The organism is Pontibaca methylaminivorans, from assembly GCF_900156525.1.
Lineage (GTDB): Bacteria > Pseudomonadota > Alphaproteobacteria > Rhodobacterales > Rhodobacteraceae > Pontibaca > Pontibaca methylaminivorans.
This window is the reverse complement of sequence record NZ_FTPS01000002.1, coordinates 56,804-113,652: the sequence shown is the minus strand read 5'-3', so window position 1 is coordinate 113,652 and position 56,849 is coordinate 56,804. Positions and strand designations below refer to the sequence as shown.

General features: G+C 68.0%; 51 protein-coding genes and 1 riboswitch (1 of these 52 cut by a window edge). Of the genes, 26 read left to right on the top strand and 25 right to left on the bottom strand.

Translation table 11 applies throughout. The features are described 5' to 3' along the window. The first annotated feature begins 404 nt into the window (after nt 1-404). On the top strand, nt 405-2,480 hold the full coding sequence (locus tag B0B01_RS11885; protein ID WP_083946331.1) for a TonB-dependent receptor domain-containing protein: 2,076 nt from the start codon (nt 405-407) through the stop codon (nt 2,478-2,480). Between the two features lie 112 nt (nt 2,481-2,592). Further along, entirely contained in the window at nt 2,593-2,907 is a 315-nt protein-coding gene (locus B0B01_RS11880) for an antibiotic biosynthesis monooxygenase family protein (RefSeq protein ID WP_076650275.1), read from the top strand. 111 nt (nt 2,908-3,018) lie between these two features. On the opposite strand, the gene tenA is transcribed toward B0B01_RS11880, so the two are convergent. Genes tenA through thiS form a run of 5 tightly spaced genes read right to left on the bottom strand, consistent with a single transcriptional unit; the run spans nt 3,019 to nt 6,252 of the window. Beyond that, a complete protein-coding gene (tenA, locus tag B0B01_RS11875) occupies nt 3,019-3,702 on the bottom strand; it encodes a thiaminase II (protein ID WP_076650331.1) in 684 nt (227 codons plus the stop codon). Nucleotides 3,703-3,704: 2 nt separating this feature from the next. Beyond that, nucleotides 3,705-4,718, bottom strand: a complete 1,014-nt coding sequence (locus tag B0B01_RS11870; protein WP_234967798.1) for a HesA/MoeB/ThiF family protein — start codon at nt 4,716-4,718, stop codon at nt 3,705-3,707. After that, entirely contained in the window at nt 4,694-5,293 is a 600-nt protein-coding gene (locus tag B0B01_RS11865) for a thiamine phosphate synthase (RefSeq protein ID WP_076650274.1), read from the bottom strand. The genes B0B01_RS11870 and B0B01_RS11865 overlap by 25 nt, the downstream gene beginning before the upstream one ends. Further along, the gene (locus B0B01_RS11860) at nt 5,290-6,054 is read right to left on the bottom strand and encodes a thiazole synthase (protein WP_076650273.1); all 765 of its coding nucleotides are present in this window, start codon (nt 6,052-6,054) and stop codon (nt 5,290-5,292) included. The genes B0B01_RS11865 and B0B01_RS11860 overlap by 4 nt, the downstream gene beginning before the upstream one ends. 3 nt (nt 6,055-6,057) lie before the next feature. Continuing rightward, nucleotides 6,058-6,252, bottom strand: coding sequence for a sulfur carrier protein ThiS (thiS, locus tag B0B01_RS11855; protein WP_076650329.1), 195 nt, complete (start codon nt 6,250-6,252; stop codon nt 6,058-6,060). Between the two features lie 239 nt (nt 6,253-6,491). Further along, nucleotides 6,492-6,595: riboswitch (TPP riboswitch) on the bottom strand. Nucleotides 6,596-6,755: 160 nt separating this feature from the next. Here thiS and B0B01_RS11850 point away from each other — a divergent pair. Next, nucleotides 6,756-7,148, top strand: coding sequence for a YidH family protein (locus B0B01_RS11850; RefSeq protein WP_076650272.1), 393 nt, complete (start codon nt 6,756-6,758; stop codon nt 7,146-7,148). Nucleotides 7,149-7,243: 95 nt separating this feature from the next. Further along, complete coding sequence (locus B0B01_RS11845) at nt 7,244-7,561, top strand: hypothetical protein (RefSeq protein WP_076650271.1); 318 nt, start codon at nt 7,244-7,246, stop codon at nt 7,559-7,561. A 45-nt stretch (nt 7,562-7,606) separates the two neighbouring features. Here B0B01_RS11845 and B0B01_RS11840 read toward each other — a convergent pair whose 3' ends face one another. Beyond that, on the bottom strand, nt 7,607-8,113 hold the full coding sequence (locus B0B01_RS11840; RefSeq protein WP_076650270.1) for a ferritin-like domain-containing protein: 507 nt from the start codon (nt 8,111-8,113) through the stop codon (nt 7,607-7,609). 296 nt (nt 8,114-8,409) lie between these two features. On the opposite strand from B0B01_RS11840, the gene B0B01_RS11835 reads away from it, so the two are divergent. After that, nucleotides 8,410-10,632 carry a PAS domain-containing protein gene (locus tag B0B01_RS11835; protein WP_076650269.1) on the top strand — a complete coding sequence of 741 codons (2,223 nt, stop codon included), beginning with the start codon at nt 8,410-8,412 and terminating at the stop codon, nt 10,630-10,632. A 30-nt stretch (nt 10,633-10,662) separates the two neighbouring features. Here the strand turns inward: B0B01_RS11835 and B0B01_RS11830 are convergent, their stop codons facing one another. The 4 genes from B0B01_RS11830 to B0B01_RS11815 all read right to left on the bottom strand — a co-directional run bounded on the left by B0B01_RS11830 (nt 10,663) and on the right by B0B01_RS11815 (nt 15,126). Beyond that, complete coding sequence (locus B0B01_RS11830; protein WP_076650268.1) at nt 10,663-11,082, bottom strand: response regulator; 420 nt, start codon at nt 11,080-11,082, stop codon at nt 10,663-10,665. Between the two features lie 136 nt (nt 11,083-11,218). Beyond that, nucleotides 11,219-12,574, bottom strand: coding sequence for a cytochrome c (locus B0B01_RS11825; RefSeq protein ID WP_076650267.1), 1,356 nt, complete (start codon nt 12,572-12,574; stop codon nt 11,219-11,221). Between the two features lie 3 nt (nt 12,575-12,577). Next, nucleotides 12,578-14,350 carry a GMC family oxidoreductase gene (locus tag B0B01_RS11820; protein ID WP_234967797.1) on the bottom strand — a complete coding sequence of 591 codons (1,773 nt, stop codon included), beginning with the start codon at nt 14,348-14,350 and terminating at the stop codon, nt 12,578-12,580. Then, the gene (locus tag B0B01_RS11815; RefSeq protein WP_234967796.1) at nt 14,347-15,126 is read right to left on the bottom strand and encodes a gluconate 2-dehydrogenase subunit 3 family protein; all 780 of its coding nucleotides are present in this window, start codon (nt 15,124-15,126) and stop codon (nt 14,347-14,349) included. The genes B0B01_RS11820 and B0B01_RS11815 overlap by 4 nt, the downstream gene beginning before the upstream one ends. 227 nt (nt 15,127-15,353) lie before the next feature. Between B0B01_RS11815 and B0B01_RS11810 the strand changes: the two genes are divergently transcribed. The 5 genes from B0B01_RS11810 (at nt 15,354) to B0B01_RS11790 (ending at nt 24,443) form a co-directional block, all read left to right on the top strand. After that, nucleotides 15,354-16,739, top strand: a complete 1,386-nt coding sequence (locus B0B01_RS11810; RefSeq protein ID WP_076650265.1) for a hypothetical protein — start codon at nt 15,354-15,356, stop codon at nt 16,737-16,739. A 113-nt stretch (nt 16,740-16,852) separates the two neighbouring features. Continuing rightward, entirely contained in the window at nt 16,853-18,091 is a 1,239-nt protein-coding gene (locus B0B01_RS11805) for a sugar phosphate nucleotidyltransferase (RefSeq protein WP_083946325.1), read from the top strand. Between the two features lie 101 nt (nt 18,092-18,192). Beyond that, complete coding sequence (gene treS, locus B0B01_RS11800) at nt 18,193-20,325, top strand: maltose alpha-D-glucosyltransferase (protein WP_083946323.1); 2,133 nt, start codon at nt 18,193-18,195, stop codon at nt 20,323-20,325. 104 nt (nt 20,326-20,429) lie between these two features. Continuing rightward, nucleotides 20,430-21,845 (top strand): dihydrolipoyl dehydrogenase, encoded by a 1,416-nt coding sequence (locus B0B01_RS11795; protein WP_076650264.1) that lies wholly within the window; start codon nt 20,430-20,432, stop codon nt 21,843-21,845. A 57-nt stretch (nt 21,846-21,902) separates the two neighbouring features. Beyond that, the gene (locus B0B01_RS11790) at nt 21,903-24,443 is read left to right on the top strand and encodes an HWE histidine kinase domain-containing protein (RefSeq protein WP_083946321.1); all 2,541 of its coding nucleotides are present in this window, start codon (nt 21,903-21,905) and stop codon (nt 24,441-24,443) included. Nucleotides 24,444-24,553: 110 nt separating this feature from the next. On the opposite strand, the gene B0B01_RS11785 is transcribed toward B0B01_RS11790, so the two are convergent. From B0B01_RS11785 to B0B01_RS11770, 4 genes are all read right to left on the bottom strand, one after another. Continuing rightward, nucleotides 24,554-25,249: a hypothetical protein gene (locus B0B01_RS11785; RefSeq protein WP_143733095.1), complete on the bottom strand. Its 696-nt coding sequence runs from the start codon at nt 25,247-25,249 to the stop codon at nt 24,554-24,556. Nucleotides 25,250-25,862: 613 nt separating this feature from the next. After that, on the bottom strand, nt 25,863-26,045 hold the full coding sequence (locus B0B01_RS11775) for a DUF3008 family protein (protein WP_076650260.1): 183 nt from the start codon (nt 26,043-26,045) through the stop codon (nt 25,863-25,865). A 53-nt stretch (nt 26,046-26,098) separates the two neighbouring features. Further along, entirely contained in the window at nt 26,099-26,275 is a 177-nt protein-coding gene (locus B0B01_RS13205; protein WP_159438982.1) for a hypothetical protein, read from the bottom strand. A gap of 30 nt (nt 26,276-26,305) precedes the next feature. After that, entirely contained in the window at nt 26,306-26,602 is a 297-nt protein-coding gene (locus B0B01_RS11770) for a PRC-barrel domain-containing protein (protein ID WP_076650259.1), read from the bottom strand. 177 nt (nt 26,603-26,779) lie between these two features. On the opposite strand from B0B01_RS11770, the gene B0B01_RS11765 reads away from it, so the two are divergent. Continuing rightward, nucleotides 26,780-27,694, top strand: coding sequence for a hypothetical protein (locus tag B0B01_RS11765; protein WP_076650258.1), 915 nt, complete (start codon nt 26,780-26,782; stop codon nt 27,692-27,694). A 220-nt stretch (nt 27,695-27,914) separates the two neighbouring features. Next, complete coding sequence (locus tag B0B01_RS11760; protein WP_200805450.1) at nt 27,915-28,559, top strand: phosphoribosyltransferase; 645 nt, start codon at nt 27,915-27,917, stop codon at nt 28,557-28,559. Between the two features lie 48 nt (nt 28,560-28,607). Here B0B01_RS11760 and B0B01_RS11755 read toward each other — a convergent pair whose 3' ends face one another. The 3 genes from B0B01_RS11755 to B0B01_RS11745 are packed head-to-tail and all read right to left on the bottom strand — an operon-like array spanning nt 28,608 to nt 30,489. Then, a complete protein-coding gene (locus B0B01_RS11755) occupies nt 28,608-28,883 on the bottom strand; it encodes a hypothetical protein (protein ID WP_143733094.1) in 276 nt (91 codons plus the stop codon). 29 nt (nt 28,884-28,912) lie between these two features. Further along, nucleotides 28,913-29,770 (bottom strand): glucose 1-dehydrogenase, encoded by an 858-nt coding sequence (locus tag B0B01_RS11750; protein ID WP_076650255.1) that lies wholly within the window; start codon nt 29,768-29,770, stop codon nt 28,913-28,915. Then, nucleotides 29,767-30,489, bottom strand: a complete 723-nt coding sequence (locus B0B01_RS11745) for a hypothetical protein (protein WP_076650254.1) — start codon at nt 30,487-30,489, stop codon at nt 29,767-29,769. Before B0B01_RS11745 ends, B0B01_RS11750 begins: the two co-directional genes overlap by 4 nt. A 152-nt stretch (nt 30,490-30,641) precedes the next feature. On the opposite strand from B0B01_RS11745, the gene B0B01_RS11740 reads away from it, so the two are divergent. Then, on the top strand, nt 30,642-31,136 hold the full coding sequence (locus tag B0B01_RS11740; RefSeq protein ID WP_076650253.1) for a YciE/YciF ferroxidase family protein: 495 nt from the start codon (nt 30,642-30,644) through the stop codon (nt 31,134-31,136). 291 nt (nt 31,137-31,427) lie between these two features. Here the strand turns inward: B0B01_RS11740 and B0B01_RS11735 are convergent, their stop codons facing one another. Then, nucleotides 31,428-31,898 (bottom strand): sigma-70 family RNA polymerase sigma factor, encoded by a 471-nt coding sequence (locus B0B01_RS11735; RefSeq protein WP_076650252.1) that lies wholly within the window; start codon nt 31,896-31,898, stop codon nt 31,428-31,430. 92 nt (nt 31,899-31,990) lie between these two features. Continuing rightward, a complete protein-coding gene (locus B0B01_RS13200; protein WP_159438981.1) occupies nt 31,991-32,161 on the bottom strand; it encodes a hypothetical protein in 171 nt (56 codons plus the stop codon). Nucleotides 32,162-32,461: 300 nt separating this feature from the next. Between B0B01_RS13200 and B0B01_RS11730 the strand changes: the two genes are divergently transcribed. Next, a complete protein-coding gene (locus tag B0B01_RS11730) occupies nt 32,462-33,019 on the top strand; it encodes a hypothetical protein (RefSeq protein ID WP_076650251.1) in 558 nt (185 codons plus the stop codon). A 109-nt stretch (nt 33,020-33,128) separates the two neighbouring features. Here B0B01_RS11730 and B0B01_RS11725 read toward each other — a convergent pair whose 3' ends face one another. Beyond that, the gene (locus tag B0B01_RS11725) at nt 33,129-33,308 is read right to left on the bottom strand and encodes a hypothetical protein (RefSeq protein ID WP_076650250.1); all 180 of its coding nucleotides are present in this window, start codon (nt 33,306-33,308) and stop codon (nt 33,129-33,131) included. 234 nt (nt 33,309-33,542) lie between these two features. Here B0B01_RS11725 and B0B01_RS13300 point away from each other — a divergent pair, with 234 nt between their 5' ends. From B0B01_RS13300 to malQ, 8 genes are all read left to right on the top strand, one after another. Further along, nucleotides 33,543-34,325, top strand: a complete 783-nt coding sequence (locus tag B0B01_RS13300) for an SWFGD domain-containing protein (RefSeq protein ID WP_076650249.1) — start codon at nt 33,543-33,545, stop codon at nt 34,323-34,325. Between the two features lie 185 nt (nt 34,326-34,510). Continuing rightward, nucleotides 34,511-35,101 (top strand): response regulator, encoded by a 591-nt coding sequence (locus tag B0B01_RS11715; RefSeq protein ID WP_076650248.1) that lies wholly within the window; start codon nt 34,511-34,513, stop codon nt 35,099-35,101. 121 nt (nt 35,102-35,222) lie between these two features. Next, entirely contained in the window at nt 35,223-37,181 is a 1,959-nt protein-coding gene (locus B0B01_RS11710) for an alpha-1,4-glucan--maltose-1-phosphate maltosyltransferase (RefSeq protein ID WP_076650325.1), read from the top strand. After that, the gene (locus B0B01_RS11705) at nt 37,178-38,695 is read left to right on the top strand and encodes a phosphotransferase (protein WP_076650247.1); all 1,518 of its coding nucleotides are present in this window, start codon (nt 37,178-37,180) and stop codon (nt 38,693-38,695) included. The genes B0B01_RS11710 and B0B01_RS11705 overlap by 4 nt, the downstream gene beginning before the upstream one ends. Then, complete coding sequence (gene glgB, locus B0B01_RS11700; RefSeq protein ID WP_076650246.1) at nt 38,692-40,908, top strand: 1,4-alpha-glucan branching protein GlgB; 2,217 nt, start codon at nt 38,692-38,694, stop codon at nt 40,906-40,908. Before B0B01_RS11705 ends, glgB begins: the two co-directional genes overlap by 4 nt. Beyond that, nucleotides 40,901-42,982 carry a glycogen debranching protein GlgX gene (gene glgX, locus B0B01_RS11695; protein ID WP_076650245.1) on the top strand — a complete coding sequence of 694 codons (2,082 nt, stop codon included), beginning with the start codon at nt 40,901-40,903 and terminating at the stop codon, nt 42,980-42,982. Before glgB ends, glgX begins: the two co-directional genes overlap by 8 nt. After that, entirely contained in the window at nt 42,979-44,730 is a 1,752-nt protein-coding gene (gene treZ / locus B0B01_RS11690; RefSeq protein ID WP_076650244.1) for a malto-oligosyltrehalose trehalohydrolase, read from the top strand. Before glgX ends, treZ begins: the two co-directional genes overlap by 4 nt. Then, nucleotides 44,727-46,526 carry a 4-alpha-glucanotransferase gene (malQ, locus tag B0B01_RS11685; RefSeq protein ID WP_076650243.1) on the top strand — a complete coding sequence of 600 codons (1,800 nt, stop codon included), beginning with the start codon at nt 44,727-44,729 and terminating at the stop codon, nt 46,524-46,526. Before treZ ends, malQ begins: the two co-directional genes overlap by 4 nt. Here malQ and glgA read toward each other — a convergent pair. Continuing rightward, a complete protein-coding gene (gene glgA / locus B0B01_RS11680; protein WP_076650242.1) occupies nt 46,497-47,948 on the bottom strand; it encodes a glycogen synthase GlgA in 1,452 nt (483 codons plus the stop codon). The two genes, malQ and glgA, sit on opposite strands and share 30 nt — an antisense overlap. A 162-nt stretch (nt 47,949-48,110) precedes the next feature. Between glgA and treY the strand changes: the two genes are divergently transcribed. Then, on the top strand, nt 48,111-50,447 hold the full coding sequence (treY, locus tag B0B01_RS11675) for a malto-oligosyltrehalose synthase (RefSeq protein WP_076650241.1): 2,337 nt from the start codon (nt 48,111-48,113) through the stop codon (nt 50,445-50,447). Nucleotides 50,448-50,557: 110 nt separating this feature from the next. Then, nucleotides 50,558-53,023 (top strand): DNA ligase D, encoded by a 2,466-nt coding sequence (gene ligD / locus B0B01_RS11670; RefSeq protein WP_234967795.1) that lies wholly within the window; start codon nt 50,558-50,560, stop codon nt 53,021-53,023. 21 nt (nt 53,024-53,044) lie between these two features. Here ligD and ku (B0B01_RS11665) read toward each other — a convergent pair whose 3' ends face one another. The 3 genes from ku (B0B01_RS11665) to B0B01_RS11655 form a co-directional block, all read right to left on the bottom strand. Then, the gene (gene ku / locus B0B01_RS11665) at nt 53,045-53,845 is read right to left on the bottom strand and encodes a non-homologous end joining protein Ku (RefSeq protein WP_076650240.1); all 801 of its coding nucleotides are present in this window, start codon (nt 53,843-53,845) and stop codon (nt 53,045-53,047) included. Beyond that, nucleotides 53,845-54,150, bottom strand: coding sequence for a hypothetical protein (locus B0B01_RS11660; RefSeq protein ID WP_076650239.1), 306 nt, complete (start codon nt 54,148-54,150; stop codon nt 53,845-53,847). The genes ku (B0B01_RS11665) and B0B01_RS11660 overlap by 1 nt, the downstream gene beginning before the upstream one ends. 81 nt (nt 54,151-54,231) lie before the next feature. Further along, nucleotides 54,232-54,588: a hypothetical protein gene (locus tag B0B01_RS11655; protein ID WP_076650238.1), complete on the bottom strand. Its 357-nt coding sequence runs from the start codon at nt 54,586-54,588 to the stop codon at nt 54,232-54,234. Between the two features lie 137 nt (nt 54,589-54,725). On the opposite strand from B0B01_RS11655, the gene ku (B0B01_RS11650) reads away from it, so the two are divergent. Further along, nucleotides 54,726-55,544, top strand: a complete 819-nt coding sequence (ku, locus tag B0B01_RS11650; protein WP_076650237.1) for a non-homologous end joining protein Ku — start codon at nt 54,726-54,728, stop codon at nt 55,542-55,544. 19 nt (nt 55,545-55,563) lie between these two features. Here ku (B0B01_RS11650) and B0B01_RS11645 read toward each other — a convergent pair whose 3' ends face one another. Beyond that, nucleotides 55,564-56,211, bottom strand: a complete 648-nt coding sequence (locus B0B01_RS11645; RefSeq protein ID WP_143733093.1) for a hypothetical protein — start codon at nt 56,209-56,211, stop codon at nt 55,564-55,566. A gap of 357 nt (nt 56,212-56,568) precedes the next feature. Here B0B01_RS11645 and B0B01_RS11640 point away from each other — a divergent pair, with 357 nt between their 5' ends. Next, nucleotides 56,569-56,849, top strand: the 5' end (the start) of a protein-coding gene (locus tag B0B01_RS11640) for a thiamine pyrophosphate-requiring protein (RefSeq protein ID WP_076650235.1). 1,483 nt of this gene lie beyond the right edge of the window; only the first 281 of its 1,764 coding nucleotides appear in the window; the start codon lies at nt 56,569-56,571; the stop codon falls past the right edge of the window.

Below are 56,849 nucleotides of genomic sequence, written 5' to 3'. Positions count from 1 at the left end.
TTGGCTTTCTGCCCTGGGGCGTCCGAAGGGGATCGCCCGGTCAATCGGTCGCTGGCTGCGGCGCGGGGCCGTGGCTCGGGTTCGTGGTGTCGGTCCGGACCGCCCGGGGGCACTGGCGATGAGCGCCCCGATGCGGACAATGGCTGCCGGGGTCCGGGCAGGCTGTCCCCGCCGGCGCGGCCCCCTGTGGCTTTCGGTGCCGGCGAGGCGCTGGCACTGACGGATCGCGGAACGATAAGGCTTGACCGTTTCAGTCTGGCTGCCTAGTAACTGCGCCGACTGACTAAAACAGTCAAGTATAATCCTGCCACGTAAGACAGACCTGCCCAGCAAGCCCCGCCTCTCACGGCACCTGACGCCAGCCCGCAGCAAGAACCGTGCAGACATCGAAAGGGGAGCGGGCCATGGGGCCGAAAAGGTTGATTTTGACAGTGCTGCTTGGCGGCACGATGCTGGCTGCCGCGGGCATGCCGGACAGCGCGCGGGCGCAGGACGTGGCCGCCGCGAGCGAGGAACGCGACGAGGCGGGAGAACGGGAGAACACCGAGACCCGCCTCGGCCAGATCGTGGTGAGCGGCGAAGCCCCGCAGCGCGGTATCGCGGTGACTGTGCCGGCGGGCGAAAGCGTGATCGGCCAGGACACCATCCGCACCTTCGGCAATGACAAGCTTGACAGCGTGCTGCGCTCGACCCCCGGCACCTTCACCCGCGAAAATGCCCAGCAGCCGGGCGTCGCGGTCAATATCCGCGGTTTCGAGGGATCGGGGCGCGTTACCTCCACGGTGGACGGGGTGCGGCAGAACTTCCGCTTCACCGGGCACGAGGCCAGCGGGTTCACCTATGTCGATCCGGCCTTCCTGCGCTCGGTCGATGTGCGGCGCGGCGCGGTCACCACCGCCGGGGGCGGCGGTCTGGCCGGATCGGTCGGATACCGCACCATCGGCGTCGATGACGTGCTGTCCGAGGGGCAGGATCGGGGCATGATCGCGCGCATGCAGTGGGGCAGCAACGGGGCCGGCCCGTCCGAGATGATCGCCGGGGCGTTCCGCAGCGGCGGGGCGGGTTTCGTGATCGGCCTCAGCGGGCGGTCCTCGGACGATTACAAGAACGGCAACGGCCAGCGCGAGACCAGCACCGGGCAGGAGTTGCGATCGGGCCTGTTCAAGAGCGAATTCGAATTCGGCAATGGCCACCGGCTGAGCTTTGGCGGCCTTGTCTACCGCAACGAATTCGGGGCCAACTCCTACAACCAGCGGATCGACAACCGCACCTTCACCGCCGGTTACCGTTACGACCCCGCCGGTAACGCCGCCGTCGATCTGTCGGCCAATCTCTATTACAACGACCTTTCGATGGAATACCTGTCGCCGATCGACCCGGATTCGCCCTTTGCCTCGGCGGTCGGGCGCAGGATCAGGGACCGGGGCATCGGGTTCGATGTCTCGAACGTATCAACGGGGATGATCGGCGCTGTCGATGTCCGCTCGGAAAACGGCATCGAATATTTCCGCGACAAGGTGACGGCAGAGAACAGCGGCGTGAACCCGGCTGCCGGCCGGGCCGCGACCCGCGCGATCTTTACCGAGAACACCTTTACCTACGGGCGGTTCGATGTGATCGCGGCGCTGCGTTACGATCATTACAGCCTCGACGGGGCGGCGGATGCCGGGGGTGTCTTCGGGGCCTACCGGGTTGACCAGTCAAAGGGGCGGCTGAACCCGCGGCTGACGGTTGCCTGGCAGGCGACCGACTGGCTGCAGCCCTATATCACCTGGTCGCAGTCGATGCGCGCCCCGACCATTCAGGAAACCATGACCGGCGGCGACCATCCGGGCGGCACCTCGGCCGCGTTCCTGCCCAACCCGGACCTGCGCCCCGAGCGCCAGAGGGGATGGGAGCTCGGCGCCAATATCCAGCGCGACAACCTGTTCATGGCCGGTGACAGCCTCAGCGCCAAGATCGGCTTTTTCAGCATGGACATCACGGATTACGTCGCCGCGCGCGTAAATCCCGATTTCGGGCGCATGCAATATGTCAACCTGCCCGGCACGTCGCGGCAGCGGGGTGTCGAGATCGGCGCGGGCTATGATACGGGCAGCTTCTACATGGACCTGGCCTATACCCACACCGACAGCAAACTGCCGCCGCAGCAGCCGGGTCTGGGCGCGCTCAACAATCTGCCCGACGACATCGCCACCCTGACCGCCGGCACAAGGCTCCTGGACAGGCGGTTGCACCTTGGCGGACGGATCCATTACGTTTCCAACGACGTGGCGGCCTCGGGCGACATGCCTCCGGTGCTGGAGCGGACCTCGGGCTATACGCTGGTCGATGCCTTCGCGAGCTTCGAGTTCCGCGAGAATGCCGAGATCGGGCTCAGGATCACCAACCTGTTCGACCGCGCCTATACGCCGGCGCTCAGCACCTTCGGATCGGGGCAGGGGCGGACCGCCTATCTGACCGCGAACTTCCGCTTCTGACCGCCGTTATCATGTCGCCCGGCCGCAGGAGCCGGGCGGCGATCACCGATGCCGCGCGCATCCTCACGACCTGCGGACCAACACCCGCAGAGCCAGAAAAAGGGAACCGACGATGTATATTGCCATGAACCGTTTCAAGGTCCGCCCCGGATCCGAGGAGGAGTTCGAGAATATCTGGAAGAACCGCGAGACCCGCCTGCCCCAGATGAAGGGATTCAAGAGCTTTCATTTGCTGCGCGGCCCGCAGGAAGAGGGGCGCGACCATACGCTGTTTGCCTCGCACACGGTCTGGGAAAGCAAGGAGGATTTCATCGCCTGGACGAAATCGCAGAATTTCCGCGACAATCACCGCAGTTCGGGCTCGGGCAAGGTGCTGACCGACGGCCACCCGCAGTTCGAGGGTTTCTCCGTCGTCGAAGGCGCCTGACCGCGGCCATGGCGCCCCGGCCGTCCGGGTCCGCTCCAGCACGTGCCGGGTCGCGGGCGGGGTCAGGGCACCCATCGCCCCTGCCCCCGTCCGCCCTTCACGCCTTTCGCGTCACGCCCGCCCGAGACCCCAGAAGCCGATCTCGAGCCGAGTGGCATTGGCAAAATGCCGGCAGAGCACCGGCCAGCGCGGGAGCGATTGCGGATCGGTCCCCAGCCGGTCGGCCATCGCGCGGTCGATCAGCGCCCCGGTGTCGCGGCACAGCGTCTGGAATTCCTCACCGCCATAGGTCTCGATCCAGTCGCGATAGGGGGTCTCGCCGGCCTCGCGCAGCAGCCGTTCGCCGATTTCGCCATACCCCATGACGCAGGGCGCGAGCGCCGCCAGCAGGTCAAGGAAATCGCCCGAATAGCCGGCCTCGAGCACATAGCGGGTATAGGCCATGTTGGCGGGCGCTTCCTCCGCCGCCTCGAGTTCGGCGCGGCTGATGCCCTCGCCCTCGCAGATCTCGACATGCAGCGCCATTTCGAAATGCAGAAGCGCATGCACCGTGGCGCTGGCCGCCTGCATCTCGGCCAGGTTGCCGGCCTTGACCACGGCGAGCGACCAGGCGCGCGAGAAATGGATCAGAAACAGGTAATCCTGGCGCAGATAGGTCAGGAACGCGGCGCGGGGCAGGGTGCCGTCCTTCAGCCCCTCGACAAAGGGGTGATGGGTGTAGTCGTGCCAGAGATCGGGGCAATGGGCCCGCCATCGGGCAAAGCTCTGACCGTAATCGGGGGCGGTGTTCGTGATGGTCACGGGTCTTCTCCTGTGGAAACGGGCGGCGGGTCGGCCAGCAGGACGATCTCGCCATCCCAATGGGGGCGCAGCCGGTCGGCGGCGCGCCATGAACGCAGGCCCGAGCGGCAGGCAAGAACCGCGCGCTGGCCGGGAGCGGGAAAGGGGCCGGAGGGGCCGAAATCCTCGACCCTCATGCGGCGGGAACCGGGCGCGGCCGGGCAGGGGGCCTCGGCCTCGTCGCGCAGGTCGACCACGAAATCGCCCGTGCGCAGGTCGGATTTCGCGATGAAGCGGTGGCAGGGGCCCTCGGGTTCGGGCGCCGCGTCAAAGCGGAAAGCGGTGCTGCGGAAGCCCGGCATCTCGTGCCGGATCAGTTGGCCGAGCGGCGAGGGTTCGAGCCCGATCAGCAGGGCCAGCGCCATCTGCGCCTGGAGAAGCCCGAACATCGCGACCACCGGTCCCAGCACGCCCGAAGTGGCGCAGGTGGCCAGGTTCTCGGGCAGGTCGGGGAACACCGCGCGCAAGCTCGGCGCGCCGCCGCAAAACCCGCCGACATAGCCCGCAAGCCCCAGGACGGAGGCCGAGATCAGCGGCTTTCCCGCCGCCATGCAGCAATCCGAAAGCAGATAGCTCACCGCGAAACTGTCGGCGCAGTCAAGGACCAGATCGGCCCCCGCGACCAGCATCGGGGCATTGTCCGGCGTCAGCCACTCGAACAGCGGCACAAGGCGGGTCTGCGGGTTCAGCGCGCGGAGGACATCCGCCGCCGCCCGCACCTTGGCCCGCCCGACATGGGGGCCATAGATCGGCTGGCGGTGCAGGTTCGATTCCTCGACGATATCGGGGTCGATCAGGGTGATCCGCCCGATGCCCGCCCCGGCCAGGTATTGCACGACCGGCACGCCCAGCCCGCCCGCGCCCACCACCAGAAGATGCGCGCCCCGGATGCGGGCCTGACCCTCGCTGCCGATCTCGGGCAGGATCATCTGACGGGCATAGCGGTTCACGCCACCACCACCCGCAGCCATTCGCGCACGCGCGCCTCGGGGTCGGGGTTCAGCGTGATGTCGGTCACGACCGAGACCACATCCGCCCCCGCGGCAAAGGCTGGCGCGGCGCGTTCGGGGCGCAATCCGCCGATCGCGATCAGCGGCACATCGCCGATACGCGCCTTCCATTCGGTCAGCTTGCCGACGCCCTGACGGTGCCATTTCATCTTTTTCAGCACCGTCGGCCAGACCGGACCCAGGGCCACGTAATCGGGATCCAGCGCCAGCGCGCGGGACAGTTCCGCATCGTCATGGGTGGATATGCCCAGTTTCAGCCCCGCCGCGCGGATCGCGCCCGGGTCGGCCGCATCCAGATCCTCCTGCCCCAGATGGATCCAGTCGCAGCCCTCTTCGATGGCGATGCGCCAGTGATCGTTGACGATCAGGATCGCGCCGTGTTCGCGGCACAGATCGCGGGCGCGGATGATCTCGGCCCGGGTGTCGGGCTCGCTGCGGTCCTTTATGCGCAGTTGCACCAACCCGACGCCAAGAGGCAGCATCCGCACCAGCCAGTCGGCGGAATCGAAGATCGGGTAGAACCGCGGCAGCGTCATGCCAGATCCGCCATGCCGTCGAACGGGGTCGAGGGAACAGCCATCTCGCGCCGCTCCATCGGGCCGGACACCGCGGCCGCACGGCCCGCCCGGACCGCGCGCATCATCGCCTGCGCCATGGCGGCGGGATCGCCCGCGCGGGCGACGGCGGTGTTCAGCAGCACGGCGTCAAAGCCCATCTCCATCGCCCGGGCGGCCTGCGAGGGCAACCCGATGCCGGCATCAATGACCAGCGGCACATCCGCGAAATGCGCGCGCAGCAGGCGTAGCCCGGTCGGGTTGGCAAGGCCGATCCCGGTGCCGATCGGCGCACCCCATGGCATCAGCACCCGGCAGCCGGCATCAAGCAGTTGCTGACAGGCGGTCAGATCCTCGGTGCAATAGGGAAAGACCTCGAACCCCTCGTCATTCAGGATGCGTGCGGCTTGAATCGTGCCGAAGATGTCGGGATGCAGCGTGTCGGGATGGCCGATCACCTCCAGCTTGATCCAGGGGGTTTCAAAGACCTCGCGTGCCATATGGGCGGTGGTCACGGCCTCCTTCACCGAAAAGCAGCCGGCGGTATTGGGCAGGACGCGGACGCCCAGATCCTTGACGGTGTTCCAGAATTCCTGGCTGCCGCCCTTTTCGCGGCGCAGGCTGACGGTGGCGACTTCCGCGCCCGAGGCGCGGAAGGCTTCGGCCATCACCCGGGGCGAGGGATAGCGCGCCGTGCCCAGCATGAGCGGGTTGTCGATCCCGACCCCGTAAAAAACCGGCATGGCTCAGCCCCCCTGCATGGGGGCGACGACCTCGATCCGGTCGCCGTCGTGAATCGGCGTCGCGCCGCGCTGCGTGCGGGGCACGAAATCGCCGTTGCGGGCGGTGGCGATCCGCCCGTCGAACCCGCATTCCGCCAGCAGGTCGGCCAGGGTCGCGGCGCTTGTCCTGCGGGCCTCGCCGTTAAGGGTGATCTTCATCTCGATCCTCCGTTGATGATGTCGGGGATGCACCAGCGGCCCGCGCAATGGCCGGCCGGTCCGGCCGGGGCCGGGTGCGGGCGGCCCGGACATGCCGGTGCCGCAGCCGGACCAGGTGTCAGAGCCGGTGTCGGACGCGTTGCCCGAGTCTGTGATGAACATGCGATTGCAGTCACGTCGCCCCCATTTCGGCCGACGGATTTGTCGCGGGGGCTTTCCTGGGCGCAATACCGCCCTGCATCGTCAAGCTACCCGTTCCCTCCGCCGGCATGACCCGGATCAGGTTCGATGGGTCGGCCTGCGCCTCTCAGCCCCGGCAAGCGGGGCACCCCAACGAGTAAGTCCCCTCAGCCTAGTGCGCCGCCGGCCCCTTTGCAAGCCGGGCGCGCGGCCGGAGGGCGGGAACCTTCGCCACGGTCGCTTGTTCGGGATCCGAAAGGGGGCGCCGAAAGACGCGCCGCGGCGCGCAGATATTGCCCCGGTGCCGGGGACGGGGACCAGATATGGATGACGACGAGAAGAAGATCGAATTCAGCCGGGACAAGTCCGATCTTTCCGAGATGCGCACCGGATGGTCCGAAGACCGCGTCCTGCTGTCGAACGAGCGCACCTTCGGAAGCTGGATGCGGACCGGCATGTCATCGCTGGTCGTCGGGATCGGCCTGCAGGCGGTATTTCACAGCATGGAACCGGTCTGGATCGCCAAGATCGCGGCGAGCCTGTTCATCGCCATCGCCATAATGATTTTCCTGATTGCCGCCGTTCATGACAGCAGGGCGCAGCGGCGCATCAACGAACATGACGTCGAATCGATGCCGGCCGGCCGCATGTGGCTGATCGCCGTGACTCTGAGCGTTGCTTCGCTTCTTGTTGCCCTGATTCTGTGGCTGTCCTGAATGGCCCGTCCGGCCCGTCGGCGCGCGGGTTCATCCGGCACTGGCAGCCGCGCCGCCAAGAGCTAACTGATCCCCTCTCAACCGGAGCACCGAACATGATCAGGCCCACACCCGTTCTGCAATACTGGAAGCTCGGCTTCGCCTTCTGGCGAATGAATGCCGAGGCCCAGGCAATCATCATGATGCGCATGGCCGGAATGGCCGGGCTCTGGCAACTGGCGCCGGGAGAATCGGCGCGGATGGTCAGCGAAAAGCAGGAGGCTTTTGCCAGGTCGATGGTGCAGGCCGGAACTGCCGTGCTGCAGGGAAAGCGCCCGGATCAGGTCGCGAGTGCGGCGCTCGGCCCGCTGGGCCGCAAGACCTCCGGCAATTCGCGCCGCCTCGGCAGGGCGCTGCGGCGGCAGATGTTCTGACCCCCGCAGGGGCCGCCGGCGCAACGGCGCGCCGGCGGGCGCCGATCAGCGTTTTGCTTCCTCGCCACTCTCGTTGCGAAGCAGGTATTCGTTCGTGACCGCCTCCAGGTTCTCGGCCAGCCACTGCGCCATGGCCTCCTCCTGCCGCAGAATGGCCTCGAGCACCTCGACGGCGCGGGGGTCGTTCAGGCGCCGCGCCACGGCGATCAGGGCCTTGTAGCTGGCGATCTCCATCTGCTCGAACGCGTAGCTGAATATGCTGCCCTTGACGACTTCGTCGACGGCACCCGCACCGCCGATGCCCTGCGCAAAGGCCATCATGCGGCCCGTCACGTCCTTTATCGCCGAAGAATCGGTGTCATAGCTTTCGAGCAACCCGTCCAGCGCCCGCACCTGTTCTTCGGTTTCCGCGATATGCTGGTCGATCCGTGCGCGCAGTTCGGAATAGTGAACGAGATGCTCCACCTGCGTGCTCAGGAGGGAAAGCGCCTGTTTCTCGGCCGCGTGAGCATCGCGCAGCCACGCCAGGAAAATATCCTCTGTCGTCTTCATCGGTTCGTCCTTTCGGGTTGAGACCTCCTGAAATCGCCGGCACCCTGCTTTGTTCCCGCGCCGGACAGGGCGTTTTGTCCGCTGGTCCATGGACGGGCACGGCGGTGAACCTTATGACGTCCTGACGCGTTACCTTCCGCAAGGGCAGAACTGATCCGAGACAGGCCGCATCGGCTCCGCCGGACAGTCGGCTCGCAGGACAGATGAAACCCGAAGCGCCCGTCAGAACCGCCGGAACGGACAGTCAGATGCCCAAGAAAATGTGCGCAGCGTCCTGGCCGCCCGGTGATGGAGAAATGGCACGCCATATCCGCGCCTTCGACTGGACCGCGACGCCGCTCGGCCCGATCGAAACCTGGCCGCCGTATCTCAGGACCGCCGTGGACATCGTGCTTGGCTCGGGCCACGCGATGCAGCTTGCCTGGGGCCGCGAGCGGACGATGATCTACAACGATGCCTATGCCCCGATGCTGGGAGAGCGCCACCCCGCGGCGCTCGGGATCCCGTTCCGCGACGCATGGCCCGAGATCTGGGACGAGATCGAACCGCTTGTCACGCGGGTGTTCGCGGGCGAATCCCTGCGCTTCGAAGCCATGCCGCTGCTGATGACACGGCATGGCTATCCCGAGAACACCTGGTGGAATTTTTCCTATTCGCCGATCCGCGACGAGGAGGGGCGCGTCGCCGGCCTTCTGAATGTCACGGCGGATGCGACCGGCAGGATCTGCGCGGAGCGGGAAAGGGACAAGGCCGTGCGGTTGCAGTCGGCCCTGCTCGACGTGTTGCCCGTCGGTCTTGCGCTCACCGATACGGAAGGGCGGGTGATCCTGTCCAATCCCGAATGGGAGCGTTTCGTTCCCAACAAGCGGCTGTTGTCGCATGATTCGACCTCGGCCTCGCGCCGGCGCGGCTGGACCAGTGACGGCGAGCCGGTCGCGCCGGAGCATTTCCCGGGCGCGCGGGCCCTGCGCGGCGAGCGTTGCGTTCCCGGCATTGATTTCCTTCACACCGACCGGTCGGGCGCCGCGATCTGGACCAATGCCTCGGCCGTGCCGCTGCGCGATGCCGACGGAGAGATCGTCGGGGCGGTCTCCATCATCATGGATGTGGATGCGGAGACGCGGGCAAAGGATGCCCTGCGCCAGAGCGAGGCGCGCTTCCGCGCGCTGGCCACCGCCGGCGCCATTTCGGTCTATCGCATGAGCGCCGACTGGCATTTTCTGTATCAGCTCGAAAGCAGCGATTTTCTGTCACCGGTCACCGAACCCATCGCGGACTGGCGGGAACGCTACATCCTGGCCGAGGACCGGGACGAGCTGGAGGCGGCCATTGACGAGGCGATCCGCACCAGGTCGAAATTCGAGCTCGAGCATCGGGTGCGCATGGCCGACGGCCAGACCGGCTGGGTGCTTGCGCGTGCGATCCCGATCTTCGGGTGCGACGGAGAGATCACCGAGTGGCTCGGCACCGGCAGCAACATAACAAGGCGCAAGGTCGTGGAGGAGCAGCTTCGCGAGCGCGAGGCGCAGTTCCCCCAGTTCGCGGATGCCGCGCCCGGTGTCCTGTGGATCCGCGACGTGGACAGCCTGCGGACAATTTTGTCGAGCCGGGCATCGGCGGCGATCTATGGCTATGACGGCGCGGTGTTCGACAGGAGCCTGCGCTTCTGGCTGCGGATGGTCCTGCCCGAGGACCGCAAGCGGGTTCTGGACAACATCCGGCGCATTCGCGCGGGCGCCCTCGTCGAACATGAATTCCGCATCCGGCGTGCCGATACCGGGGATCTGCGGTGGATCCGGAATGTGGATTTCCCGCTGGTGGACAGCGCCGGAAATGTCTGGGCGCTGGCTGGCATCGGCCTGGATGTGACCGCGGCGAAGCAGGCGAACGAACGTCAGCAGATGCTGGTGGCCGAACTCCAGCACCGCACCCGCAACCTCATGACCATCGTTCATGCGCTGGCCGACCGGATCGGGCGGGACAGCACCGACCTGGCCGATTTCCGCACCCGTTTCGGCGACTGGCTGAGTGCCCTTGCGCGCATCCACGGCCTTCTGTCCCGGCTGGAAAGCGGCAGCCGGATCACCTTTGACGAACTGATCCGGGCGGAGCTCGACGCCATGAGCGCCGACATGGGCCGGACGACCCTGTCGGGTCCGGGCAATGTTCGCCTGCGTTCGTCGACGGTGCAGACCCTGGCGCTGGCGTTGCATGAACTCGCGACCAACGCGGTCAAATACGGCGCATTGGGCCAGGCGCCGGGGCGGCTTGCCATTACCTGGTCGCTGGAGCCGAAAGCGAGCGGATCGCCCTGGCTGCATATCGACTGGCGCGAAAGTGGCGTGGTCATGCCCTCCGGCCTGCCGAATGGCGCCGGCAAGGGGCGCGATCTGATCACCGGGGCGCTGCCCTATCAACTGGGCGCGCGCACCAGCCATGTGCTCACCCCCGACGGCGTGCATTGCAAAATCTCGATCCCGGTCTCGGCCAGCACGCTGCAGGCGGTCGCGCCGTCCTGAGCACGGGGCCCGGACGGTCGCCCGATCACGTCAGTCCTGCCGGGCCCGCTGCTTGCGAGCCGCCTGCCGTTCCCCGCTCTCGCAAAGGCCGACCAGCGCATCGAGAAGCTGCTCGATCCCGAAAGGCTTTTCCAGAACCGGAGTTCCACGGTAACTCCGCGGCAGGCTCGCGCGGTCATAGCCGGTCGCAAAGAGGAACGGGATCTTCCGGGTGTTCAGTATCTCGGCCAATGCGTAGACGTCTTCACCGCCGAGATTGATGTCGAGAACCGCGGCGTCGATCGGCTCCCCGTCCAGCGCGATCCGCCCGGCCGCGACGGATGGGCAGGGGCCGGCCAGTCGCGCGCCGGCCTTCACAAGCGCCTGTTCGAGATCCTCGGCCTGGAAATATTCGTCTTCGACCACGAGAATCGTCTTGCCGGCAAGGGGGAGACAGATATCCGAACTCATGGGTCGCTCCGATATGGTGACTCCGGGCGACCATATCGCAGTTCCGCGCACCTGTCATGAAGTCTTGACGACACGGATTTCCCGCTGTCCCCGCCCGCGCGCGGCCCGGGGGCAGGTCGGAACCCGCAGGCGCGGCTCAGTACCGGGCGCGTTCGTCCGCGACATCCGAGGCGCTGACCGCATCGGCATGGTTCGACCAGGCGCTGCGCACGAAGGTGGCCAGCGCGGCGATGTCCTCGTCGTTCAGCCGCCGGGCATAGGCCGGCATGGCCAGCCGCATCGGCATGCGGGCGGTCGCGGGCATCTCGTCGCCGTAAAGGATCATCTGCAGCAGACCACCGGGGGCCGCGTCGGTCACCACCGGGTTGCCGTCGAGTTCGGGAAAGACCCGCGGCGCGCCCTTGCCGTCGATCATGTGGCAGGCCGAGCAGTTGTCGAGATAGAGCCGCGCGCCAGGATCGAGCCCTGCCGGATCCGCCCGGGCCAGCATGGTCGTCGTCCCGCCGGCCTCCGCCGCCGTCCAGATCCGGTCGGCATCGCGTTCGGGCGCGGGCGGGGGCGCATCGCCGCCGCCGTTCGGCGCCAGCGACCGCAGATAGGCCACCATCGCGTCGATGTCGCTTTCGGGCAGGTGCTGGAGCGAATGGCGGATGACCAGCGTCATCTCTCCGGCCGTGGCGTTGTGGTCGTTGCGACCGTCGCGCAGATAGGCCTTGAGGTTCTCGGCCGACCAGCGCGCGGGCGCGCCGTCCTCGCCCCGCAGCGCCGGGGCCGGCCAGCCTTCGAGCACGCCCCCCATCAGGAAATCGGGGTCGGCCGCCGAATATCCCTTTTCCACATACAGGAGATTGCGCTCGGTATGGCAGGCGCCGCAATGTTCGGGCCCCTCGACCAGATAGGCGCCGCGCGCAAGGACGGGGTCATCGGGCGGCGCAAAACCGGGATCGGGCATCGCCAGCCATTTCCAGGCGCGCACCCCGAAGCGCAGGTTGAAGGGAAACGTCATCTCCGCCTTGCGGGTGCCGGCGCGCACGGGTTTCACCTCTTCGGTGAAATAGGTGTAAAGCGCCCGGATGTCGCGTTCCGCCAGTTTGCGGAAACTCGCATATGGCATTGCCGGATAAAGATGCGCTCCGTCGGCGCGGATGCCGTCCACCACCGCGGCACGGAACTGGTCGAGGCTGTAATCACCGATCCCCGTATCGCGGTCCGGCGTGATATTGGCGGAATAGATGGTGCCGAACGGGGTATTGAAGGCACGCCCGCCGGCAAAGGGCGCGCCGTCCGGGGCCGTGTGGCAGGCGGCGCAATCGGCGGCAAGGGCGGCAAGGTGGGGATAATCGGCATCCGCCATCTCGGGCCAGGCCATGCTGTCATCCGCCACCGCCAGTTCTTCCGGCGCCGTCCGCCGCAGCGGCCAGAAGACGAACAGGGCCAGCGCAAGGGCGCCAAGCACGGCCAGGGCAAGGATGACGCGCAGCCAGGTTCGCATGGTCTATCCCCTCATCATCGGCCGCGGATTGCGGATATAGTCGCGCAGCGCCTCGGCCATCCAGTAGGTCAGCGCCCCGACCGCGCCGGTCGGATTGAACTGGATGTTCTGCGGAAAGGCCGACGCCCCCGAGACCCAGACATTGGGCACGTCCCAGCTTTGCAGATAGCGGTTGACGACGCTGGTCGCCGGATCGGTCCCCATCACCGCGCCGCCGACGTTATGCGTGGTCTGATAGGGGCGGATGTCGTAATGGCTGTCCTCGTCCTTGTAGGACGAATTGAAGCTGTCGGATTCCATCGCCTGCGCCAGTGCCTCGGTCCGGCGCTGCATGAAACGGGTCATGCGGATGTCGTTTGGCTTCCAGTCGAAGGTCATCCGCAAAAGCGGCCGGCCGAACGGGTCGCGATAGGTCGGATCCAGATCCAGATAGCAGTCGCGATAGCTCATGTTCGAGCCGTGGCTGCCGATGTTCAGCGCTTTGCCGTACCACTTGCCGACCGCCTGTTTCCACTCCGCGCCCCAGGCCGGCGTGTCCTCGGGCAGGGGCATGGAGCGGATCGGCTGCCCGTTGGTGAGGCCGACGCTGATATAGCTGCCGCCGATGAAGCCCTCGCGCGCAAAGTCGATCTGTTCGATCCCGTAATCGAGCACGCATGTGCCCTCGATGCCGGCGCCGACGAAGGGCTTGAACTGCGCATCCGAAAAGAAGGCGTCGGTGCCGCCCATCATCTGATAGGCATAGTTGCGCCCGACCACGCCGCTGCCGCGCGCCGGATCATAGGGTTCGCCGATGCCCGACAGCAGCAGAAGGTGCACGTTGTGGATCGGAAAGGCGCAGATCAGCACCAGATCGGCCGGCTGGAAGATTTCCTCGTGGTTCTCGTCAAGATAGGTGACCCCGGTCGCGGTCTTGCCGTCGCTCGAAAGCTCGACCTTCATCACGTTGGCCTCGGTGCGCACCTCGACATTGGGGCGCTGATAAAGCGCATCCAGCACGCAGGTCTGCGGCGAGGCCTTGGAATAGTTGTAGCAGCCATACCATTCGCAGAATCCGCAATAGGTGCACGGGCCAAGCTGCATGCCGTATTCGTTGACATAGGCGCGCGAGGCGTTGCCGCCGGAGCGGGGAAAGGGATGCAATCCCATGTCCTCGGCCGCCTTGTGGAACCGGCGCGAGGCACTGGCCTGCGGCAGCGGCGGCAGCGGGTATTCGGCGCTGCGGGGCGCCTCGAAGGGGTTGCCGCCGGCGCGGATCTCGCCCTTGATGTTGCCGGCGATGCCGGTGCAGCCGATCAGCCGCTCCCAGCGGTCGAAATGCGGCTCGAGCTCCTCGTAGGTGACGCCCCAGTCCTGGATCTGCATGTCGTCGGGGATGATGTCGGCGCCGAAGGTTTCGGTCACATAGCTGCGCAGACGCAACTCCGCCGCCTCTGGGCGCCAGTTCTGGCCGTTCCAGTGCACGCCGGCGCCGCCGACCCCGATGCCCGGCAGGAACGATCCGAGCCGGCGGTAGGGCAGGGCCCTCTGCCCGGTCGAATGGCGCATCGTCAGCGTCGACTCATGGGGGCGCTGCATCAGCTTGAAATAATGCGCATGGGTGAGTTCGTCGGTGTTCTCGGGATAGCGGAAATCGTTGACGGTGCGCCGCATCGGCCCGCGTTCGAGCGCCACGATGTCGAGCCCCTCCTTCGCCAGTTCCATGGCCAGGATCGAACCGGTCCAGCCCAGCCCGACAATGGCCACATCCTTCTTCGGCAGTTTGCGTGCCATCATGCGCGGTCTCCGTTGATGGATACGGGGCCGAGCGGATAGGGCTCGGCGTCGCGGGCCGGGTTGGTCCAGCTGAGGAAATTGGCACGCGCACCGGGATAGCCGATATAGCTCCAGGCGAGCATGCCGCGGTTGCCGCCGTGACGCGGATCCGAGAAATAGCCCTGCTTGGTGCTGGTCAGCAGGAAATCGGGAAAATCGCGCAACTCGGGCGGCAGGCCGGTCTTCTCGTCCATGAGCGCCCCCAGGGCCTTGTTGCGATCCTCCGCACCCAGTTCGGCAAAGGCGGCGCCGTGCTGATCGCGGCACCAGTCGTCGAAATGGGACAGCCCGCCCCGGATGATCTCGGCCAGGGTCAGCGGCGACTGAAACCCGAGATTGGGGTCGGCGTCCGGATGGTGCGGCCCTTCCATGTACCACCATTCGCTTTGCCCCCAGAAACCCGCCATCTGGCGGTCGATGAAAACCGGCACGCCCGCCTCGAGCGCCCCGGGCCCATCCCCGTCGGCGGGGATAAAGACGTCAACGATGGCAATGAGAAGCGCCCATTCCTGCGGCCCGAAGAAGGTCGGCGTGACCTGATCGAGCGGCACCTCGTTGCGGGTGTCGCGGGCGAGCGCGGGAACCGCCGCGGCGGCCAGCGTCGTACCCCCGAGCGCGGCGCCAAGCAGCCCGCGCCGGGTGATCTCTCCCCAAGCCGGCGCATCCGGGTGGCGGGCCATGGAATCGGGGCTGGATGCTGCTGCGCATTGTTTTCTTGCGCGTTTTTCGGTGGTCATGTCTGTCCCTTTCGCAGCCGGGCACACCGGGCCAACGGATTCACGCAGGGATTGTTCCGACCGAATTTTTTCGGCCCTCCGCGCGGGGCGGGTAACGGGCCGGGGAAACCGGCGCGCTCCCTTCGCCCCGGCATGCGCCGCGGGGCCGCCGCAAACAGTCGATCGGCGCAGGAACATTCGCGCCGCCTTCCGGTTCATAGGGACCGATATCATGGAGGCGGAAACTCATGGCACGCGAAACGGAAACTCCCGGTAACGATCCGCAGAAGGCCGACGACAAGGAACAGCCCAAGGGTCAGACCGGGCTGCAATCCGCGTCGAAGGACGACACCGACAAGGACAGGGACAGGGACAAGGACAGGGACAAGCAGCCGATACGGCAGAGCGCCGGCAAGGCCGCCACGGCGAACGACCGGCCCGGCCAGAAACCCGATGACCGCGACCAGTCCGGCGAAAGCGAATCGGAAACCGACGGTTTTGCCGAACTGCGGGAGCAGAACAAGAAGGCGCGCTCTCTGGTCGGAGAGGCCGAAAAGCTGAACAAGGACGACAAGGCCCCCGATCTGCGCCGCCGCATGGCGCAGCAATGGGCCTATAACGCCGAGACCTTCAACGAACTCTACGAGGCGGCCTGCGATGCCGGCCTCGACGATTTCGGCCCGCTCTCGGAAACAGCGGTCGAAGCCGATCTGGTCACCTTCCTGCTGAACCATTCCGAGGACGAACTGGAGGGGCCGCTCGAACTCGCCCGGGTGCGGGTGGCGGCACGCTGCATCAAGGAGATCGTCGAGCGCCAGGAAAAGCAGCGCACCGGGATTCTGGCCAAGGCCAGGTCGGCCGGAGTGGAATCGGACGAACTGGGCGAGCGCATCGAGGACTGCATCGAGGATATTTCGGACCAGCGCGGGCGCTATAGGCCCCGGCTGCACCATCTCGCCGGGCGCGGACGCGCGCGCTATGGCGACGAGGGGCGGGAACGCGACGAACGGGAAGGGCGCGGGCGCCCCCGGCGCCTTGACGGCGACCGCCGCGGCGATCCGCGCTTTCACGACGGCCGCGACCGTTATGCGCCCGATGTCGAGGCGCAGCGCCCCTACCGGCAGGAACACCGCGACCCGCCCGGCCGCGGACGCTATCGCGACGATCACGAACCGGTGCGGGGACGGCGCGTCTTTGGCACCGGTTATGATCCCTACGGCCATGACGACCCGCTGCCGCATGAGGACTGGGGCATGGATCGCGGTTTCCTCGGCGCGCGGGACCGCGACGGCGACGACGACCGGCGCGGCTATCGCAACGAGCGCGACGACGACCGTCGCGACATGCGCCCGGACGTGCGCCGTGAGCGCCGCGCCGCGCCGCGGCCACCCCGCGACCGCGACGACGATTTCGGGGATCCCTATCGCGGCCCCCGGCGCGGTCCGGGACGGCCCGAAGGCGGCCCCGTGGGTTCGCGCTATTACGACGACGAGGGTGAACGCGGCGGGCGGCCGGGCCGCTTTGGCGGCGGGCGTGGCGGGCCGGACTATTCGCGCCGCTATCGCGACGAGGACGATGACGACCGTCCCGGGCGCTATGGCGGGCACGACGAGGGCCCCCGCCGCCGCCGCTGACCGCCGGGTGAGCCCGTGACCCGCGGGTGATCCGCGACGGCGGGCGCACCCGGGGCCGGGTCCGACCCGGCCTTGGGCGCGCCCGTGCCGACGCCAGATCCACGAGGAAAATCATGTTTCATTTCAGGAACGCCCCCCGGGCGCAGAGGGAAGTTGCGCCTGCGATTGCGGCCTGCCCCGCGATCCTGCTGGCCGGCGGACAGGGGACGCGGCTTCATGAGCTGACCCTCAATGAATGCAAACCGGCGGTCCGTTTCGGCCACGGGGCATGTCTTGCCGATTTTTCGCTGAGCAATGCCTGTCATTCGGGCATCCGCCACGTCATCGCCGCGACGCAGTACTGTTCCGACCACCTGCATCGTCATCTGGCCCGGGTGTGGCGTCCGGTTTTCGAGCGGGCGGGCGGGAGCATCGCGCTGCGGCACGGGCCGAGCATAACCGGCGATGCCGCGGGCTATGCGGGCACGGCGGCGGCGGTTGCGGAAAACATCGCCTGGCTGGATGCCCATGCGCCGACCGATGTGCTGATCCTCGCGGCCGATCACGTCTACCGGATGGATTACTCCGCGCTGCTGGAGACCCATCGCGACAGCGGCGCGGAACTGACCGTGGCGGCGGCCGCCGTTCCGCGCCGCGAGGCCGGCGCGTTCGGCATCATCGACACCGGCCCCGGCGGCACCATCACCGGCTTTCTGGAGAAACCGGCCGATCCGCCGCCCATGCCGGGAGAGCGCGACCATTCGCTGGCCAGCATGGGCGTATATATATTCCGCTGGGCCGCGCTGCGCCGGGCCCTGCTTGCGGATCGCGATGCGGCCGGGTCGCGCCACGATTTCGGCTTCGACATCATCCCGGGCCTTGTCGCGCGCGGGCAGGCGGTGGTGCATCTGCTCGGCAGCCCGGTGCCGGACGAGGCACCGTACTGGCGCGATGTCGGCACGCTCGACAGCTATCGCGCGACCCATCTCGACCTGCTGGCGCCCGATTCGGTCCTGCGGCGCACCGAGCGGCGCTGGCCCACGGTGCCCGCTGCGGAAAACGCCCGGATCTGGTCGGGCGCCGGCCGCCCCGCGCGCGAGGGCTGGCGGGATTCATTCGTCCCGGCACATGCCGCGGTCGGCCGGGACGTCCGGATCCGCGATTCGGTGCTGGCGCAGGGCGCGCAGGTCGGCGCGGGCGCCCGGCTGCGGAATTGCATCCTGGGCGCGGGGGTGCGCATCGCGCCCGGAACCGTGATCGGCGAAGACCCCGAAGAGGACGCGCGCTGGTTCCGCCGCGACGCGGGCGGGACGATCCTCGTCACCGCCGCGATGCTCGAGCGGCGCCGGGAAAACCGCCCCGTGGCGCGATAAGGGCGGCAGAAAGGAAAGCGCACCCGGAAACCGCCGGCCGGTCTGTTCGTTTCATGGACAGGCCCCCGGACGGGCCACCCACATCAGCACGAGGTCCGCCGATGGATGAAAAGCCCGCAAACAAGCAACCCCGCCCCGGAAAGGCGCAGAGGCCGGACCGCTTTCAGGGCGAAGCCCCCCCGGAATCGGGCGCCCTTGCCGATCTGGAGGCCCGGTCCATGCTGGCGCGGGCCCGGGCCGCCGCGCGTGCCTATGGCGGAACGTCGCGGATGTGGCTCCAGCCCCATGCGCAGGCGCGGCCCCGGATGGCCGCGGCCATGGCGCCGGTCTGGATCACCACCTATCCGGCGGCGACCATCACCCCGGAGGGATCCTCGGTGCTGGCGACGCTCGGCGACGAACGGCTCTGGCAGGCGCTTTCGCGCATCGGCATCCGCGCCATCCATATCGGCCCGACCAAGCGCGCCGGCGGGCTCGAACGGGGGCGGTTCACCCCGACCGTGGACGGGCATTTCGACCGCATCGGCTTTGACATAGACCCCGATTTCGGCACCGATCAGGAATTCGTCGCGCTCAGCACCATGGCGGCGGCGCATAACGCGGTGGTGATCGACGACGTGGTGCCCGCCCATACCGGGCGCGGCCCCGATTTCCACCTCGCCTGCATGCGCTACAAGGACTATGCGGGGCTTTACCACATGGTCGAGATCCCGCCCGAGGACTGGGGCCTCCTGCCCGAGGTTGCGCCGGGGCGCGACTCCGTCAACCTGCCGCCGGAAGCGGTCGAACTGCTGGCGGCACGGGGTTACATCGTCGGGCCCCTGCAGCGGGTGATCTTTTTCGAGCCGGGCGTCAAGGAAACCGACTGGAGCGCCACCCCGGCCGTGCGCGGCTGCGACGGGATCGAGCGCCGCTGGGTGTATCTGCATTACTTCAAGGAAGGGCAGCCCGCGCTGAACTGGCTCGACCCGTCGTTTGCCGCCGAACAGATGGTGGTGGGTGATGCGCTGCATTCGCTCGACCGGATGGGCGCGCGGGGCCTGCGCCTCGATGCGAACGGGTTTCTCGGGATCGAGCGGCGCGAGGACGGCACCGTCTGGTCCGAAGGGCACCCGCTGGCGCTGGTGGCAAACAACCTGCTGGCGGGCATGATCCGCAAGGCCGGCGGCTTCAGCTTTCAGGAACTCAATCTGACGGTGGACGACATCAAGGCCATGTCCGGCAGCGGTGCGGACCTGTCCTATGATTTCATCACCCGGCCGGCCTATCATCACGCGCTGGCCTCGGGCGATACGGCTTTCCTGCGGATGATGCTGCGGCTCGTGCATGAATACGGCATCGACCCGGGGTCGCTGGTCCATGCGCTGCAGAACCATGACGAGCTGACGCTCGAGCTTGTGCATTTCTGGACCCTGCACGGAAGCGACATGTTCACGCTGGGCGAGCACACCTGGCAGGGGCGCACCCTGCGCAACCATATCCGCGAATTCATGTATGCGACGCTGAGCGGCGCCGACACGCCCTATAACCTGCGCTTCGTCACCAACGGGATCGCCGGCACCACGGCCAGCCTGATCGCCGCCGCGCTTGGCTTTGGCAGCATCTCCGCGCTCGACGAGACGCGGGTCGAGACGATCCGCCGCGCCCATCTGCTGCTGGCGATGTACAACGCGCTCCAGCCGGGGGTGTTCGCGCTCTCGGCCTGGGATCTGGTCGGAGCCCTGCCGCTCGACCCCGAGGAGGTGGAGCCGCTGCTGGCCGATGGCGACACCCGCTGGATCCTGCGCGGCGCCTATGACCTGACCGGTGCGGTTCCCGGCGCGACCCGCTCGGCCGCCGGGCTGCCGCGGGCGCGGGCGCTCTATGGCCCGATCACGGCGCAGCTTGACGACCCCGACAGTTTCGTCAGCCGCCTGCGCAAGCTGCTTGCGGTGCGCGACACCTACGGGCTGGCCGTGAGCCAGCAGATCGAGATTCCCGACGTGGACAGCGCCGGGCTGCTGGTGATGGTGCATGAACTTCCCGATCAGGGCGGCATCCAGATCACGGCGCTGAACTTCGGGCGCGAACCGGTGGAAGAGGTGGTGCGGCTTGGCGCGCCCCATGCCGGGCCGGTGTTCGACATGATCGCCGAAACGGTCGAGCAGACCATCGAGGACGGGCTGCTGCCGCTGCGGCTCGCGCCGCTCGCGGGCTGTTCCCTGCGCATCGCGCCGCCGCTTCCTGTCCTCTGAACCACCATCTGCAGAGGGCTGCGCGTCCGGCGAACGACGGAACAAAGCCGTCAACCATCTGTTGAGTACGTGGACAACTCTGGATCAGCGCGCGAGGGGATTTCATGGCAGCACAGCAGGAACGGACATGCGATGTCGCCGTCATCGGGGCCGGAACGGCGGGAATCATCGCCGAAAAACGCGCGCGGGCGGCCGGGGCGGAGACGCTCCTGATCGACGCGACATTTTCCGGGACCACCTGTGCCGATGTGGGCTGCATGCCCTCGAAACTGCTGATCGCCGCGGCGGATGTGGCCTTCGGCGTGAGCGAGGCCGAATGTTTCGGCATCACCGCCACGTCCCGGATCGACGGCGCCGCGGTGATGCAGCGGCTGCGCCGCCACCGCGACCGTTTCGTGCAGGGCGTCAGGAGCGGGTTTTCGCGCCTGCCCGAGGGAACCTGCCTGCGCGGCCGCGCGCGGTTCACGGGCCCCGACACGCTGGAGCTGGACGACGGCACCCGCATCAGGGCCCGCGCCATTGTCATCGCCACCGGGTCGGAGCCGGCGGTGCCGAAGCCGTTCCGGGCGCTCGGTGCCCGGGTGCTGACCAATCGCAACCTGTTTGACCTGCCCGACCTGCCGGAGTCGGTCGGGGTGATCGGTGCGGGCGCGGTCGGGATCGAGCTTGCACAGGCGCTCGCGCGGCTTGGCGTGCGGGTCGAGGTCTTCGACGCCGGGCGCACTCTCGCCGGCCTGCCCGAGGGCGTGAGCGCCGAGCTTTGCCGGATCCTGTCGCGCGAATTCGCGATCCACCAGGAGACCGAGCCCCGCGCCGAGCCGGACGGCGAGGGCTTGCGCCTGATCCGGGAGGGCGGCAGCGCCCGGTTCGATCGCCTTCTGGTGGCCGCCGGGCGGCCGCCGCAGCTTGACGCGCTCGACCTGGAAAAGGCCGGGCTCGATCTTGACGACAAGGGCATTCCCCGGTTCGACCCGCAGACCCTGCAATGCGGCGAACAGCCGATCTTCATCGCCGGCGACGCCAACCACGAACGCCCCTTGCTGCACGAAGCGGCGGACGAGGGGGCGATTGCCGGCGAGAACGCGGCGCGGTTTCCCGATCTTGCAAAACTGAAGCGCCCGGTGCCGATGGCGATCACCTTCTGCCGCCCCGATGCCGCCGTGATCGGCACGCTTCCCACCGAGGACAACGGGCTCGTGACCGGCTGCGCCGATTACGCCCGTCAGGGCCGGGCGCGGGTGATGGGGCGCGCTCAGGGCATCTGCGAGATCTACGCGGACCGCGACGGCGGGCGCCTGCGCGGCGCGGCGCTTTGCGCGCCACATGGCGAACATCTGGCCCATGAGCTGGCCTGGGCCATCAGTTGCGGGCTGAGCGCCAGCGAGATGCTCGACCTGCCGTTCTATCACCCGACGCTGGAAGAGGGGCTGAAACCCGCCCTGCGCCAGATCTGCGAACTTGCCGCGACATCGCAGGGGCAGAGGGCAGGGGGCGACATCCTGCCGGGAGACCAGTGTTGACCCGGACCGGACAGAGAGGGCGCCTCGGCGGTCCTCATCCGCGCGGGAGCCCGAGCCATGCCGACATCGGGTGAGTGGCCCCGGGGTGCGGGCGCGATGATCCGGCGGATCAGGGAACACGACTGGGCCGCGACGCCGCTCGGCGCGATCACCGGCTGGCCGGCCGACCTGCGATTCGCGGTCGATCTGATGCTGAACAGCCCGCTCGCCATGGTCCTGCTCCGCGGGCCGGAGCTTGTGCAGATCTACAACGAGGCCGGGAGCGAGGTGGTCGAGGCGGGATCAGGGGCCGCGCTCGGCATGCCCCTGCGCGAGGGTTTCGCGCAACTGCACCGCATCATCGCGCCGCTCCAGGCCCGGATCCGCGATCGCGAGCCGGTGATCCTGCCGGAGGTGCGCCTGCCGGTCCGGCGCGGCGACACCGAACACGAGGCATGGTGGGATCTGCAGCTTCTGCCGCAGGGCGACGGGGAGGGTGCCGTGACCGGCATCCTTGTCCTGCTGATCGAACGGACCGATGCGGTTCTGGTGCGCCGGCGCATGGAGCGGGCGATGGCGCGGCAGCGTGCCAGCGAGGAACGGCAGGGGTTTCTGCTCCGGCTGTCGGATGCGCTGCGGCCGCTGAGCGACCCGTTTCGGATCCAGGAAACCGCGGTGCGGCTGCTGACCGAACAGCTCGACGTGCCGGGCGCGGCCTATTTCACGGTCGGGAAGGACGGCAACAGCTGCACCCGCACCGCGAAACACGAGGCCGTGCCCCTGCCGCTGCCCGATCACGGGCGGCTCTCCGATTTCGGTGCCGGCCTTGCCGCCGAGTTTCGCGCCGGCCGGACGCTGACCCTGCGCGACACCGAGGCCGAGCCATTGCACGACTGGCAGCGCAGCGCGTTCCGCGACCTCGGCCTGCGGGCCGGGATCGTGGCGCCGCTGGTCAAGGATGGCCGCCTGTTCGCGCTGGTCGGGGCCTGTTCCCTCGCGCCGCGCGACTGGAGCGATACCGACATCCGCATCGTCGAGGACGTGGCCGAGCGCACCTGGGCCGCCGTCGCCCGCGCCCAGGCCGAGGCGGGGCTGCACGACCGCGACCGCCGGCACCGGTTCCTGCTGCGGCTCAGCGATGCGCTGCGGATCGAGGCGCAGGCCGGGGAGGTGATCCACGTCGGGCTCAGGATGCTGGCCGAGGAGCTTGAGCTTGATCTTTGCGTCGCGGTCCGGGTCGATCCATCCGCTCAGGCCGAGGTTCTGCACCAGGTCCGCCGCAGCGAGCGCATTCCGGCCATGGCGCCCCGGCTGCCGCTTGCGGACATTCCGGGCGCCGGCCGTTTCGTGCCGGACCGCGCGCTTACCTTCAGCGACATGAGATCGGCCCGCACCCTGCCGGCGGCGGATCGCCGCCGCGCGCGGCGCATGGGGTTCGGGGCGCTGGTGTCGGTGCCCCTGACCGGGGCGCTTCCCCGCTGTTCGCTCATGGCCGTGTCGGCCCTGCCCCGGCTGTGGAGCGCGGCCGAGGTGGTGCTGATCGAGAACGCGACGGAGCGGATCGGCTCGCGGCTTGCCAATCTCCGGGCCGAGGCGGCGTTGCGCGAAAGCGAACATCGCTTCCGCCAGTTCGCCGATGCCTCGACCAGCGTGCTCTGGATCCGGGATGCGCGCACGCTGCGCATGGTCTTTGCAAGCCCCGCCTTCCGCGCGATCTATGGCTGCCCCTGCGACCGGGCGGGGGAGGACGGCCTGCGCTGCTGGCTGCGCAGAGTGCTGCCGCAGGATCGCCGCGCGGTTCTGGACAGGCTGCGCCGCACCCGCCGGGGCGAACGGGTCGAACATGAATTCCGCATCCGCACCGCCGATACCGGCGAACAGCGCTGGATCGCCGCCACCGATTTCCCCATGTCCGACGCCGGGGGGCAGGTGCAGTGGATTGCCGGGCTCGGCGCCGATGTGACCGCGGCGCGGCTGTCCACCGAGCGCCAGCATGTGCTGGTCGCCGAGTTGCAGCACCGCACCCGCAACCTGATCACGGTGATCGGGTCACTGGCAAGCCGCACCCTGCAGCGGGCGACCTCGCTCGAGGATTTCGGCCAGCGTTTCGGCCAGCGGCTGAGTGCGCTGTCGCGGGTGCAGGGGCTGCTGTCGCAGCTTGCGACCGGGGACCGGGTGGCCTTCGACCGGCTGCTGCGCACCGAACTGGTTGCCCATGGCGCGGTGGACGGCGCGGCCGCCAAGGTGACGCTGGAGGGGCCGACCGAGATTCCGCTGCGCTCGAGCATGGTGCAGACGCTGGCGCTCGCGCTGCATGAACTGGCGACCAATGCGGTCAAGCACGGCGCACTCGCGGAAAGCCAGCCCGAGGGCCGCCTGCTGATCCGCTGGTGGGTCGAGCCGAACACCAACGATCCGCGCCTGCATATCGAATGGCGCGAAAGCGGCGTCGACATGACGCAGGCCCTGAAATCCGCGCGCTACGGCTATGGCCGGGAACTGCTGGAACGCGCGCTGCCCTATCAGCACGGGGCGATCACCTCGTATCGTCTGCAGCCGGACGGGGTCCATTGCGCCATCAACGTGGCGGTTCATGCCGGGGCGCCCGCGCCGGTCTGAGGGCTTGTTCCCGATTCTCGTGGTATAGAAAACATTCAGGCGGCAGGTGGGTGTCCACCTGCCGCCTGTGCCGCACCGGCCGCAAGCCGGCGCTGTGTTTGGGTCATTCCTCAGCGGCGCCCGCGCGAACGGCCACCATAGTCGCCTTCGCGGCGGCGACGCTCCCAGCCGAGCTCGGACGCTTCGGAGTGACCCTCGGAATCGCCGAACCAGCCGCCCTGGCCGCGATCACGCGAATAGTCGTCGTCGTCGTAGCGGCTGCGCGAATAGCGGCGGTCATCGTCGTCGTAACGGCTCGACCGGCCCCGCGAACGGCCGCCGTAGTCGCCCTCGCGGCGGCGGCGTTCCCAGCCGAGTTCGGACGCTTCGGAGTGCCCCTCGGAATCGCCGAACCAGCCGCCCTGACCGCGGTCGCGCGAATAGTCGTCATCGTCATAACGTCCGCGCGAATAACGCCGGTCGTCGTCATAGCGGCTGCGCGAATAACGGCGGTCGTCGTCGTCGTAACGGCTCGACCGGCCCCGCGAACGGCCGCCATAGTCGCCCTCGCGGCGGCGACGCTCCCAGCCGAGTTCGGACGCTTCGGAATGACCCTCGGAATCGCCGAACCAGCCGCCGTGACCACGGCCGCGCGAATAGTCGTCATCGTCATAACGTCCGCGCGAACGGCCGCGCGAATAACGCCGGTCGTCGTCGTCCCGGTCATAACCGCCACGGCCCCGGCTGTAGCCGCCGGAACGGTTCCGATGATCGGAATCGCTTACAAAACGACCTTCTTCGTCACGTTCAGGCATGTGCCTTGGCATGATTTTCCTCCTGATCTTTCATGAAATGCCGTCAGAGACGGCAGAAGTGCGTCGCCGGCAGGGCGGCGCGGTCCTGCGGATGCCTGGGCATCCGCTCAAGCCGCCGGGCAGGCGCCCGACGCTCTTGACTGGAACGAGCGGACCGCAGAGCGGCCCGGTCGCGAATGGAACGAAAAAGCCCTGGATTCGCGAATTCAGCGCCGCAAGACCCGTCCGCACGGCCGGGCAGAGCCCGCCTTGGGCACGCGATTTCGCCCGCGGGAGGGCGGATTTCACCTCCGATTGTTGCGTCTGATCCGATGTCATCCGGGCTTTCCCATGTCGTTTTCGATTTGCCCGTCCTGAACCGGGAGCCGCGTCGAATGTTCCTGCGGAGGTTTCGGGAAAAAGCAGAAATGGCCAAGGAACCAGACAGCTATGGCGCCCGCGCGATCGGTTTCGCATGCGGGGCGGCTTTTCCCCGGGCAGGAAATGAAAAGCCCCGCCGTTTTCTGCGGCGGGGCCATTCTCGTCACGGGGCAATCCCGAAACATCGTTTCAAAGAGGTGCAACGGCGCGGCATTTCAGCGCCGGCCCGCCTCGCGCGATCAATCTCCGCGATCAGTCTCCGCGATCAATCCTTGTGTTCGGGAAGATCCTTGCGCTCGGTCGAGGCCAGTTCCTCAAGCTCGGATTCGCTCATCGAGTCGTACATGTCGCGGGATGCGCCCTGCAGCGAGCTTTTGTCGGTCTCTCCGCGTTTCGCGGCAAGCGCCGCACCGGCGGCTTTCTGCTGCGCCTTGGACTTGGCTGGCATTGGATCATCTCCTGATGGTGAAAATCGCCGCCGAAGGGCGCAATTTCCGGTATTCACCTTCCCGAACGGTCCCCGCTTTCGCGGTTGCCGCCTCCGGCGTTCGGTTCGTTTTCCCTGCGCAGTTCCTCTGCCGTATCCTGGGTTTCGGCCTTGCGCATCTTGTCCTGCTGCGCCTTGCGGGGGGTGTTGAACTTGCGGCTTTCGCCCTCAAGGTCGAATGGCCCGTTCATCCCCATTGCCGCGCTGCGCCGGTCATGACGTCATCCTGTATATTCGGGCATGTTCTTCAGTTCCGCCTTGGTCCAGCGGGTGGTGGCGTGAACGCTGTTGCTGTTGTCGCGCATGAAATCCAGGTCGCGCGCGGCCAGTTCCACAGGTTTCGATCCGATCCCCAGAAAGCCGCCGACGTCGATCACCACGCGGCAGTCCACGCCGTCATTGAACACATGGGATACATGGCCGATCTTTTCATTGTCCGGCCCGTAGATCACGGCGCCCATGAGGGTGGTTTCGTTCAGCTCCGGGATATCGAGCCGCACATGATTGGCATGGTCCATCGGCTGTCTCCTTTTTCGGCTCGCCAGTTTCCGTTTCGGCCCGCCACGCGGGCACTGCGGGAAAAACCGGGGCGTGGCGGGTTTGTTCCCGGTCGACCCGGAACATCCGGTCCGTTTCCCGGTTCATGCAACCCAAGGCAAAGCTGTTTGCCGAAACCTTCCAGAGGAGATCACGCGATGAGAAAGCTTTTCATCACCACCGCCCTCACCACCGGGCTTGCGACGGCGCTCGCCCTCACGCCCGCCGTGGCGCAGGAGCAGTCGAGCTCGCAATCCGGCCTGACCGGCGGGGAAGAGACCGAATCCGCCCTGGATCAGAACGGCTGGCCCGAGGTCGAGGCGCCCGAAGGATACAATCTCAGCAAGGACCGCGCCGTGACCACCCGCGACCTGGACGGCGCCGACGTTTACGGGCCGGGCGACGAAAAGATCGGGACCGTCTATGCGCTGCTGTTCAAGAGCGGCGAACTGCAGATCAGCGAGCCGCGCGCCTCGGGCGAAAGCCTTGACGACACGACCGGGGATACGGGCGGGGACACGGGCGGAGACATGTCCGGGGACACAACCGGGACCGGCAGCGGCGACGACACCACGATGTCCGGCGGTGCGGGCGGCTCCGAAGGCGGCGCGGACACGACCGCGGGCAGCGCCAGCGACACGGGTGATGCCGGAACGTCAGGCAGCGATGGCGACACGGGCGATACCGCAACCACCGGAACCACGGGCGATACCACGACCATGGATTCGGACATGGGCAGCGAAGGTTCGACCAGCGACGGCACCGCCGCCACCGATTCCGCCACCGGCAGCAGCCAGGGAGAGCTCGAGATCAGCGAGGCCATCATCGACGTCGGCGGCTTCCTCGGGATCGGCAGCCACCGCGTCGCCGTCCCGGTCGAGGAGCTTGCCATCTATACCAAGGACGACGACAGCGACGATATTCGCGTCTACCTGCCCCGGACCAAGGAAGATCTCGAGGCCATGCCCGAGTTCGACCAGGACGAGGTGAACGGCAACGCCCGCACCGATTCGCACCGCGAGGGCGACGGCGGCACCAACGACGCCACGGGCGATACCTCGACCAATCCGTGACCGGCGGAGCAGCGGCCGCGCCCGAACCGGGTCGGGCAGGGAGCGCCCGGCCCCGGATCAGGCGCGGGCCGCCTGCCGGCCGTCCTTGCCGCTCTGGTCGCTTGCAACCGCCGTTTTGTCACCCGTGCGCCTTGGCCAAATCCTGAAAGTGATGCGGCAAGGCGCCCGTTCTGCTATGCAAAAGGCCAGGGCCCGCGATACCGGAGAGGAGGGCAGCGCCATGTTCGCAGACCGCTTTGATGCCGGCCGGCAGCTTGCCCGGGCGCTTGCCCCCTATCGCGCTGACGCGCCGCTGGTGCTGGCGCTCCCCAGGGGCGGGGTGCCGGTCGCGGTCGAGGTGGCACGGGCGCTCGGGGCGCCGCTCGACGTGATCCTCGTGCGCAAGATCGGCGCTCCGGGTCAGCCGGAACTGGCCATTGGCGCGCTGGTGGACGGCGATCCGCCGCAACTCCTGCTGAACGACGAACTCGTGGCGGCGACGGGCGCCGACGAGGATTACATCGCCGCGGAGCGCGAGGCGCAGGAACGGGAAATCGCCCGCCGCAGAGATATTTATCGCGGCGGTCGTCCCCCGCCCCGGCTGCGGGACCGCACGGTGATCGTCGTCGATGACGGTATCGCCACAGGCGCCACGTTGCGGGTGGCATTGCAGGCGCTTGGACGCGCAGGCGCGGGCCGGATCATCGCCGCGGTGCCGGTTGCGCCCGCCGACGCCCTGCCCCCCATCCGGGAGGAGGCGGACGAGGTGATCGTTCTCGAAACCCCGTCCCGGTTCCAGGCGGTGGGTGCCCATTACCGCGATTTCGACCAGACCAGCGATGCGCAGGTCATCGACATCCTGCGCCGTGCGGGGAACCGCGCCTGAGCCGGGCCCGACCCCCGGATCCTTCGACAATTTTCGATAATCGGCCTTTCAGTAATTCGCGGGCGGATCGCTCGCCGGGAAGGATTCCTCGCCCTGCTGGTCGAGAATCTCCTTCTCCCGCTTGGCCTCGGCGCTCTTGCGGGGGCTTTCAGCGGCCTTTTCCGCGGCTTTCTCGGCGGCCGCCTCGGCAGGCGAGGGTTCGCTGCGCTCGGAGGGCGGAAAGCCGGGCGTATGGCGGGGCCGCCTGTGGCCGATCTGGTCGCAGATGCCCCGCAACGCGAATCCTGCGCCGAGGGCGACAAGGACCGGAACAAATCGTAGCATGTGAATTTCCCCTTTGGTGATTGCAATGTTCAGATGAAGGGCGCGCCGCCGGTGACGGCGATGGTGGCCCCGGAGACATAGCTCGACATGGGCTCGGCCAGCATCACATAGGCCGAGGCCAGTTCCACCGGCTGCGCCGGGCGCCCGATCGGAGAGTTCTTTCCGAAATTCGCCACGTGGTCGGGCGACATGCTCGACGGGATGAGCGGCGTCCAGACCGGCCCCGGCGCGACCGCATTCACGCGAATGCCGCGCCCGGCCAGCATCTGCGCCAGCCCCGAGGTGAAATTCTGGATCGCCCCCTTGGTGGTGGCATAGGCCAGCAGCTTCGGGTTCGGCCGGTCGGAATTGATCGAGGCGGTGTTGATGATGGCGCCACCCTCGCGCATGTGCGGCACCGCCGCCTTGGCCAGATGGAACATCGCGTCGATATTGATCGCGAAGGTGCGGCGCCATTCGTCGTCGGGGATGTCCTCGATCTGGTCGAACAGCGCCTGATGGCCGGCATTGTTCACCAGGATGTCGATGCGGCCGAATTTCTCGACCATGCGGGCCACGATGCCGCGGCAATGTTCGGGATCCGAAATGTCACCGCACAGCGACAGGCATTCACGCCCCGTTTCGCGGACAAGCTCCTGCGTGCTGCGGGCGTCCTCGGTCTCCTCGAGCCAGGACAGGCCGAGGTCCGCGCCTTCGCGGGAATAGGCGATGGCTACCGCGCGCCCGATCCCGCTGTCGCCGCCGGTGATCAGCGCGACCTTTCCGTCAAGGCGCCCCGCGCCCTTCCAGCGGTCCTCGCCATGGTCGGGGCACGGGTCCATCCGGGCAAAGCTGCCGGGCGGATCCTGATGCTGCTTCGGGAAGGGCGGTTCTGGAAAATCGGTCATCGGTCTGTTTTTCCTTCTGGTTCCGGGTCCACCGAGGGCCCGTAATCGCCGGGGCCGCTCGGATCGCTGGTGTGCTTGCCCGCGGGGTCGATCCGCTGCATGCGCTGGTCGATCCGGTTGGGCTCGGGGTGGCGCCGCTGGTCGAGCGCGGAGCGGGGCGTGCTGTCCGGCACCGGCCCGGCGGTCGGCCCGGCGGTCGGCTCGTGGGTGGCGGCGGGGGCTGTTGCGGGCTCTTCCGGGCGCGCCGCGGCCAGCAGCCCCGGCATGAACCCGACCCCGAGCGCGACAAAACCGGCGACGACGCCGGGGGTGCTCAGCACCAGTTCCCAGCCCGGCGTGAGCCGCGACGGCATGAGCCCGTAATCCACAAGCGCCGCCAGAAGAACGGTGAGGCCCGCGGCCAGCCAGGGCATGGGAAGGCCGCGCCCGATACCGCGCCGCAGCAGGATCAGGATGATCAGCGCCACCAGGGCCCAGAAAAAGCAGGACAGCACATGAATGATCGTGCCGACGCCCGTATGGCGCCAGTCCGCGGCCGTGACCTGCGCCGCCCCGTCCCCGTGGAACACATGGATCGTTGCGTTCAGCGGCATCCACCAGGGGGCTCCCGTTGCGGCGGAAAGCCCCCCGAGAACGGCAGTCGTCAGCACGGCGGCCCCGGCCCCTGCAAGCAGGAAGGCGCGGGCCGGATGCGTCAGGGCATGGGCCGGATGGATCATGGTTTTCCCTTTGTTTCCGGTTGTCGTTCCAGGCGAAAGGAAACCGGCCCGCCCCGGGATTGTTCCACGGAACAAAACCGAATCCGCATGGTTTGCGGGGATGGAGATTGCGGGGGCACCCTGCAGCCCGCCCCGAACAAGGAGAGAACACCATGCCGAAGATTCTGGACGACCTGTTCCACGACACGCTCAAGGACATTCACTATGCCGAGCGTCAGATCGTGAAGGCGCTGCCGAAGATGGCCGATGCGGCGCAGTCCGACCGGCTGCGCGATGCCTTCCGCGAGCATTGCAAGCAGTCCGAAACCCATATCGAACGCCTGCAGAAGGTGTTCGAACTGATCGACCAGCCGGCCGGCACCAAGACCTGCCCGGCGATCGAGGGGATGATCAAGGAGGGCGAGGAGATCATGAAGGACTTTCACGAATCCGCCGCGCTCGACGCGGGACTGATCGCCGCCGCGCAGGCGGTCGAACATTACGAGATCGCCCGTTACGGCACGCTGCGCGAATGGGCGGCCCAGCTTGGCCTGCAGGATGCGGCGCGGCTGCTCGACCAGACGCTGCAGGAAGAAAGCGAGACGGACGAGCTGCTGACCGCGATCGCGGAAGAAAGCGCGAACCACCACGCCGAAGACCGGACCTGATCAATCCCCCGGTTGCGCGCGACCGCCCCCGTCAGCCCGGCTGGCGGGGGTTTTCGGCTGCTCCGTGCGAGCGGGCGGCGGGAACGGGCGGTCAGGATGCGGGAAGGTCATGCCGGCCGGAACCACGGGGGAGGAAAACGATGCGAAAAGCAAAACAGGCTGCCTCGCACATTGGCTCCGGGCCGGCATGCGAAAGGCCAGCACTGGAGCGGCCTTCCGAAGCGATAAAACCACGGATCGGCGGGTTTGTTCCGGCGCCGCACCCGAAATTCCGGCCTGCGCGCCGGAATATCAGGCCACCGGCTCCAGCGCGTTGCGCAGAAGCGTGCGGGCCCGGCTGACCCGGCTCTTGATCGTGCCGATGTCGCAATCGAGGATCCGCGCCGCGTTCATGTAGCTTTCACCAAGCGCCACCAGCACCACCGCCTCGCGGTAATGAGACGGAAGCCGGCGCAGCGCCACCTTCATGTCCATGAGCTCCATATGCGAATCCTGCCCCGCCTTGACCCGGGGCTGCGCCGAGACGCAATCCTCGGATCCGGTCCGCTCGCGCGCGGATTTGTGGCAGTTGGTGAAGAATCGGTTGCGCATGATAGTAAAAAGCCAGGCACGCATGTTGGTGCCTGGCTGATAACGGTCCGCGTATTCGATGGCCCGGAGAAGCGTCTCCTGAACAAGGTCTTCGGCATCGGGCACGGATTTGCATAGAGAACGCGAATAGGCTCTCAGCGCAGGAATATACACCAGGACGTTATCTTCCATTGAGCAGCTCCCTTTGATGACAGGAGCCTAACGCAACGGCAGATTTGTGGTTCCGGAACCTTATGCAGCCGGCGACAATCCGCCGAACGGCATCAGTTGCCGGTCTGCCGGCGCTTTTTCGCCTGCGACAGCGCATCTTCCAGCCGTTTGGCCAGTTCTCGCAGGCGCGGCGAAACCGGCTCTGTCTCGGCCTCTGCGAGCAGCTCGCTCAATGTCCGGTCGAACTCCGGGTCGATGACCGGAATTCTTTCGTTTTCGTTCATAGTCACCTCCACAACCTCATGACACTACAACATTCGAAACCCCCGAATGCAGGGGCCGGGATCGGGATCAAGGGCGGCTGTTGCATCTGGGTCACTATTTCAGGCCCCCCGGACCATTGGCAATGAACATTCTGCGGATGGCACCGTAACATTTCGTGATCACACGCGGCGGCGCGGCATGATCCGCTGTGCGCGCCGCTGTTTTGCCCACCGATTTCTGGAACATCCGTCCTCTGCCGCGGTTTGCGGTCCGGGGGCCGAACTTGGGGCCGAACCTATCGGATTGGAAAGGAATTGGACATGCCTGTCTGGTCAAGACTGACCCTGACCGTCACCTGCACCCTGGCGGCGGGCGCGCTCTGCGCCGAGCAGGGCAACGATGCAGCGGCGCAAACCGGGGGGCCCGAACGGTCGCCGGCCGAGGTTACCTGCGGGGATCTTGCCGGTCTGGGGCAGGACGCCACCGCGCCCGCGCTTTATTACATCATGGGCTATCGCGAGGGCAGCGCCCGCTCGAACGATGCGCAGGCGGCAGGCGCCGGCGGCGGCAACGACATCTCCAAGGGCTTCGAAGGGCCGGTCGGCGATTCGGGCGAGACCATCGATGATGTCGGCGCATCCTCGTCCAGCGACAGCAGCACGACGACCGAGGGCACCCAGTCCGACGGCGCCGCGCAACCCGGTGCAGCCGATGATGCGCCCGACGCCGGGTCGGATGCGGCGGAAACGCCGATCCGGGGATTTGCGCAAATTTCGGTCGAGGACGTCTTGACCGCCTGCGCCGACACTCCCGACCGCAAGCTTTCGGACGCGATGGACGAGGTTCAGGGCAAGGAAGGCGCTGGCGGCGGGGAATAGCACCCGTGTCCGCCCTCCGCACGCGAAGGGGGCGGAACGGCGTTTCCACCGCCCCGCCCCCGATAACCCCGGCCCCGCGAATGCCGGGGCCGGACGTGGACTTGCGCGCCTAGCTCGGGCTGTGGGTGCGGCTGCGGCGTCCGGTATGGGGCCCGCCGCGCTGGTCGGGATTGCCCTTGTTGTCGGTGCCGGTGTGATCCGAAGGGGCATGCTTTTCCGGGTTCTCGCCGCTTTTCGGCTCTTTCTCCCGGTCCGGCATCTTTCTTTCGTCTGCTTTGTCGTCTGCCATGTCATCCTCTCCTTGCTTGCAGGGGAGAAACCGGCCCGGAAAGGGAATGTTCCGGCGACATGTGGGCGACATGTTCGGGCAACGCATTGCCGTCAGCATTTCGCCGCCGTTTCCGCCGCCGGGGACCGGAAACCGTGTCAAGCCGGATAATTTGTCGGGAACATAGCCGGCGGAAGGCGGTTGGCTCGGCGGCTGTCCCGGACGGACAGACAATGCAGACACAGGAGGAACTCCATGGCTGACAGATACGAAAGAGACAACGACCGTCGCCGCCACGAGCAGGAACGTGAAATTGAACGGACCAGCTTTGGCCAGCCCTATGCGCGGCCCGACCCCAGCGACTACGCCGGCAATCAGCGACGTTCGTCGAATGACCGCCAGGGTCGCGGATCGAATGACCGCCGCGGTCGCGGTTCGGACTACGGCGATGATCGTTACAGCAGCACCGGCGGCTATCGCGGCGGCTCCGACTACTACGACGACTATGATCCGCTTCACGCCCGGAGCGCCTCGGCCGACGTGGAATACGGGCATATGGGCGGCGCCGGCCGCGATGCGCAGGAACGCGCCTTTCACGGCGACACCAGCCCCGGCGGCTATGGCCGGTCCCGTGCCGAACGCACCGGCGGGCTCGACGCCGACGAGCGCGAGTTCAACGCCGGGAACTACCGCGGCAATTACGACGTCGATGACGACGACGATGATGACCGCGACGATTACCGCTCGAACTATCGCGAGCGGGGCGCCGGAGAGGGTTATCCCGGCTATTCGCAGCGCCCGGAACGTCGTCTGGGGCGCCGTCCGGTAGGTTACGGGCCCTATGCCTATGGTCGCGACGACGATGAGGACTATCGTTACAGGCCACGACGGGAGCGCGGCTGGCTTGACCGCACCGAAGACGAGGTCGCCTCGTGGTTCGGAAACGACGACGCGGAGAGACGGCGCGACATGGACGAACGCCGGGATGACGACCGCGAACGGAGAAACCGCTGGGATCACCATCGCCATGACTGGTGATCGCGGCAGCCGCTTTACCCGTTAGCCAGCGACTCCGGGCAGCGCCGCGCAAGCGGCGGGCCCGGAACTCGCGTGGCCCGGCCGGTTCCCGGGCCACCGCGGGGCTCGGTGACGGGGCCGATGGCAGGGCCAATAACAGGACCGGTGACCGGGGCGACAGGGAAACGGATGTGGAGACGCGAAACATGAGGGTCCTGGTGGTTGAGGACGATTACTTCATCGCCGATCAACTGGTGCGGGAAATCTGTGAACTGGGGGACGAGCCGATCGGCCCTTTTGCGTCGGTCGGCGATGCGCTGCCGGTGATCGACCGCGCCGAAGTCGCCATTCTGGACATCAAGCTCGGCGACGAGACCTCCTTTCCCATCGCCGACCGCCTGATGATGACCCACACCCCGTTCCTTTTCCTCACGGGCTATGATTCCCAGCTCGTTCCCCACCGGTTTTACGAGACAGACATCTACATCAAGCCCAGCCGGGCAGAACCGATGCTGAAGGCGTTGCGCGCGCTCCACCACCCGCCCCAGGACTCGCCGGCCGCGCCCCGCGTTCCCGGGGCCGACGGCACCGAGACGATCGAGGATCTGGTGATGGAGATGCTGCGGCGCGCCCGTCATGTGATGCCGGACAATGCCTCGGCCGAACGGCTTGTCGAACGGGTGCTGAAGGTCGCGCTTCAGAAGGTGGACCAGGGCGCGGACGAGCAGGATCTGAAGAACTGGCTCCGGCAGCTGTTCGCCTATGAATTTCGCAACCGCATTTCGCACCTGCACTGAGGATGCGCGGCATGCGGCAGCTTCCCTCCCGGCCCGGGATCGCAATCGCCCCTCGGAGATGGACCCGGAGATGACCATGGAAAGCGGTGCAGACAACACGTCGCGTGCGGCGGAAAGGGCGCTGGCGCTGGCCAGGAACCGCATCGCGATCGAGCAGGTCTCGCCCTCGGTCGATGCCGGGCGTTTTGCCGCCAAGGTGGTGGTGGGGCGGCCCTTTCCGGTGCAGGCGGATGTGTTCGGCGACGGGCATGACGTGATCCGCGCCGTGGCGGAACTGTGGAGTGACGACGGCTCGGTGCTGGCGCAGGAGATGCGCCCGCTCGGCAACGACCGGTGGGAGGCCGAACTGATCGCGCCGGCGCCGGGGCTCTGGGAGCTTTGCGTGCTGGGCTGGCGCGACATGTTCGCAAGCTGGCACGCCGACACCATCCGCAAGCGCGATGCCGCGCAGGACATCGCGCTTGAACTCGTCGAGGGCTGCGCCCTGGTCGAGGCGGCGCTTGCCCGTTGCCGCAAGGGCCGCGAAGGAGCCGAGCACGAGCCCGAGCTTGTCGCGCTGCTCGGGCGGCTCGATACGGGAGAGGCCGATGCCGCCGATCTGCTGCTGGACGAGGCCACCCTTTTGCTGATGCGCCAGGCCGGCGCGCGCAGCGACCTGACCCGCCACCCCGGCCTGCCGCTGCGCGCCGACCGCGACGCCGCCGCCTTCGGCGCCTGGTACGAGATGATGCCGCGTTCCTGGGGCAGGGACGGCGCCCACGGCACGTTTGACGACGTGATCGCGCGGCTGCCCTATGTGCGCGATCTGGGCTTTGACGTGCTTTATTTCCCGCCGATCCATCCGATCGGCACCACCAACCGCAAGGGGCCGAACAATGCGCTGACGGCGGGGCCGGAGGATCCGGGCAGCCCCTATGCCATCGGCAGCGCCGAGGGCGGGCATTGCGCGGTTCATCCCGAACTCGGCACGCTCGAGGATTTCCGCCGTCTCGTCACCGAAGCGGCCGCCGAGGGGATCGAGATCGCGCTCGATTTCGCCATCCAGTGTTCGCCCGATCATCCCTGGATCCGCGAGCATCCCGAGTGGTTCGACTGGCGCCCGGACGGCAGCCTGAAATTCGCCGAGAACCCGCCGAAGAAATACGAGGACATCGTCAATGTCCATTTCTACCGCGAGGCGCTGCCGTCGCTCTGGCTGGCGCTGCGCGATGTGGTTCTGTTCTGGATCGGGCAGGGCGTGCGCATCTTTCGCGTCGACAATCCGCACACCAAGCCGTTCCCGTTCTGGGAATGGCTGATTGCCGAGGTGCAGGCCGATCACCCCGACACGATCTTTCTGGCCGAGGCCTTCACTCGCCCGAAGGTGATGAAGCGGCTGGCAAAGCTCGGGTTTACGCAATCCTACAGCTATTTCACCTGGCGCCATTCCAAGGCGGAGCTGACCGATTACCTGACGGAACTGACGCAGACCGGGTGCCGCGATTACATGCGGGTGAACTTCTTTGCCAACACACCCGACATCAATCCCTATTTCCTGCAGTCGAGCGGGCGGCCCGGGTTCCGCACCCGGCTGGTGCTGGCGGCGACACTGGCCGGCAATTACGGCATCTATAACGGCTTCGAGATCTGCGAAAGCGCGCCGCTTCCGGGGCGCGAGGAATATCTCGACAGCGAAAAATACCAGTTGCGGCAATGGGATTTCGACCGGCCCGGCCATATCAGGGACGATATCCGCCTGATCAACCGCATCCGGCGCGACCATCCCGCGATGCACGATTCCGGCAACCTGCGCTTTCTGCCCGCGCATCACGATCAGGTGCTTTGTTACCGGCGGTTCGATTTCGAGGCCGGAAGCTTCCTGCTGTTCCATGTCAATCTCGATCCGCGCACCGCGCACGACTTCATGTTCGAGCTTCCGCTTTCCGAATTCGGCCTGCCCGACGACGGCTCGATCGAGGTCGAGGATCTCCTGCATGGCAACCGCTTCACCTGGCACGGGCGCCACCACTGGCTGACGCTCGACCCCGAAACGCGCCCCTATGCGATCTGGCGGCTGTTCCCGCCGGGGAGCGCGCAATGAATGCCCCCGCCCCGCTGCCGGCGCCGGACGGCGGGTTTCTGGGCGCAGTTGACGGCCGCTGGCGCCACCCGCTCGAGACAGGGATCCTGCCCGGCTGGCTTGGCTCGCGGCGCTGGTTCGGCGCCCGCAACCGCCCCGTCCGCGCGGTCACGCTGCTGCCGCTGGCCGAGATGGCGCCGGATCTTGCGCTCCTGCTGATCGACGTGCGGCTTGACGGTGCGACGCAGCGCTATTTCCTGCCGCTTGCCCTGCGCGATGCCACGGGTGCCGTCGGGTTCCCGCTTGCCCCTGTCGCCGGCGGCCGGGTGCTGATCGACGCCGCGGAGGATGCGGCCAGTGCCGGGGTTCTGCTGGCCGCGCTGCGCGCCGGGATCACCCTGCACACCGGGAACGGGCAGATCCGGTTCGAGCCCGAGGACGCCACGCGCCTGGCCTCGCCCGGCCCGCCGCGCGCGCTCAAGGCGGATCAGAGCAACGCGACCCATGTGTTCGGGCAGGACGTCATGCTCAAGCTTTACCGCCATATCCACCCCGGGTTGCAGCCCGAGGTCGAAATGGCCCGCCACCTGAGCCGGCAGGGATTTACCCATATGCCCGCCTTTCTGGGGCAGGTCGCGCTGCATCAGGGGAACGGTGCGGCGGACAGCGGCGAAAGCGGGAATGATCGCTCCGATCATGACAGCGTGCTGGCTGTCGCCTTTGCCTATCTGCGCAACGAGGGCGATGCCTGGTCGTGGCTTTGCGCGGCGCTGCGGCAGGATCCGGGACCCGGCCGCGGGGCCTGGCTCATGACCCGGCTCGGCCAGCGCATGGGGGATCTGCACCGCTGTCTTTCCGCGACCGATGCGCCGCCCGGTTTCACCCCCGAACCCGTGACCATTGCCCATGTCGAGCGCTGGATGCACGAGACCGAAAGCGATCTCGAGACGGCGCTGGAGGCCCTGGCCCGGGCCGCGCTTGGCCCCGCCGAGACGCAGCTTGCGCGCGAGGCGCTGGGGCGGCGCGCCGAGTTCGCGCGGCTGATCGGGCAGCCCGCACATCTGCCGCCGTCGGGGCTATGTACCCGCATCCACGGGGATCTGCATCTCGGGCAGGTGCTCGTGACCCGGGATCCGGGCGGCGCGCGCGATGTGGCGATCATCGACTTCGAGGGCGAGCCCCGGCGTCCGCTGCCCGAGCGGCGCACGCTGACGTCGCCGCTGCGCGACGTGGCGGGGATGCTGCGCTCGCTCGACTATGCGGCCCAGCTTTGCGATGCCGGCCGATCCTGGGCGCGCGGGGCAAGCCGCAGTTGCCTTGCCGCCTATGAACTCTCGATGGACGGCAGCCCGGCCCTGCCGGCCCGGGAACCGGCGCGGGCGCTGCTTCGTTTGTTCCTGCTGCAGAAGGCCGCCTATGAAATCAGCTATGAACTGGCCAGCCGGCCCGAACTGGTGGCGGTGCCGCTGCGCGGGCTGCTGGCGCTGATCGGCACGGGCGCGGACCGGAGCGGGCAGGAGAAGGAGACCCCATGACCGACGCGCTTCCCGATCACGCGCCGCCCGCCCCCGATATCCGGCAGATCCTGCGCGGCCAGCACCAGAATCCCTTTGCCGTCCTCGGGATGCACCGCGACCCGGAGGGGCGGCTTGTGGTGCGGGCCTTTGCGCCCGAGGCGGGCAAGGTCACGGTGATCGACCGCGGCAGCAACCGCGCCGTCGCCCGGCTCGAGCGGATCGACCCGGAGGGGTTCTTCAGCGGCGTGCTGGCGCGGCGCAGCCGGGCCTTTCTCTATCGGCTGCGGCTCTGTGCGGGGGCGGCGGAATGGGAACGCGACGACCCCTATTCCTTCGGCCCGCTTCTGGGAGAGCTTGACGAATATCTGCTGGCCGAGGGGCACCACGAAGACCTGTATCGCCGGCTGGGTGCGCATCCCTGCGAACACGAAGGGGTGCGCGGCACCGGCTTTGCCGTCTGGGCGCCCAATGCGCGGCGGGTGAGCGTGGTCGGCGATTTCAACGCCTGGGACGGGCGGCGCCACCCGATGCGGCTGCGCCACGGCGCCGGGGTATGGGAAATCTTCATCCCCGGACTCGGGCGCGGGGCGCTTTACAAATACGAGATCCTCGGCGCGCATGGCGATCTCCTGCCGCTCAAGGCCGATCCGGTCGGCTTCTCCGCCGAGCCCCCGCCCGCCACCGCCTCGCGCATCACGGGCCTGCCGCGTCACGAATGGCAGGACCGGGACTGGCGCTCCCGCACCGGCCCGCCGCCGCAGCAGGAGCCGATCTCGATCTACGAGGTGCACGCGGGATCCTGGCGGCGCGGCGAAGGCAACCGCGTCCTGTCCTATGCAGAGCTTGCCGAGGAACTGGGCGATTACGTGGCGGGAATGGGGTTCACCCATGTCGAATTCCTGCCGCTCAGCGAACATCCCTTTACCGGTTCCTGGGGCTATCAGCCGATCGGCATGTTCGCCCCGACCGCGCGCCACGGCGCGCCCGAGGATTTCGCCGCCATGGTCGATCACCTGCATCAACGCGGGCTGGGCGTGATCCTCGACTGGGTTCCGGCGCATTTCCCCTCGGATGCGCACGGTCTGGCGCGGTTCGATGGCACCGCGCTTTACGAACACGCCGATCCGCGGCTCGGCTTTCACCATGACTGGAATACGCTGATCTACAATTTCGGCCGCCTCGAAGTCGCGAATTTCCTGCGGGCGAGCGCGCTTTACTGGCTGCGGGAATTCCACGTGGATGCGCTGCGGGTCGATGCGGTGGCGTCGATGCTGTATCTGGATTATTCGCGCAAGGCCGGCGAATGGCTCCCCAACCGCTACGGCGGGCGGGAAAACCTTGATGCGATCGAGTTCCTGCGCCGCTGCAACGCGACGATTCACGACCATGTGCCCCATGCCCTGACCATCGCCGAGGAATCGACCGCATGGCCCGGCGTCAGCCGCCCCCCGGACCGGGACGGGCTCGGCTTCGATTTCAAATGGAACATGGGCTGGATGCACGACACGCTGCAATACATGTCGGCCGATCCGATCTATCGCCAGTATCACCATGACCAGATGGTGTTCGGGCTGCATTACGCGTTTTCGGAGAACTTCGTCCTGCCGCTCAGCCATGACGAGGTGGTGCACGGAAAGGGCAGCCTGCTCGGGCGGATGCCGGGCGATCACTGGCAGCGCTTTGCCAATCTGCGCGCCTATCTCGGCTTCATGTGGACCCATCCGGGCAAGAAGCTGATCTTCATGGGCGGCGAATTCGGGCAGGAGCGCGAATGGAACCACGACACCAGCCTCGACTGGCACCTGCTGGACTACCCCGAACATGCGGCGCTGCAACTGCTGGTGCGGGATCTCAACCGCCTTTATCGCGACACCCCGGCGCTGCATGTCAGGGATTGCGACGCCGCCGGCTTCCAGTGGATCGATTCCGGCGATGCCGCGAACAACCTGTTCAGCTATCTGCGCCTCGGGCGGGCGAATGATCCGCCGGTCGCGGTGATCTGCAACATGGCGCCGGTGGTGCGCGAGGGCTACCGGCTCGGCCTGCCCCGGGGCGGCCACTGGCGCGAGATCCTGAACAGCGATGCGCGGGTCTATGGCGGCTCCGGCGCCGGGAACGGCGGCGTGGTGCTGGCCGGCGAGCCGGGCGCGCATGGCCGCCCCTTTGCCGCCACCCTTACCCTGCCGCCGCTCGCGGTGCTCGTGCTCACGCCGGAGACCCAGGATGTCTGAAGACAGGATACCGCTTGCCGGATCGGATGCGCCGCTCGGGGCGACATGGGACGGGTCCGGGGTCAATTTCGCCCTGTTTTCCGCCCATGCGACCAGGGTCGAGCTTTGCCTGTTCGAGCCCAAGGGCCGGCGCGAGACCGACCGGATCGAATTGCCGGAAAACACCCATCAGGTCTGGCACGGCTATCTGCCCTGGGTGCGGCCGGGGCAGCTTTACGGCTATCGCGTGCACGGGCCCTATGCGCCCGATGCCGGGCACCGGTTCAACCCCCACAAGCTGCTGATCGACCCCTATGCGCGGGCGCTGCACGGCAACCTGCGCTGGCATGACGCGCTGTTCGGCTATCGCGTCGGCCACCGCGACGGGGATCTGAGCTTTGACCGCCGCGACAGTGCATTCGTCATGCCCAAATGCGTGGTGGTGGACCCGGCCCATACCTGGGGCAACGACATCCGCCCGGCGCATCCCTGGCCCGAAACCGTGATCTACGAGGCCCATGTCAAGGGCATCAGCGCCCGCAACCCGGCCCTGCCCGAGCAGATGCGCGGCACGTTCGAGGGGCTGGCGGCGCCCTCGACCATCGCGCATCTGAAACGGCTCGGCATCACCGCGGTGGAGCTGCTGCCGGTCCATGCCTTCGTTGACGACCGTTACCTGATCGACCGCGGCCTGACCAATTACTGGGGCTACAACACGCTCGCCTTCTTTGCTCCGGCGCCGCGCTACCTGATGCGCGAGGGCGCCATCAACGAATTCCGGCTGATGGTGCGCCGCCTGCACGAAGCGGGGATCGAGGTCATCCTCGACGTGGTCTACAACCACACCGCCGAGGGCAACCAGATGGGCCCGACCCTGTCTTTCCGCGGCATCGACAACGCCAGCTATTACATCCTTGGCGACGACCGGCGCTATTATTACGACACCACCGGCTGCGGCAATACGCTCGACATGCGCCACAGCCGCGCGCTGCAACTGGTGATGGATTCCCTGCGCTACTGGGTCGAGGACTGCCACGTGGACGGCTTCCGCTTCGACCTTGCCACCGCACTGGGGCGCGAGCGCGAGGCGTTCGACGAACATTCGGTCTTTCTGGAATCGACCCGCCAGGACCCGGTGCTGAACAAGGTCAAGCTGATCGCCGAGCCCTGGGACGTCGGCCCCGATGGCTATCAGCTTGGCAATTTCCCGCCCGGCTGGGCCGAATGGAACGGGCATTTCCGCGACACGGTGCGCGCCTTCTGGCGGGGCGACGAAGGCATGGCGGCGGCGCTTGCGGACGGGCTCATGGGGTCGGCCGCGCTGTTCGAAAAGGCCGGGCGGCGGCCATGGGCCAGCGTCAATTTCATCACCGCCCACGACGGGTTCACGCTGGCCGACCTGGTCAGCTACAACGACAAGCACAACGAGGATAACGGCGAGAATAACCAGGACGGCACCGACAACAACCTGAGCTGGAACTGCGGCGCCGAGGGGCCCACGGACGACCCCGACATCCAGCGCCTGCGCGACCGCCAGCGCCGCAACCTGATGGCGACCCTGATCCTTGCCCAGGGCACGCCCATGATCCTGATGGGGGACGAACGCGGCCGCAGCCAGCACGGCAACAACAACGCCTATTGCCAGGACGTGGAGTTCAACTGGCTGGACTGGGCGCCCGACCACCCCGACCGCGCCGGATTCGAGCCGTTCCTGCGCGGGCTGATCGCCATCCGCCGGGCCCATCGCCTGCTGCAATCGGACAAGTTCTTTCACGAGGATCCCTATGGCCGCTTTCCCGGCCGTGCCCAGTGGCTGCGCCCCGACAGCGAGGAACTCGACGCGCAGGACTGGGACAATCCCGGCACGCGCGCGCTGGGGCTGTTCCTGTCACAACCGGGCGAGGCGCTGCTGGCGCTGCTCAATGCCTCGGACGGGGCGCTCGATTTCACCCTGCCCGAGCCGCCCGGAGGGGGCTGGCGGCTTCTGGTGGATACCGGGCGCGGGTTCGCCGCCCGACGGGGAAAGCCCTGCGACGTGGCCTCGGTCAGCATCGAGGCGCGCACCGTCCTCATGCTGGAAAGCACCGGGCGATGAGCGCCCCGGCGCGGCACTGGGGCGGGCACCTTCGCGAGGGAGGCGCGCATTTCGCGCTCTGGGCGCCGGCGCAGGCGCGGCTTGCCCTACGCGCTGGCGGGCACGATCAAATGATGCAGCCCCATGGCGACGGCTGGTTCACCTGCACGGCTGCTGGCCTGCGCGCGGGCGATGCCTATCATTTCGTGCTGGAGGACGGGCGCACCGTCCCCGATCCGGCGGCGCGGGCGCAGGCGGGCGATGTGCACGGCCCCTCAAAGCTGGTCGATCCCGCGGGGTTTCGCTGGCAGAACCCCGGCTGGCAGGGCCGCCCCTGGGCCGAGGCGGTGATTTATGAGCTTCATACCGGCACCTTCACCCCGGACGGCACCTTCCGCGCCGCCATCCCGCGGCTTGCCGAACTGGCCGATTTGGGCGTCACCGCGATCGAGCTGATGCCGATCGCGCAATTCCCCGGCAATCGCGGCTGGGGCTATGACGGGGTGCTGCCCTATGCGGTGCATCCGGCCTATGGCCACCCCGACGACCTGCGGGCACTGGTCGATGCGGCGCATGGGCTGGGGCTCATGGTGCTGCTCGACGTGGTCTACAACCATTTCGGGCCGGAGGGGAATTACCTGCCGCTATATGCCCCGGATTTCTTCGATCCCGACCGCCACACGCCCTGGGGCGCGGGAATCGCCTGGGACCGCGCCCCGGTGCGCCGCTTTTTCATCGACAACGCGCTGTATTGGCTGGATGAATACCGCCTCGACGGGTTGCGGCTGGATGCCATCGACCAGATCGCGGATGCCTCGCAGCCCGACATCCTGACCGAACTGGCGCAGGCGGTGCGGACCCGTTTCGACCGCGAGGTTCACCTGACGACCGAGGACAACCGCAACATCACCCGCCTGCACGAGCGCAAGGGCGACCGGGTGCCGCTTTATACGGCGGAATGGAACGACGACTGGCACAACGCCGCCCATGTGATCGCGACCAATGAAACCGCGGGTTATTATCGCGATTTCGCGGACAATCCCCATGCGCATCTTGCCCGCGCCATGGCCGAGGGCTTCGCCTGGCAGGGCGAGGTTTCGCCCGGCACCGGCGCCCCGCGCGGGCAGGCCAGCGCCCATCTGCCGCCCGCGGCCTTCGTCGATTTTCTGCAAAACCACGACCAGACCGGCAACCGCGCCCTGGGCGAACGGATCGACGCCCTTGCCGATCCGCGCGCGGTGCGCGCGCTGCGGGCGATGCTGCTGCTCTCGCCGCATGTGCCGCTGCTGTTCATGGGCGAGGAATACGGCGAAACGCGCCCGTTCCTGTTCTTCACCGATTTTCAGGGCGATCTGGCCGAAGCCGTGCGGCAGGGCCGGCGGCGCGAATTCGCGCAGTTCGGCTTTGATGCGCAGGCGATCCCCGACCCGAACGACCCCGAAACCTTCGTCGCGAGCAAGCTCGGCTGGTCGCGCCGCACCAATGCGGGGGCCGGGGCACTGGCATGGATGCGCAGCCTGCTCGCGGTGCGGGCGCGCGAGGTCACGCCGCATCTCGGGCGCGCCGGGGGCCATGCCGGACGGGTGCTGGCATCCGCGCCGGCGGTGGTGGCCGTGGAATGGGCGCTGGACGGGGCGGCGCTGGCGGTGCTGGCCAACCTGTCCGACCGACCCGCCCCGGCGCCGCCGGCCGGGGGCCGGGCGATCTGGGGCGAGGAGGGTGAGGGCCTTGGTCCCTGGCAGGTCCGCGCCCGGAAGGCCGCGCCATGAACCCGCTCGACCGAACGGGGCGCTGGCACGGCATCCCGCCCGCCTTCACCGACGCAAGCGGACAGCGCCGCCACGTTCCCGCCGCGACCCGCCGCGCGCTGCTGGCGGCGCTGGGGGCCGACCCCGACGGCCCGCCGCCCGCAGGACCGCCCCCCGATCGCGGCATGCGCGCGGGCGATGCACGCTGTTTCCTGCCGCCGTGGCTGTCGCAGGCACCGGCCTGGGGGCTGTTCTGCCAGCTTTACGAACTGCGCTCGGGGCGCAACTGGGGCATCGGAGATTTCCGCGATCTCGCGGATCTGGCGCGCATCGCCGCCGCGGCGGGGGCGGATTTTCTCGGCGTCAACCCGCTCCATGCGCTGTTTCTGGCCGCGCCGGAGCGGTGCAGCCCGTTCTCGCCCTCGAACCGGACCTTTCTGAACCCCCTTTATATCGCCGTTGACGAGGTGCCGGGCGCCGGCCCGCCGCCGCACCTGGTCCGGTTGCGCAGCGCCGAGATGGTGGATTATCCGGCCGTCACGCGGCTGAAGCTCGCGGCGTTACGCGACATTTTTGCCCGCCAGCCCTTTGCCGATGACGCCGCGCGGCAGGATCACGCGGCTTTCACCGCCCGCCGGGGGGCCGCGCTGCACCGCCATGCGCTGTTCGAGGGGCTCTCGCTCCATATGGCGGCGCAGGGGCATGGCGCGGGCTGGACCGGCTGGCCGGCGGATTACCATGCCCCCGACAGCGCGGCGGTACGGGATTTTGCCGCCCGACACGCGCCGGAGATCGCCTTTCATGCCTGGCTGCAATGGCTGGCCGACCGGCAACTGGCGGCGGCGCAAGCCACCGCGCGCGCGGCCGGGATGCGGATCGGGCTCTACCTTGACCTTGCGGTCGGCGAGGCGCCGGACGGATCCTCCGCCTGGGACGGGCAGGCGATGCTGCGCGGCTTTCACATCGGCGCGCCGCCCGACCTGTTTCAAAGCCATGGCCAGAACTGGGGCCTCGCCGCGCCCTCGCCCGCGGCGCTGGAGGCCGCGGATTTCGCACCGTTCCGCGCCATGATCCGCGCCCAGCTTGCCCATGCCGGCGCGTTGCGGATGGATCATGCGATGGCGCTCTGGCAGCTTTTCCTGGTCCCCGAGGGCGCGCCTGCGGCCAGGGGCGCTTACCTGCGTTTTCCCATGCGCGCCATGCTTTCGGTGCTGGCCGCGGAATCGCAGCGCGCCCGCGCCATGGTGATCGGCGAGGATCTGGGCTCGGTCCCGCGCGGGTTTCGCGGCGCGATGGCGCGGGCCGGGGTGCTGTCCTATCGCGTGCTGTATTTCGAGCAGACGGATGCCGGGTTCATCGCGCCCGAACGCTATCCGCAACTGGCGCTTGCCTGCCTTTCGACCCATGACCTGCCGACGCTGGCGGACTGGTGGCAGGGGGCCGACATCACGCAGCGGGCGGACTTCGGGCTGGTCGATGCCGAGACCACCGCGCGCCACCACGCCCGCCGCGCCGAGGAGCGCCGCCACCTGATGGCGGCGCTGCACCTGCCGGGGCCGGTCACGGGCGCCCTGCCCGATCATGTGCTGGAGGCCGCGCATGGCTTCATCGCCCGCAGCCGCGCGAGCCTTGTGGCGGTGCGGCTCGCGGATCTGGCCGGGCCGCAGGCGCCGACCAACGTGCCCGGCACCCTGGCCGAGACCTATCCGAACTGGCGCCTGCGCAGCCCGACCGCCATCGAGGATCTGCCCGGGCATCCGCGTTTCCGGGCGGTTATGGCGCTCATGTCACGCGAGCGCCCGCACCCGCGGCTCTGACTGGCGGAAGCGGGCATAAAGCGCCGCATATTCCGCCGCCGTGCGGCCGAGCGAAACATCGGTTTTCATGGCGTTGCGGATCATCTGCTGATGACAGGGCGGATTGGCCAGGATCGCCGTCAGCCGGTCGAGCGCGAAAAGGATGCCGGCGGCCGAAACCTCGCGCAGATGCAATCCGGTCGCCACGTTCTGCGCCAGCGCCATGGGGCTGGCGTCGATCACCGAATCCACAAGTCCCCCGGTCGGCGCGACGATCGGCAGCGCGCCGTAGCGCAGGGCGCACATCTGGGTCAGGCCGCAGGGCTCGAAGCGCGAGGGCACGAGCAGGGCATCGGTGCCGGCCTGGATGCGATGCGCCAGCGCCTCGTCATAGCCGACATGGACACCCGCCCGCCCCGGATGCGCCGATCCGACGGCGAGCGCGCGGGTCTCGTGCGCCTCGTCCCCTGCGCCGAGGATGATCAGGTTGAACCCGCGCCCGATGATCTCGCCGGCGGCGTCGAACACCAGATCGACCCCCTTCTGATCGGTCAGGCGGCTGACCATCGCCACCAGCGGGCGGCCGTCCTCCAGCGCAAAGGCGGTATAAAGCGAATTGCGGTTCACCTGCCGCTGGCCGAGGCGGCTGGCGGTATACTGGCGGATGATCAGCGGATCGGTCTCGGGGTTCCATTCCTCGGAATCGAGGCCGTTCAGGATCCCGACCAGATCGGCCCCCCGCGCCCGCAGGAGCCCGTCGAAACCGCCGCCGAGCGCGGGGCGGGTCAGTTCCTCGGCATAGGTGGGGCTGACGGTGGTGACCAGGTCGGAAAACGCGAGCCCGGCCTTGAGAAAGCTCACGTCACCGTAGAACTCCACCCCGTCGATGCCGAAGAACCCCTCCGGCAGGCCGAGTTCGGGAAAGATGGCGGCCGGAAAGCGCCCGGCGAAGGCCACGTTGTGAATGGTCTGGATAACCGGCGTCTCGCTGTCCTGCGCGCGCAGGCAGGCGGCGCAAAGCCCGGCCTGCCAGTCATGGGCGTGGACCACATCGGGCACCCATCCGGGCAGCGCGCCGCAGGCGATCGCCGCCGCCGCCTGCGCCAGCAGCGCGAAGCGTTTCCAGTTGTCGGGATGGTCCTGCCCGGCCGCATCCAGATAGGGCCCGCCCGGCCGGTCATAAAGCGCGGGCGCATCCAGCAGGAAGATGTCGATCCCCTGCATCCGGCAATGCCGCAGCCCCGCCCGCCCGAGCGGCAGATCGAGCGCGGCGAGTTCGGTGCAGCTTTCCAGCGACATCGTGACGCCGCGATAGGCCGGCAGCAGCACGCGCATGTCCACCCCCTGCCCGGCCAGCGCACCCGGCAGGGCCCCGGTCATGTCGGCAAGGCCGCCGGTCTTGATCAGGGGAAACATTTCGGAGCAGACCGACAGGACTTTCACATCATCTTCCTTTGCTTTTATCGGTCAGACACGAGAGCATGACGCGATTGTGCTTGTTGCCCGGTGGAACCTTTTCCCGCTTAACTTGTTCCCGCCCTGCCGGCTGAAATGTCATGATTGAAACGCCGGCCGCCAGATTTGCCGCCAGAGTTACGGAGTTCTATGCCGGGCCTGCCTTCCTCCTGTTATCGCCTGCAGTTGCGCAACGGCGTCGATTTCGATGTCGCCGCCGGCCTGCTGCCCTATCTGCGGCGCCTCGGCATCAGCCATCTGTACCTTTCGCCCGTCTTTGCGGCGGTTTCCGGCTCGACCCATGGTTATGACGTGATCGACCCGACCCGGATCGAGGAAGATCTGGGCGGCTGGCACGGCTTTACCCGGCTGGCCGGTGCGGCACGGAACGAGGGGCTCGGTATCGTTCTCGACATTGTGCCCAATCACATGGCCTTCAGCCCCGAAAACCCCTGGCTGCGCGACGTGCTGCGCCACGGGCGCGACAGCCGCTGGTGGTCGTATTTCGACCTTCACCCCGACCAGTCGCTGGCGCTGCCGATGCTCGAGGCGCCGTTCGGCGAACTGCTGGCCGAGGGGGCGTTTTCGGTGGCGTTCGACCCGGACGGTCCGGTTCTGGTGCATGGCCCGTTGCGCCTGCCGCTCGCACCCGGAAGCCTGCCGGCAACCCCGCCCGAAACGACCGATGCCGCAATCATCGCCCGGCTGCACGAGGCGCAGATCTGGCGGCTGTGCCATTGGCGCACCGAGGCGGCGGCGATCAGTCACCGGCGCTTTTTCAACATCACCGGGCTGATCGGACTGCGGGTCGAGGACGAGGCCGTGTTCCGGGGCACGCATTCCCTGATCTTCGACATGGTCGATCAGGGCCTGGTCGCGGGGCTGCGCATGGATCATGTCGACGGTCTGGCCGATCCCTGCGCCTATCTGCAGCGTCTGCACGAGCGCCTGCCCGGCACCCCGCTCTGGGTCGAAAAGATACTCGCCAGCGGCGAATCCCTGCCCGGCTGGCCGGTCTGCGGCACCACCGGCTATGTGCTGGCGCGCGATGTGGCGCAGGTGCTGACCGGGGCGAACGGCGTTGCCGGCATGGACGCGCTATACCGGCGCGCAACCGGGCGGCAGGCGGATTTCCTCACCGTCATGCGGCAGGCCAAGCGCGAGGTGCTGGAAACCTCGCTCGCCGCCGAGCTCTGGCAGTTGCAGGCGCTGCTTTCCCCGCTTGCGCAGGCGGATGCGGTGGCACGCGAATACGGGCCGGAAAGCTGGCGGCAGGCGCTGATCGCGCTGATCGCCCATTTCGACCGTTACCGCAGCTATCTGGACGACGCCCCGCCCCGCCCGGCGGATGTGGCGGCGCTGGAGGCGGCGGCGGAACTTGCCGCGCGCGGATGGCCCGACCGGCGGCCGGTCGATTTCCTGCTGGCCTGCCTTCTGTCCGGCACGGCGCAGGCCCGCCCCCTGCGGCTGCGGTTCCAGCAGGTGGCCGGTGCGGTGATGGCCAAGGGGCAGGAGGACACCGCCTTCTATCGCTACAACCGCCTGCTTTCCGCCAACGAGGTCGGTGCCGATCCGGGACAGCCCGCGATCGACCCGGCCGAGTTTCACCGCCGCATGGCCCGGCGCATGGAAGAGATGCCGCGCGGGCTCAGCCTGACGTCGAGCCACGACACCAAGCGCAGCGAGGATGCCCGCATGCGGATCGCCGCGCTCAGCCACCACCCCGAGGCGATGGAGGCCCTGATCGGACAGGCCGCCGGCATCGAGGGCGCCGCCTTGGTCGATCCGAACCTGCGCTGGTATCTGCTGCAATCGCTCTGGGCGCTGCATCCGGCGGGCGGGGATCTGGCCGCGCGGCTGCGCGATCATGCGGTCAAGGCCATGCGCGAGGCCGGGGAGGGGACCGGCTGGGAAAACCCGGCGCCGGAGTTCGAGGCCGCTGGCACGCGGTTCGCCGCGGCCCTGGCCGCCCGTTTCGCCACGCTTCCCGCCGCGACGGAACCGGCGGCGCGCATGGCGCGGCGGCTTTCGCTCCTGCAGCTTGCGCTCAAGCTCACCCTGCCCGGAATTCCCGACATCTATCAGGGCTGCGAAGTGGCCAGCCACGCCCTGACCGACCCCGACAACCGCCGGCCGGTGAATTTTCCCGCGCTGCAGCACGCGCTGGACAGCGGGGCGGGTCTTTCATGGCTCGACCGCAACAAGCTTTCGCTGCTGCGGGTGATGCTTCCCCTGCGGCGCCGTCATGGCGCGCTGTTCGATCAGGGGCGTTACGTGGCGCTCGACGCGCCGTCCGGCTGCCTTGTGTTCCGGCGCGAAGGCGCCCCCGGCAGGATCCGGCTTGCCGCCGCGATCACATGCGATCTGCCCGCAGAGCTGGCCGCCCCGCGCGCCGGCGAGGCCCGCATCTGGCCGGACGGCACGGCGCCCGTGGGTGAGGGCGCCGCCATGCTCGCCATTTTCGCCACCGATGGCATTCAGCCCTGATCTGCGCGGGAACCGCCCGCCCCCGTGCCCGGTGGCGCGGGAACAAATGCGGCGGCAAAACGCTTTGGAACCGGTAACATGGAAACGCAGACCGGCCCTGCAGGGAGCAGATGATGGCGCTCGAAACCTACCGCAGCAAACGCGATTTCACCGTCACCCCGGAGCCCGCCGGCGACGAGGGGCACGCCGGGGGCGACGCCTATGTGATCCAGAAACACGCCGCACGGCGGCTGCATTACGACCTGCGGCTGGAACTCGACGGGGCTTTGAAAAGCTGGGCGGTGACCAAGGGGCCAAGCCTCGTGCCCGGTGAAAAGCGCCTCGCGGTCGAGGTCGAGGATCATCCGCTCGAATATGGCGGCTTCGAGGGCACCATTCCAAAGGGCGAATACGGCGGTGGCGCGGTCATCGTCTGGGACCGCGGCACATGGGCGCCGATCGGCGATGCGGACAAGGGGTTCGCCAAGGGCCACCTGGAATTCACCCTGTCGGGCGACAAGCTGCGGGGCCGCTGGCATCTGGTGCGGATGCGCGGCAAGCCACGCGACAAGCGCGCGAACTGGCTGCTGATCAAGGGCGAGGACGCGGAGGCCCGGGACGAGGCCGCCCGCGATATTCTGGAGGAACGCCCGGAATCGGTGCTCTCCGGCCGGACCGTCGAGGACGTCGCCGAAGGCGCGGAGCCGAAGCCGCGCAAACGCGCCCGGCCGCCCGCGCCGGGGGACGGCAAGAAAGCCGCCCTGCCGGATTTCGTCGCGCCGGCACTCGCCACCCTGCGCGCCGCGCCCCCGGCGGGCAACGAATGGCTGCACGAGGTGAAATTCGACGGCTATCGCCTGCAGGCACGGCTGGACGGCGGGGCGCTGCAGTTGCTGACCCGCGGCGGGCTGGACTGGACCGGCCGCTTCGGCCCGCGGGTTGCCGGGGCGCTGCGCGCGCTGCCCGTGGAGACCGCGCTGCTGGATGGCGAAGTGGTGGTCGAGTCGGGGCACGGTGCCTCGGATTTCCCGGCCCTGCAGGCCGACCTGAGCGCAGAGCGCGATGACCGTTTCCTGTTCTACCTGTTCGACCTGCTTTATCTGAACGGGCGCGACCTGCGCAAAGAGCCGCTCCTGCGGCGCAAGGCGCTGCTCGAGGATCTGCTGCGGGATGCCGCCCCTGCCCTGCGCTACAGCGCGCATTTCGCCGAAAGCGGCACGCTGGTGCTGCGCCATGCCTGCCGGCTGTCGCTGGAAGGGATCGTGTCGAAACTGGCCGATGCGCCCTATCGCTCCGGGCGCGGGCGCGCCTGGGTCAAGTCGAAATGCTCGGCGCGGCAGGAATTCGTCATCGGCGGCTATGCGCCTTCGACCGTGTCGGACCATGCCATCGGCTCGCTGGTTCTGGGAGTCTACGAGGGTGACGAATTGCAGCATGTCGGCCGCGTCGGCACCGGGTTTTCGGCAGCAATGGCCGAGGATCTGTTCACCCGGCTGGAAACGCTGCGGCAGACATCCAGCCCCTTCATGGCGCCGCTCACCGCGACCGAGGCGCGTCATATCCGCTATGTCCGCCCCGAACTGGTGGCCGAAGTCGAATTCCGCGCCTGGACGGCGGACGGCCATCTGCGCCATGCGTCGTTCCGCGGCCTGCGCGAGGACAAGCCGGCAAGCGACATCGTCCGCGAAGCCTCCGCCGGGCGCGCCCCCGCCGAGCCCCGCCGCCGCGTCGCGCTTACCCATCCCGACCGGATCTACTGGCCCGAGGCGGGGATCACCAAGGAAGGGCTTGCGGATTATCACGCCGGGATCTGGACCCGTATCGCCCCCTGGATCACCGGCCGGCCCCTCGCGCTGCTGCGCTGCCCGACCGGCATCACGGGGCAGAAATTCTTTCAGAAACACGCCTGGAAGGGCATGAGCCGCGCCATCACCCGCATCCACGACTCCGCCGACCCGCAGGGCGAGCCGCTGATCACCGTCGAGGATCTGGACGGACTGATGGGCCTCGTGCAGGCGGCGGCGCTGGAAATCCACCCCTGGGGGGCGACGACAGCGGACTGGGACCATCCCGACATGATCACCATGGACCTCGACCCCGGTGAGGGCGTGGAATGGGGCGCCGTGATCCGCGCGGCGGTCGAGGTGCGCGAAAGGCTGGCGGAACAGGGGCTTGCGGGCTTCGTCAAGACCTCGGGCGGCAAGGGGCTGCATGTGGTGGCGCCGCTGCGCCCGCGCGCGGACTGGGCCGCCGTCAAGGCCTTTACCAAGGGGCTGGCCGATGCGATGGCGGCGGACAGCCCTGCGCGTTACGTGTCCACGATCAGCAAGGCAAAGCGGCGCGGCCGGATTCTGATCGACTATCTGCGCAACCAGCGCGGGCAGACGGCGGTCGCGGCCTTTTCGCCGCGCGCGCGGCCCGGGGCGGCGGTCTCGACCCCGCTCGGCTGGGAGGAACTCGACGAAGGCATCGGCCCGACCCGCTTTACCGTCGCCAATGTTCCCGCGCGGCTCGCGGCCCTGCGCGCCGATCCATGGGAGGGCTTCCGCGAGGCCGCCGCGCCGATCAAGGCCGCCCGAAAGGGGCGGCGCGGCTGACCGCTGGGGGCCGCCGCATCCTCAGTGGCGCTTGCGGCTCTCGGCGCCGATGCTGCGGCGCAGCGCCTCCATGATGTCGATGGTGTTGTCGCCGGCATCACTCGCGGGGGCGGATTTCCTGCGTGCGGGGCGGCGCTTGCGGGTCTTGGCCCTGATGATGTCCTGAAGCCGCTCCTGCACCGGGTCGCGCACCATGTCGGGGCTCCACTCTGCCATATGCGCGTCGATCAGCTCTTCGACCAGCTTGAGCGTCCGCCGTTCGGGCGCCGGGGGCTCGTCGGGGAAATAATCCGCCTCCGGCCGCACCTCGTCGCCGTAGCGCAAGGTCCAGACCACGATCCCGCGCCCGCGCGGCTTGAGCATCACCGCCCGTTCCCGCCGATACAGCACGAGCCGCGAAATCCCCACGGTGCCGCTCGCCGCCATGGCGTCGCGGATCACGGCAAAGGCCTCTTCGCCGATGGGGTCGTCGGGCAGCAGGTAATGCGGGCGGTCATACCAGATCCAGCCGATGGAATCGTCGGGCACGAACATGTCGATGTCGATGGTTCGCGTGCTGTCGAGCGCGACATTCGCGATTTCATCGTCCTCGAGCATGACATATTCGTCCTCGCCGTGCTGGTATCCCTTGACCTCGTCTTCCTCGGCCAGGGAATCGCCGGTCACCGCGTCCACATAGCGGCTGACGACCCGGTTGCCGGTGCGGGCGTTCAGGGTGTGAAAGCGCAGCTTGTCGCGATCGCTGGTCGCGGGCATCATCGCCACCGGGCAGGTCACCAGCGAGAGTTTCAGATAGCCCTTCCAGAACGGGCGGGGCGCCATCAGCGCGCATCCTCGTCGGTCTCTTCGCCCCCGTCGGTCTCGTCGCCCTCATCGCGTTCCCATTCGGGAAGGCCGTCGTCGCGGTCTTCGGGGCGGCGGTTGCCGTCGCGGTCCTGCAGTTCCTGGTTCTGCACATGCGCGCCGTCAAGCCCGCGCGAATCCGAGTGCCGCGATGTGTCGCGGTTCGACAGGATCTCGGTCTTCGGCTGGATGCCGGGGGCATCGGGCGTCATGCCGCCCTCGCCGCTTCCCTTGCCCTGATCCTGCTGGCCGGGGCCGAATTTCCTGCTGCTGGCATTGGCCATGGTGGTCCTCCATTGCAGTGCGTGGCGGTCGTGCTCCGGTTTGAAACCCGCGGCAGGGCACGATGTTCCATCGCCGGCGGCTCAGCCCTCCATATGCGACAGCAACTGGTAATGGATCGTCTGCATGCGGATCAGCCCGCCGGTGATCAGGAAGGAATCCGCGCCGCCGATCGCATCGCAGCGGCATGAATACCCGCGCCAGATCAAAAGCGCGAAGGGGCCGCGCACCTGCCTTGCCAGGAACTCGAACCGCGCCCCCGGCAACTGCCGGGCGAGCCGTCCGGCCGAGATCCGCATCGCATCATGGCCCCGCGCATTGGAATTCACGGTCAGCAGAACGACATCGCGCGCATAGTTGCGCCGCAGGTCGGTTTCCAGATCGCCCGCGGCCCGCAGGCGCAGGTGGTCATGGAATACGTCGCGGGTGCCGCGCGTCATGGTCTGCTCCCTGGCCTCTCCGGGCGTCCCCCTCCACCCCTGCAATCCGCCGATGCGCTGATTGTTCCCGCGCATGGGCCGCGCGGAACAGAAAGCCCGGGCGCGGAGTTGTCCCCCGGGAAAGGGGATGAGAGACCATGGCGCCACGGGCACTCTGGAAGGGGATGCTGCGCATTGCGGAGGTGACCTGCCCGGTCGCGCTGCACGCGGCGGCCTCGACCTCGGAGCGGATCGCCTTTCACACCCTGAACCGCGAGACCGGGCATCGCGTCCGGCGCGAATTCATCGACAGCGAGACCGGCGATCCGGTGGCGCGCGACGACCAGGTCAAGGGCTACCAGACCGCGGGCGAGGATCACGTGATCCTCGACCCAGAGGAAATCGCCGCCGCCGTTCCCGAAAGCGACAAGACCCTGAACGTGACGCAGTTCATCCCCTGCGGGGAGGTGGACGACGTCTATTTCGACCGGCCCTATTACCTTGCCCCGGCCAATCCCGGCGCGGAAGACAGCTTTCACCTGCTGCGCGAGGGGATGCGGCGGCGCAGGGCGGCCGCGCTGGCGCGGGCGGTCCTGTTCCGGCGGGTGCGGACGGTCCTGATCCGGGCGCACGGACTGGGGATGATCGCCTCGACCCTGAGTTTCGATTACGAGGTGCGCCCGGCCCGCGAGGCGTTCCGCGACATCCCCGACCTCAGGATCAAGGGCGAGATGCTCGACCTTGCCGAACATATCATCGACACCAAGCGGGGCGAATTCGACATCTCCGCCTTCGAGGACCGTTACGAGGCCGCGCTTGCCGAACTGGTCAAGGCCCGGCTGGAGGGGCGCGAACCCCCCGCCCGTCCGCTGCCGGAGCGCGAGAATGTGGTCGACCTGATGGCGGCATTGCGCGAAAGCGCCGGGGTGTCCGGCAAGCGTTCGCCGCGTCGCAAGACCGCGCGCGGGCGCCGCTAGGGGCCACCCCCGCCCGGCGTCACCTTGTCTTGCTTGCGCCCTCGTCCCGGCCCAGGCGGCGGCCGAGCTTGCGCGCGATCTCGCGGCGGCCCGCGCGCGAGCGGATCTGGGCCGCATGAAGGCGCTGCGGCTTCAGTTGCAATCGGCCGTCTTCCCTGTAGGGGCGCACCGCGAAATCCATCTCGGCGGCGACGATGCCGGTGGTGGCGGCGGTCACCGCCGCGACGGTGATCCTGATATGTTCGATCAGGTCGTTCTGCGACACCTCGGTGTCAAAGCGGCGCATCCGCGCCAGCAGGTCGCCGGTGCTGCCGATATCGACCCAGGCGCCGCTCGCCAGCGGGCCCTGCACGCTGGTTTCCGACGGCGAGGCCAGCTTGTCCGGCGCAACCTCGGTGCGGTCGGTGATCGACATTTCCCGCCAGCCGTCGCAGGTGCGCACGGCCAGCAGGATCTCAAGGATATAGATGCTTTCGAAGCCGAGATTGCTGACGAAGATCCGCGGGTCGATGTTGTCGTTGCCGGCGCCATAGATCAGGATGATGCTGCGCCGCTGCCGCCGGAATCCCGATACCAGGATCTGCAGATAGACCAGCCACACCAGCGCCGTGACGATCCCCGTCACCGCCTGCACCGCCGTGCTGTTGTCTGCCAGCCATTCCCACATCGGTCCGCTCAGCCCGCCGCCGCAGCGGGATTCCGGATCCCGGCCGTGCGGCGGGTTCTGCGGTTTTCCGGTCTGATTGCATCCACGGCATTCCCCGTCCTGACGATCCCCGGCGCCCGCCCCGGTCCCGGGCCCCTGCCCGGCCGGGCGGCCCGGAACGATGGTAACCCCCGGCGGCACTCAAGGTTCCGCAAGGCACATGGTCCGGCACCCGGCCACTCGCACCCACGGGAACATTTCCGGGTGCAACCCTGTTGCCGATGCAGCAAACGAGGGCTCCGCCCGCCCGATGCATCCAGCCGGGAAAGGGCCATCTCCGATACGGCCCGGGGCAAGGAGCGCGGAAAAGGAGAAGACATGGCGGATACGGTCGCCGATTTCATCCTCAAGCGCCTGCATGAATGGGGGGTGCGCCGCATCTATGGCTATCCCGGCGACGGCATCAACGGATTGGTCGCCGCGCTGGGGCGTGACCGCACGATCGACTTCATCCAGGCGCGCCACGAGGAAGAGGCCGCATTCATGGCCTGCGCCCATGCCAAATGGACCGGCGAGGTCGGGCTCTGCATCGCGACCTCGGGCCCGGGGGCGATTCACCTGCTGAACGGGCTTTACGATGCCCGGCTCGATCATCAGCC

Coding starts and splice junctions, on each gene's coding strand:
- ligD (WP_234967795.1), top strand. CDS start 50,558: ATGATGGCGCTCGAAACCTACCGCAGCAAACGCGATTTCACCGTCACC.
- treS (WP_083946323.1), top strand. CDS start 18,193: ATGGATGAAAAGCCCGCAAACAAGCAACCCCGCCCCGGAAAGGCGCAG.
- B0B01_RS11655 (WP_076650238.1), bottom strand. CDS start 54,588: ATGACGCGCGGCACCCGCGACGTATTCCATGACCACCTGCGCCTGCGG.
- B0B01_RS11815 (WP_234967796.1), bottom strand. CDS start 15,126: ATGACCACCGAAAAACGCGCAAGAAAACAATGCGCAGCAGCATCCAGC.
- B0B01_RS11805 (WP_083946325.1), top strand. CDS start 16,853: ATGTTTCATTTCAGGAACGCCCCCCGGGCGCAGAGGGAAGTTGCGCCT.
- B0B01_RS11790 (WP_083946321.1), top strand. CDS start 21,903: ATGCCGACATCGGGTGAGTGGCCCCGGGGTGCGGGCGCGATGATCCGG.
- B0B01_RS11860 (WP_076650273.1), bottom strand. CDS start 6,054: ATGCCGGTTTTTTACGGGGTCGGGATCGACAACCCGCTCATGCTGGGC.
- B0B01_RS11885 (WP_083946331.1), top strand. CDS start 405: ATGGGGCCGAAAAGGTTGATTTTGACAGTGCTGCTTGGCGGCACGATG.
- B0B01_RS11845 (WP_076650271.1), top strand. CDS start 7,244: ATGATCAGGCCCACACCCGTTCTGCAATACTGGAAGCTCGGCTTCGCC.
- treZ (WP_076650244.1), top strand. CDS start 42,979: ATGAGCGCCCCGGCGCGGCACTGGGGCGGGCACCTTCGCGAGGGAGGC.
- B0B01_RS11770 (WP_076650259.1), bottom strand. CDS start 26,602: ATGGACCATGCCAATCATGTGCGGCTCGATATCCCGGAGCTGAACGAA.
- B0B01_RS13205 (WP_159438982.1), bottom strand. CDS start 26,275: ATGAACGGGCCATTCGACCTTGAGGGCGAAAGCCGCAAGTTCAACACC.
- malQ (WP_076650243.1), top strand. CDS start 44,727: ATGAACCCGCTCGACCGAACGGGGCGCTGGCACGGCATCCCGCCCGCC.
- B0B01_RS11830 (WP_076650268.1), bottom strand. CDS start 11,082: ATGAGTTCGGATATCTGTCTCCCCCTTGCCGGCAAGACGATTCTCGTG.
- B0B01_RS11645 (WP_143733093.1), bottom strand. CDS start 56,211: ATGTGGGAATGGCTGGCAGACAACAGCACGGCGGTGCAGGCGGTGACG.
- B0B01_RS11755 (WP_143733094.1), bottom strand. CDS start 28,883: ATGCTACGATTTGTTCCGGTCCTTGTCGCCCTCGGCGCAGGATTCGCG.
- ku (WP_076650240.1), bottom strand. CDS start 53,845: ATGGCGCCCCGCCCGTTCTGGAAGGGCTATCTGAAACTCTCGCTGGTG.
- B0B01_RS11870 (WP_234967798.1), bottom strand. CDS start 4,718: ATGGCTGCGGGTGGTGGTGGCGTGAACCGCTATGCCCGTCAGATGATC.
- B0B01_RS11765 (WP_076650258.1), top strand. CDS start 26,780: ATGAGAAAGCTTTTCATCACCACCGCCCTCACCACCGGGCTTGCGACG.
- B0B01_RS13200 (WP_159438981.1), bottom strand. CDS start 32,161: ATGAACGAAAACGAAAGAATTCCGGTCATCGACCCGGAGTTCGACCGG.
- glgX (WP_076650245.1), top strand. CDS start 40,901: ATGTCTGAAGACAGGATACCGCTTGCCGGATCGGATGCGCCGCTCGGG.
- thiS (WP_076650329.1), bottom strand. CDS start 6,252: ATGAAGATCACCCTTAACGGCGAGGCCCGCAGGACAAGCGCCGCGACC.
- B0B01_RS11835 (WP_076650269.1), top strand. CDS start 8,410: ATGGCACGCCATATCCGCGCCTTCGACTGGACCGCGACGCCGCTCGGC.
- glgB (WP_076650246.1), top strand. CDS start 38,692: ATGACCGACGCGCTTCCCGATCACGCGCCGCCCGCCCCCGATATCCGG.
- B0B01_RS11785 (WP_143733095.1), bottom strand. CDS start 25,249: ATGCCAAGGCACATGCCTGAACGTGACGAAGAAGGTCGTTTTGTAAGC.
- B0B01_RS11725 (WP_076650250.1), bottom strand. CDS start 33,308: ATGGCAGACGACAAAGCAGACGAAAGAAAGATGCCGGACCGGGAGAAA.
- B0B01_RS11730 (WP_076650251.1), top strand. CDS start 32,462: ATGCCTGTCTGGTCAAGACTGACCCTGACCGTCACCTGCACCCTGGCG.
- treY (WP_076650241.1), top strand. CDS start 48,111: ATGCCGGGCCTGCCTTCCTCCTGTTATCGCCTGCAGTTGCGCAACGGC.
- ku (WP_076650237.1), top strand. CDS start 54,726: ATGGCGCCACGGGCACTCTGGAAGGGGATGCTGCGCATTGCGGAGGTG.
- B0B01_RS11745 (WP_076650254.1), bottom strand. CDS start 30,489: ATGATCCATCCGGCCCATGCCCTGACGCATCCGGCCCGCGCCTTCCTG.
- B0B01_RS13300 (WP_076650249.1), top strand. CDS start 33,543: ATGGCTGACAGATACGAAAGAGACAACGACCGTCGCCGCCACGAGCAG.
- B0B01_RS11750 (WP_076650255.1), bottom strand. CDS start 29,770: ATGACCGATTTTCCAGAACCGCCCTTCCCGAAGCAGCATCAGGATCCG.
- B0B01_RS11715 (WP_076650248.1), top strand. CDS start 34,511: ATGAGGGTCCTGGTGGTTGAGGACGATTACTTCATCGCCGATCAACTG.
- B0B01_RS11760 (WP_200805450.1), top strand. CDS start 27,915: ATGTTCGCAGACCGCTTTGATGCCGGCCGGCAGCTTGCCCGGGCGCTT.
- B0B01_RS11825 (WP_076650267.1), bottom strand. CDS start 12,574: ATGCGAACCTGGCTGCGCGTCATCCTTGCCCTGGCCGTGCTTGGCGCC.
- B0B01_RS11705 (WP_076650247.1), top strand. CDS start 37,178: ATGAATGCCCCCGCCCCGCTGCCGGCGCCGGACGGCGGGTTTCTGGGC.
- B0B01_RS11880 (WP_076650275.1), top strand. CDS start 2,593: ATGTATATTGCCATGAACCGTTTCAAGGTCCGCCCCGGATCCGAGGAG.
- B0B01_RS11840 (WP_076650270.1), bottom strand. CDS start 8,113: ATGAAGACGACAGAGGATATTTTCCTGGCGTGGCTGCGCGATGCTCAC.
- B0B01_RS11820 (WP_234967797.1), bottom strand. CDS start 14,350: ATGATGGCACGCAAACTGCCGAAGAAGGATGTGGCCATTGTCGGGCTG.
- B0B01_RS11850 (WP_076650272.1), top strand. CDS start 6,756: ATGGATGACGACGAGAAGAAGATCGAATTCAGCCGGGACAAGTCCGAT.
- B0B01_RS11795 (WP_076650264.1), top strand. CDS start 20,430: ATGGCAGCACAGCAGGAACGGACATGCGATGTCGCCGTCATCGGGGCC.
- B0B01_RS11740 (WP_076650253.1), top strand. CDS start 30,642: ATGCCGAAGATTCTGGACGACCTGTTCCACGACACGCTCAAGGACATT.
- B0B01_RS11660 (WP_076650239.1), bottom strand. CDS start 54,150: ATGGCCAATGCCAGCAGCAGGAAATTCGGCCCCGGCCAGCAGGATCAG.
- B0B01_RS11775 (WP_076650260.1), bottom strand. CDS start 26,045: ATGCCAGCCAAGTCCAAGGCGCAGCAGAAAGCCGCCGGTGCGGCGCTT.
- B0B01_RS11810 (WP_076650265.1), top strand. CDS start 15,354: ATGGCACGCGAAACGGAAACTCCCGGTAACGATCCGCAGAAGGCCGAC.
- B0B01_RS11735 (WP_076650252.1), bottom strand. CDS start 31,898: ATGGAAGATAACGTCCTGGTGTATATTCCTGCGCTGAGAGCCTATTCG.
- B0B01_RS11865 (WP_076650274.1), bottom strand. CDS start 5,293: ATGACGCTGCCGCGGTTCTACCCGATCTTCGATTCCGCCGACTGGCTG.